We start from the raw sequence: 57,671 nt of genomic DNA on the forward strand, positions 1-57,671 counted from the left end.
GTGGAGTGTGGCCTGCGGAACATCTTGTTCGGAATGTCAGCTACTTGTTTTTGCACGGTAACTTTACGCATGCCCTGTTTGCCAGCGTGATCGTATTGGCCCTGGGCAAAATGGTAAGCGAAGTTTTTCATCCGCTCGCGATCTTAGCCGTGTTTTTCCTGTCAGGGATCATTGGGGCCGTGGTGTATGCCTTAGCTTGGACAAATGCGCCACCGCTGATCGGCGCCTACCCCGGAGCCTACGGTTTTATTGGTGCCTACACGTATTTGATGTGGACCAAGCTCCGCATGGTCGGCGAAAATCAGTCACGCGCCTTTAGCCTGATTGCGCTGTTGTTGGGTATCCAGCTTATATTTGGAGCTTTGTTTGGCGGCAGCGGTGATTGGGTAGCTGATCTAGCCGGTTTTGTTGTCGGGTTTGGTTTGTCATTCGTCTTGGTGCCGGGCGGATGGGCACGTATTCGCGCGATGCTTCAACACGATTGATCAAGCAAATCGGTAGAGGGGCTTTGCCCCTCTTGGCTTGTAGCCAATTCACCCCAAAGTATTTGGATCAAGAAAGAGCCGCCGGTCTAAGTCCGGCCTGCTCGCATTATTTCTTTTAGGTTGAAAGCGCCGATGCGCTGGCCTATCGCAAAATATGCTGCAGCCCCGATTGTAATCAGCCCTAGCAGTGCGAGATAGCGCCAGCTTGGTGTGTTCAGGGCGGTATTGAGCAATAGCATCGCCCCGAACAGGGCGGCTCCCATTGCGAATGAAGCGATGCAGATACGCCATACTCGTTTTGTGAAACGAGTATCAAACCGTGCGACATCACCGAATTTTCGTGCATTCACTGCAAGCAAAACGACCATTGCCCAGCCTGCAACTGTTGTGGCTACAGCAGGCGCCATCCAACCGATGAACGGGTGCAGCCCAAAAGAAAGGCCTGCATTGATGACCATCGCCCAAATCGCGAAACGGAACGGTGTTTTGGTGTCTTCGCGTGCAAAGAACAGTGGTTGAAGCAGTTTTTGAAGTACAAAAGCAGGTAAGCCCAGGCCATAGATAGCCACAGCGGCAGCAATAGCCATACTGTCATCTGCAGTTGTTGCACCGCGCTCATACATCACGGAAACTAGCGGCAGTGGGATAATTAGAAACGCCACAGCACAAGGTATTGTCAGGGCAAGTGCGAATTCGCCGGCGCGAGAATAGGCTTCGCGTGCGCCAAGCTCATCTCCCGCTTTTAGGCGACGAGAGAGGTCGGGCAAAAGAACGATACCAATCGCGATGCCAACAACACCTAAGGGTAGCTGATAGAGCCGATCAGCCGCGAAGAGCCAACTGATTGCCCCCTCTGTTCTTGAGGCCACCAATTGCCCGACAACAAGGTTGATTTGCATGACGCCTGACGCCAGCGCAGCCGGGACAGCAACCGTCACCATATGGGACATGTCTGGTGTCCAGCGCGGCATGGCGGGGCGTAACGAAACGCCTGCGCGTTCCGCTGCGATCCAAACCAAACCCAGCTGTGCAATACCGGCGACAGGTATTGTCCAAATCAGCCAATGGATGACGTCATGGCCCAACATTGCGCCAATGGTCATGGCAGTTACAGCGAAAATGTTCAGCAATACAGGGGCCGCAGCGGCTGCTGCAAATCGGCCCGTGGCGTTTAGGACTCCAGAAAATAAAGCGGCTAGCGACATGAAGAAGATGTAGGGAAATACGATACGGCCATAACCGACGGTCAGATCAAACCGTTCGTCGCCATAAAACCCTTCGGCAGTTACCCAAACCAATGCAGGCATAAACACCATGGCAAGTCCGGTGAGGGTTAGGACTACCGTCGCTAAGCCATTAAGCGCATCACGTGCAAAGGCCTCGGCTTCTTCATTGGCTTCATACTTCTTCGAAAACAAAGGCACAAAGGCCGCATTAAACGCCCCTTCGGCGAAGAACCGACGAAACATGTTGGGCAAGCGAAAGGCGGCCACAAAGGCATCTAGACCAACGCCAGGCCCGATTAAGCTAAGAATCATTATCTCTCGGGCAAAACCCAAAATACGGCTCAGTAAGGTCCAAAATCCAACGGTGAGAAATCCGCGCATCAGCCGGATAGGCTTCATGAATTTGCCCTTTCTCTGCCTTTGGCAATGGCTTCGATCAACCGTTTTTCCAAAGTCCGTTGCTTGCTTTCCGAATAGAATTTTAGGCCAAACATGTCTTTTACATAGAATGTATCAACGACCTGTTCGCCATATGTCGCGATAACGGCCGAGGCGATATATACATTGCTGTTTGCCAAGGTGCGGGACAAATCAAACAACAAACCTGGACGGTCACGGGTGTCGACTTCGATAATCGTGTAGATCGCTGACCCTTCGTTGTCGAAGGTGATTGTCGTTGGTACACGGAAAGCGCGCTCGCGTTTTTTCAACACGTCGCGAGATTTCATAGCTTCAGAGGCGACAACTTCGCCTTTTAAGGTCCTATGAATCATTTTACTTAGACGGGCATGGCGGCTTGCTTCGTATGGGTGCCCGTCGGCATCTTGAATCCAGAATGCTGCAGTCGCAAAGCCATCTTTTGTTGTGTATGAGCGTGCATCGACCACATTGGCGCCGACCAATGCCAACGCACCAGAAATCCTTGCGAATATTCCCGGGTGATCTGCGATAGCGAAACAAACACGCGTCGCATCGCGGTCATCATCAGGATGCAGGTCAATGCCGATCTCTTCGTTCGAAAGCCCGTCGAGAAGCTGTGCAAAAATGGCGTGTGTTTCGAGGGGAAGACCCTGCCAATAGGGATCGTAATGACGCCCAGTTTCTTTCTTGAGCTTTTTGGGTTCCCAATTCGGCAATTGCTCTTTCAAACGTTTGCGTGCTTCAGCGCTCCGGGTTTTTTGGTTAACGACCTCTAACCCATTTTCCAAAGCGTTTCGCGTTAAGCTGTAAAGGTTGCGCAGAAGCGTCGCTTTCCAATTGTTCCAAACATCTGGGCCAACGCCTCGGATGTCGCAAACGGTCAGAACCGTCAAAAGATCGAGACGCTTTACTGTTTTTACAGCCTTTGCAAAATCACGGATGGTGCGTTCATCTGACAGGTCTCGTTTTTGGGCAACATCGGACATGAGCAAGTGATAGCGCACCAGCCATTCGACTGTTTCACAGTCTTCTTTATTCAATCCAAGACGCGGCGCGACTTTGCGCGATATTTGCGCTCCTAGAATAGAGTGGTCAATATCGCGGCCTTTGCCAATGTCGTGCAAGAGCATGGCAACCATCAGAACCTTGCGATTGATCTTTCCCTTTAGGATGTCAGACGAAAGCGGCAGTTCTTCGATCAGCTCTTTTCGCTCAATTTGGGCGAAGGTCGAAATGACCTGAATTGTGTGCTCATCGACCGTATAAGAATGATACATGTTAAATTGCATCATCGCGACAATCGGTTCGAATTCTGGGATGAACGCAGACAACACCCCAAGTTCATTCATGCGTCGCAGGGCGCGTTCTGGGTTGCCGTGTTTTAGCAGCGTATCAAGGAAAATTCGCTGAGCCTCACGGTCTTCTCGCATACCATTATCAACGAGATGCAAATTTGCAGTCACAAGACGCATCGCATCAGGATGTAGAAGCAAGCCAGTGCGCAAGGCTTCTTCGAAAAGGCGCAAGATATTCAGCTTATTGGATAGGAACGTGTCCTCATCCTCGATGGCAAGGCGGTTGTTGGTGACTCTGTAGCCGTCTCTTGTTTTGGGGCGACGTCGCAAGATGCGTTCAAGCAAAGGTGCCGCTTTTTGATGCGCGTCCTCCAGCTTTGTTAGCAAAATGCGGGTTACGTCCCCAACAGCGGTCGCGTTGCGGAAATAGTCTTGCATGAAATGCTCGACGGCACGACGACCGCCTTTGTCAACGTAGCCCATGCGTTCTGCGACCATGACCTGCATGTCAAACGACAATTGTTCCATTGGCCTATTATTGATCAGATGCAGGTGCGCGCGTGTCGCCCAGAGGAAATTCTCGGCACGCTTAAACAGCTCAAGCTCATCTTCTTGAAATAACCCAAGGTCTACCAGATCGTGGACGTCGTTGACGTGGTACACATACTTGGCGATCCAAAAGAGCGATTGTAAGTCGCGCAATCCGCCTTTGCCTTCTTTGACATTAGGCTCAACGACATATCTCTGACCTTGTTTTTTATGCCGCTCGTCGCGTTCGGCAAGTTTGGCTTCGATGAATTCTTGCTCGGTGCCATTGAACAGCTGCGTTTCCAAAGATTTCTTAAGCGAACCAGCCATCGGGCTGTGACCAGCCAAAAACCGATGTTCGAGTAGGGCGGTTCTAATTGTGAAATCCTCACCGCCTAGGCGAATGCAGTCTTTGATCGTACGTGAGCTATGCCCAACTTTTAGACGCAAGTCCCAAAGCATATAGAGCATGGATTCAATGACGCTCTCCGCCCAACCAGTGATTTTATAAGGTGTGAGGAATAGCAGATCGACGTCAGATTGCGGAGCCATTTCCCCACGCCCATATCCACCAACTGCAAACAACGCGATTTTCTCGCCTTTGGTTGGATTTGGACGTGGGTGAAGTGCATGTGTCGCCACGAAATGCGTGGTGTTCACCAAGCAATCGGTCAACCACGTATAAGCGCGTGTCATAGGCCGTGCATCGAATGGACGGTCTTCGAACCCTTTTTTGATTGCGGCCATGCCTTCTTTGCGGACATCGCGCAGCAGGTTGACGACAGTGCTTCTTAAGTCGCGGGCATCTTTTGCATTTGTGCAAGCCTCTAATATTGCCGCGCCCAGCTGGGCGCGGTTTACAATTAGATCAGGCTCACAAATGAGATCACCGGGAGGAACCGGTAGGAAAGCGGTGGGTTTAGAAGCCAGTTCCGCCAAAACTTCTTGGTGCTGGGTCAATGATTACAACCTGTTTATCGCGGATCGTGGCGACAGCCAGACCACGTTCGTTTGTTCCGTCCGCACGAAGGCGGAAAATGCCGTTAACCCCTTTAAAGCCTGCGCCCTGGGTCAATGCTGTTGTCGTGAGAGCGTTGCTCTTGCCTTGTTTGATCAATGCGCCAATAGCGGCAATGCCATCATAAGCCAATCCGCCAATTGGATGGGGTGCAGCGCTATATGCTGCTGAATATCTATCGCGGAACTGCCCTGTCAGGGCTGGATCAGGCATTGCAAACCAGCCACCTTGCACGCCCGGTAGATCAAGCGTCTGAGCTGGAATATCCCAGCGCGTCAAGCCAATGTACTGAACCGTGTCTGGGCGCAGGCCCGCCTCTGGTAGCAATTGTGAAAACAACGGCAAGGATCCCGATGTGTCTGATGTCATAAAGATCGCGTCGGCGCCTGTACGGCGTACGGTATCTCGGATGTCATCAACGGCTGCCACAACGCCTTGCTGTGAAAATTCGTACCCAACGGAACCCGCGTTAGAGCCACCGTTCGCAGCGAGTGCTATGGCAATGGCCTCACGTCCTGCTGCACCAGCGACATTCTGCGCATGGACCGTCACAATACGAGATTTCCCGTTTCGTGCCGCAAAGCGCGCGAGTCGATCTGCTGTGTTTTTGAAGGTGGCTCCCAACACGAACACGTTGCCACCAGCGATGGAGGTGTTGTTTGAAAAGGACAACACGTTCACGCCCTTGCCGGCCAACGCCACGCCAACGGCATTTGTGGGTCCGCTACGTACTGGGCCGAGAATAATCTTAGCGCCGTCACCAACAGCTTTCAGCGCCACAGTCTGAGCTGTCGCCGCGTCTCCGGCAGTGTCGTAAACACGCAAGTCAATTTGAACGCCGTCAAGGTCAGTCATCGCCAAACGTGCAGCGTTTTCAAGGCTCTTAGCAAGAAGTGCATCACCAGTCGCGGTAGAGCCACGCGGAACCAAAAGGGCAACTGGAACCGGTTTATTCGGGTTCACGGATGGACCTGTACTAACGGCGATTGGTTCACACGCTGCAAGTATCGCTGCAGCACCAAGAGCAACTGCCCCTTTCAGAATGTTCCGGCGGAGTTTAAAAGCGGCAAACATGAATACTATCCTTACTACAGTGTCAAAAACCGAGTCAGATTTTGCGGTTTTTTACGGATCACTTATTTGTGGCGGATAATAAACACCGAGACCGGAGGGTCCAGCTTTGAATCATCAGATCGTACCATTGAAGGCAGGGCTGTACTTTGTGGCAACACCCATAGGCACGGCGCGCGACATCACCTTAAGAGCGCTTGATATTCTCGCGAGCGCGGATGTCATCGCTGCCGAAGACACCCGGTCATTGCGCCGCTTATTGGAGATTCACGGAGTGCCCTTAGGGCAACGCCCCTTACTTGCATACCATGATCATTCGGGTGCTGGCACACGCGGGAAGCTTTTGGATTACTTATCCCAAGGCAAATCAGTGGCCTATGCAAGCGAAGCAGGCACGCCCTTGATCGCCGACCCGGGTTATCATCTGTCGCGCGACGCGAGCGAAGCTGGTTACCTTGTCACTTCAGCCCCGGGGCCGTCTGCAATTATTACCGCGCTTAGCCTTGCTGGTCTCCCGACGGATGCATTTTTCTTTGCAGGTTTCATGCCAAACGCCAAGAACGCGCGCAAAACAGGTATTGAAGCCGTCAAAGACGTGCCCGGTACGCTGGTCTTTTATGAAAGTCCTCGTCGACTGGTCGAGATGCTAAAAGACGCAGCCCATGTCCTTGGGGGAAATCGACAGGCCGTCGTGTGCCGCGAATTGACCAAGAAATTCGAAGAGGTCCAGCGGGGCACTTTGCTAGAGCTTGTTGATATTTTTCATGAACGCACGATCAAAGGAGAGATCGTTGTATTGATCGACCGCGCTGGTGCGAATGAGTCGTCAGAAGATGATGTCGAAACTGCATTGCGCAAAGCCTTGGAGACCATGACGGTTCGCGATGCCTCTGAAGTGGTTGCGCAGGCATTTGGCGTCAATAAACGAAAAATTTATTCCATGGCCCTAAGCATGAAGGACTGATTACACATCATTAGGTCGCCCATGGGCAAAACAGCAGCTCTAAGAGGAAAACGCGCATATCTATCTGGGCAATCGGCAGAGCAAACCGTTCTGGCGATCTATGAAAGAAATGGTTTCGTGCTCGCCGCTCAAAGATGGCGCGGTGGTGGCGCCGAAATTGACCTCATCTTTCGGGATGGAGATACCTGTATCTTTGTCGAGGTGAAGAAAAGCCGCGATTTTGCAAAGGCAGCTCAGCGTGTTTCTACTGCCCAAGCCCACCGGATAATGAATGCAGCCTCTGTTTTCGTTGCTCAAGAACCAAAGGGGCAATTGACCGATATGCGCTTTGACGTTGCCTTGGTGAACGCCGTTGGGGAAACACAAATTCTTGAAAATGCGCTAATTGCCAACTGATCCACATTGCAAGGAGGGGTTGGCTACGCCATGTAGTGGGCAGACACTAAGAGGGACGCCCATGAAAATCGCCTTTCAAATGGATCCGATCGACCAAGTCGATATCAACGCTGACAGCTCATTCCGCATTGCCGAAGAAGCGCAGGCGCGGGGTCATGAATTGTTTTATTACTCTCCTGACCAACTCGCCTTTGAAGAAGGTGAAATCACCGCGCGTGGCCATTCTATGGTTCTAAGGCGTGAGCAGGGGAACCATGTTGATCTTGGCCCGCTGACCAAAGTGTCTCTGGCCGATTTTGATGTGGTTTGGCTACGCCAAGATCCTCCGTTCGATATGAATTACATCACCTCAACACATCTGTTGGATCGCCTAAAAGGTCAGGCATTGGTGGCGAATGATCCATTCTGGGTGCGCAATTATCCGGAAAAACTGCTGGTCCTAGATTTTCCTGATCTAACCCCGCCAACCACAATCGCGCGCGATTTGGATACGATCAAAGAATTCAAAGCCAAACACAGCGACATTATTCTCAAGCCGCTCTACGGAAACGGCGGCGCTGGCGTGTTCCGGTTGGATGAAAACGACCGTAACCTTTCTTCGTTGCACGAACTTTTCACGGGCTTCAGTCGCGAGCCTCTGATCGTTCAAAAGTTCCTGCCAGACGTGAGCAATGGCGACAAACGCGTCATTCTTGTTGATGGTGAGCCTGTAGGCGCAATCAACCGTGTACCTGCAGCCGGCGAAACGCGCAGCAACATGCACGTCGGCGGCCGGCCTGAAAAGATCGGTCTAACGGAACGCGACCTAGAGATTTGCGCAGCCATCGGGCCGCTGCTCAAAGAAAAAGGTCAGGTCTTTGTCGGGATCGACGTCATTGGCGACTACCTGACAGAGATTAACGTGACCTCGCCAACTGGCATTCAAGAACTTGAGCGTTTTGACGGCGTGAACATTGCCGAAAAAATTTGGGAAGCCATTGAAGCTAAAGTTACTTAGGGTCGTTAGGACTTTTGGGCCGTCAGTCGAAAGCTGACGGCCTCCGCGATATGGGGTCGAAGCACATCTTCGCTTTGATCCAAATCCGCGATGGTGCGTGCGACGCGCAATACTCGGTGATAACCCCTTGCGGTTAGGCCAAACTTTTCCGCCACCTTCGACAAAAGTTCGCGCCCATCGTTATCTGGGGTCGCGATCTCTTCCAACAATTTACCTTGTGCATCAGCATTGGATCGCGCCGCAGGATGTTCGCGAAATCGGTCTTCTTGAAGCTGCCGAGCCTGCAAAACACGCGCTGCCACTTGCGCCGATGTTTCCCCATCAGCAGGCAAATCCAAGTCGGTATAGGCGACAGGTGGAACTTCGATCCGTAGATCAATCCGGTCCATCAAAGGCCCGGAAATCCGCCCCAAATAGTCGTCCCCACAATTGGGAACACGGGCGCATGCACGCGCTGGGTCATACATATACCCGCATTTACAAGGGTTTGCCGCCGCCACCAGCATAAATCTGCACGGGTAACTGACGTGTGCATTGGCGCGGGCCACCATGACTTCTCCAGTTTCAATAGGTTGCCTAAGTGTCTCGAGGACCGACCGAGAGAACTCGGGAAATTCGTCTAAGAACAGAACACCATTATGCGCCAAGCTGATTTCCCCGGGAGAAGCGCGACGACCCCCTCCGACGATCGCGGCCATAGAGGCGGTGTGGTGGGGTTCTCGAAAAGGGCGTTGCCGTGAAATGCCGCCCTGATCCAATAGGCCGGCTATTGAATGGATCATGCTAGTTTCGAGCGCCTCTATTGCGGAAAGGGGCGGTAGGATGGAAGCCAATCGTGCAGCAAGCATAGATTTACCCGAACCGGGTGTTCCAAGGAAAAGAATATGATGCCGCCCTGCGGCCGCGATTTCTAATGCCCGCTTGGCGCGCTCTTGGCCTTTTACATCGCGTAAGTCTTTGAATTGCGTACCGTTCGTGACTTCCCCCGGCAGGCTTGGCGTAATCGGGTTTTGGCCGGAATAGTGGCGGACCACATCCGCCAGCGTCTTTGCAGCAATCACTTGGGCCGCTCCGACCCACGCAGCCTCGGGGCCAGAGGCATGTGGACACAACAGGCTGCGGTCTTCTTCCGCGGCAGACATCGCGGCTGGTAGCGCTCCGATTACGGGTACAAGTGATCCGTCCAGCGATAGCTCCCCTAAACTGACTGTACTTTCCACAGCATCTTTCGGAATAATATCGAGGGCCGCCAAGAGTGCCATGGCGATAGGGAGATCAAAGTGACTGCCTTCTTTCGGTAAGTCAGCAGGAGAAAGATTTATGGTGATCCGCTTGGACGGCAGAGCAATCGCCATCGACGTAAGAGCGGATCGCACACGATCCCGTGCTTCTGAAACGGCTTTGTCTGGCAATCCAACAATCGAAAATGCGGGTAACCCTGGCGCAACAGCGCATTGCACCTCTACCTGATGCGCTTCTACGCCTTCAAAGGCGACTGTATAGGCCCGAGTAACCATAACGCCCCCGTTGGTTTCTATAACCTTAGGGGGCGCTTGGTTATTGATTGGTTAACTCGAAGTCGTCTCGTTCACCAACGCCATAAACGCAGGCCAAGCTTCTGGATCGGCCATCGTCTTGTCCCGGCAAAGCGCGTTGCAAAAACCGTATGTCACGCCATTCAGCTCAAGCATATGCGTGCTCGGCTTGCCGCTATAGGGGCAGTTTGGATTCACGGCTGGCGCATCGCTTTCAGTCGCCTCCAAGGCTTTAGGCCCCGGCCAAGCCAATGTAGCATGCGGCTGATCATACCGGCTTAGGTGTGCACCTTGGACAAGCCCCAATGCGCGCCAACGGCGAAAGGCGGGGTCGGACAGATGTGTATCTACATAAGCTTTCGCAAGATCACTCATCGGCAGATTATATCCTGCCAAACGGGCAGCTACTGGTGCATACATCGCATCAACCGCGCTGAATTCACCGCACAGCCAAGGCCCATCAAGGCATTCTGATTTAGCCCAAGCCCAAAGCGTTTCAAGCCGCTCCAAATCCGTTAGAACTTCGTCTGAAGGGTCTGCCCAGTTAAACGCTGTTCGCAAGTTCATCGGGCAAGCTGCGCGCAATGCAAAAAAGCCCGCATGCATCTCAGCCGATAGATTTCTCACGATTGCGCGTTTCTTTGGATCCGACGGCCAAATCTCGGCCTCTGGGTGGCGCGACGCCAGCTCTTCGGCAATCGCATAGCTTTCCGAAACGATCGCGCCTTCCGGCGTGCGGATAGTCGGAACGGTTCGGGCCGGTTCAAAGCTTGCCAACTGTTCAGCGACAGTCGCTTTGGAATGAAAATCCAACAATGTCACTGATTTCGGTAAGTTGAATTTTTCAAACAACAACCAGCCACGTAGGGACCACGAAGAGTAGGCGTAATCGCCAATTACAAGATCATAAGTCATGCCAACAGACTAAGTAGGTATGCTCAATTCTCGAAACGAATATTTGTGACGTATTCAATCAAGATACGTGATTGATCTTGCCGACTTGCCAGCTTTCTTCGATGCGAATGTCAGTCACGGACAGGTTGTCGATCTTATGTCCAAACGCCTCGTATCCTGTGAGCGATAGGGCGCGCTGGATCTGAGTGATGATCACACCAAAATGCGCAACAAGGATGATGTTTTGCCCTGCATGGGTCAAAATAAGCCGGTCTATGGCTGTGTTGACACGTCCACACACGTCGTTCCAGCTTTCGCCATTCGGCGGACGTACGTCCCCGGGGTTATCCCAAAAGGCGCGAATGTGTTCTTGATCTTCTACCTCTGTGTAAGTTTTCAACTCCCAATCGCCGAAATACATTTCGCGCAGATTCGCATCGTGATCCAAACGCGGACGATCCTTTTGGATCGCATCGGCCGTTGCAATCGTTCGGGATAGGTCCGATGAAATCACGACGGCATCATTTGGCAAATATGCATCTAGCCGTGCTAACGCATCGGTATCTGACAAATCCGCAGGTAAGTCAGACCATCCGATCATCGATTTTGCATGGGTTGGGCCGTGCCGTACCAGATAAATATGTGTCATGGCAGTTGGCCCTTGAGGACTTGAGGTACTCCGGCAACGACAAAAACTGCAAGGTCACTGGCTTCGGCAAGGGCTTGGTTCAATTGGCCTTGTTCTTGGCGGAACTGCCGGGCAAGGGCATTGTCTGGCACGATCCCCATGCCAACTTCGTTAGAGACTACCACAACGCGCCCAGAACAACTTTGCAGAGCCAGCACCAAAGCTTTGCTTTCAGCCGCAATATCGTTTTCTGCAAGCAAATGGTTTGTCAGCCACATCGTCGCGCAATCCAGCAAGACGACTTGATCGCTTTGCACCAGTGCTAACGCACCAACCACATCTTGCGGCGCTTCTACCGTTTGCCAATTGGGGCCGCGCATTTCGATATGTTTGTCGACCTTGTCGCGCATCTCAGAATCATAGACCTGCGCCGTGGCAATATAGACCCGTGGTGCGCCACTTTCTGTGATCAATCGTTCGGCAAATGCTGATTTGCCCGAGGCAGCGCCCCCTAGAACGAAAGTCAATTTTGGCAACATGGCAGCCTCATAAGTGATCCGAAACGGTCCGACCTGCGTAATACGCTTAGTCCATGCAAGCAAGGGAGCGGCAAATGTCAGAGCGGTATACCTCAAATTTGGTGACGCGCAGCGCGATGAAAGCAGAGCTGCTGGATGCAGAAACGGAACAAGCCTTGGCGCGTGCATGGCGGGATAAGCGTGATGAGGCTTCTCTGCACCGGTTAACCAATGCCTATATGCGCCTTGCGATTGCGATGGCGGTGAAATTCAAACGATATGGCGTGCCGTTGAACGATCTGATCCAAGAAGCGGGGTTGGGACTGTTGAAAGCAGCAGATCGTTTTGATCCAGATCGGGGTGTCAGGTTTTCCACCTATGCTGTTTGGTGGATCAAGGCGGGGATGCAGGATCACGTCATGCGCAATTGGTCTTTGGTGCGAACGGGTTCGACATCTGCGCAGAAGTCTTTGTTTTTCAATCTGAAACGCGTTGAGGCGCAGTTGCAAAGGGATGCTCAAAAGGCCGGTGAGACATTGGATAGCCATCAATTGACCGAACAGATTGCGTCGGAAATTGGGGTGTCCGTTTCAGATGTTTCCATGATGCAGGGGCGGTTGGCCGGGGCTGACTTCTCGCTCAACGCTGTGCAAGGCGGTGAGGAGGATGGGCGCGAATGGATTGATGTGCTGGAGGATGAAAATCCAGAAGGTAGCGAAAATGTAGAAAAGTCCCGCGATTTAAACACTCTGCGCGAATGGTTAGCCGAGGCGATGTCAATCTTGTCCGAACGAGAACGGCATATCGTGATTGAACGCAAAATGGGCGACCGGGCCAGAACGCTGGATGTTTTGGGTAAAGAATTAGGCGTGTCAAAAGAGCGTGTGCGCCAGATCGAAGCCGCGGCATTAACCAAGATGCGGCAGGCTCTGCAGCATCATGGCCCTGATCTGCGGCAATTGATGCGTTAACCCCTGCTTGTTTCCCTGCGCGCAAGTGCCTAGTGTCTGGTCAGCCTGATTTCGGAGTGGCCAAATGCTGGAAGATAAACGCATTCTTCTGATCATCAGCGGCGGAATTGCTGCTTATAAATCGCTGGAATTGATCCGCCAGCTGCGCAAACGCGGTGCCTGGGTGACCCCTGTGTTAACCAAATCGGCCAAAGAATTTGTCACGCCTTTGTCCGTTTCGGCACTTGCCGAAGAGAAAGCCTATCAAGATTTGTTCGACCTCACAGACGAGGCTGAGATGGGGCATATTCAGCTATCACGTTCTGCCGATCTTGTTGTCGTTGCGCCGTGTACCGCGAATTTGATGGCTAAAATGGCAAATGGATTGGCTGATGATTTGGCCTCTACACTTTTACTGGCGACGGACACGCAGGTGTTGGTGGCGCCGGCTATGAATGTGCGGATGTGGGATCATCCTTCGACGCAACGGAATTTGAAAACGTTAAAAAATGATGGTGTTGCCTTTGTTGGGCCTAATGAAGGCGACATGGCATGCGGGGAATATGGGCCGGGTCGGCTGGCTGAGCCGGCGGAAATTGTGGCCGCGGTTGAAAGCCAATTGGCCGAAGGTCCGTTAACAGGACGACGAATTTTGGTGACCTCTGGGCCAACACATGAGCCGATTGATCCTGTTCGTTATATCGCAAATCGGTCGTCTGGTGCACAGGGCACTGCGATTGCGCGAGCCCTTGTTTTATTGGGTGCTGACGTGATTTTCGTGACGGGCCCAGCCGATGAGCCGCGCCCAGAAGGCGCGCATATTGTTGAGGTCGAGACGGCCAAAGATATGATGGAAGCCGTTAACAAAGTGCTGCCAGTTGATGCTGCAGTATTTGCAGCAGCCGTTGCGGATTGGAATGTGGTTGGGGCGAGTGATCAGAAAATTAAGAAACAAGCGGGTAAAATTCCAAGCCTAAACTTTTCTGAAAATCCCGACATTCTGGCGACGATCTCTCAATTGGAAAAAGATCGCCCACAGTTGGTGGTGGGCTTTGCTGCGGAAACCAATGATGTTGTTGAAAACGCTACCAAAAAGAGGCTTCGGAAGGCCTGTGATTGGATTGTTGCCAATGATGTGAGCCCAGAAACCGGAATTATGGGTGGGCGCGAGAATGCGGTTATCTTAATTTCTGATGAAGGCGCCGAGCATTGGCCGCGCATGGGTAAAGATTTGGTGGCGCGACAGCTGGCTGAGCGTATTGCTCAGGCGCTGGGCTAAGATGCCTGCGGCGCGAGTATTTTAAGAAAGATGAAGGGGACGGCGTGGTCGCGATCAAGCTAAGTTGGACGGAAGATGCGGACCGGGAAATGGCCTTGCCGTCATATGAAACTGCGGGGTCAGCGGGGGCTGATCTGCGGGCAAATTTCCCTTTGGAACAAAGAGATGGCGTTACTTTAGCACCAGGTGAGCGCACCCTAATTCCGACGGGATTACGGTTGGAATTTCCGGTAGGATTTGAGGTGCAAGTGCGCCCTCGTTCTGGGTTGGCTTTGAAGCACGGATTAACCTTACCTAACAGCCCCGGCACAATCGACAGCGACTATCGCGGCGCTTTGGGCGTGATTTTGATGAATGCAGGGCAGGTGCCGTTTCATGTTGAGCATGGGGCGCGGATTGCGCAGATGGTGGTGGCACCTGTGGTGCAGGCGCAGTTTGATATGGTTAACGCGTTGAGTGATTCTGAGCGTGGTACAGGCGGGTTCGGCTCGACCGGAGAGCGCTAATTATGTTTCTGGTTTTCGTCATGGCTGCTGTGATTTGGGGCATTGGGATGCTCACCAAAACGCCCAAGATGATGCGTTGGGTGATGATCGGTCTTCTATATCTTGCGGTATTAGGTATTCAGTTTCTGTTTCCCGAAGAGCATAGCCTGCGCATCGCGACAGGCGGGTCGCCGCAGCCTTGGTTACTACTGGGTGGCGGCGCGGCATTGGTGGCGCTCTATCGGGCTGGTCTGACGTGGTTGAAAGCGCGCGTTGTACAGCCTGAAGAACCTACAGTTTCGGGGCCGTTTTCAGAGACGGAATTGAACCGCTACGCACGCCATATTGTGATGCGTGAACTTGGTGGATTGGGGCAGAAAAAACTTAAAGATGCCAAAGTGTTAGTTGTTGGGGCTGGGGGGCTTGGCTCGCCTGCGTTGATGTATTTGGCAGCTGCCGGGGTTGGCACGATTGGTGTTGTTGATGACGACGTGGTTGATAACTCTAACCTGCAACGGCAAGTGATCCATAAAGACGCGGCCATTGGAGTCCCAAAGGTCCATTCCGCGGCGAAGGAAATGCAGGCGCAAAACCCGTTTATTGAGGTGAGACCTTATCAACGCCGGTTAGATGCAGACAGCGCGCGGACGTTGATTGCGGAGTATGACTTGGTGCTGGACGGTACGGATAACTTTGACACACGCTATTTGATAAACGAAGCCTGCGTGTCGTTGTCTAAGCCATTGATTTCTGGTGCGATTACCCAATGGGAAGGGCAGGTTAGCCTGTTTGATCCAGCCAAGGGCGCGCCCTGTTATCGTTGTACTTTTCCAGAGGCTCCCGCAGCGGAACTCGCGCCGAATTGTTCGGTGGCGGGCGTTGTTGGGCCGTTGCCTGGCGTGATTGGATCGATGATGGCACTGGAGGCCGTTAAGGCGATCACGGGGGCAGGGGCGACGCTGCGCGGTGAAATGTTAATTTATGACGGGCTTTACGGCGAAACGCGTAAAATTGGTCTGAAAAAACGCACCGATTGCGCCACTTGTGGGACGCTGCATTAACACATCAGAAATGTGGAAATTCGTACGTTTGAGGGGCTGAAACGTACGATTCGTGTAGATTGCTAATCTCGCGCATTCTTGCGTTGCGGAATCTGCTGATAGGCCTAGGGTCATCCAAAAGGAGAACAAGCATGACATCTGCGCTGCTGTCCGATTGGACCACCCCGTTTGAGATCGCCCCATTTGACGCCATTCGCGATGAGGATTTCGCGCCGGCCTTTGAAACGGCTTTGGCCGCGCATAAGGACGAGATTGTTAAGATTTCCGAAAACCCTGATGCGCCAAGCTTTGCCAATACGGTTGAAGCGCTGGAAGCCGCCGGGGAGGCTTTGGATAAAGTGCTGTCGGTGTTTTACACGGTAGCGGGGGCGGACAGTAATCCGGCGCGCGAAGCGTTGCAGCGGGAGTTCTCGCCGAAGTTGGCCGCGCATAGTTCTGAGATTTCATCGAACAAAGCCCTGTTCGCGCGGATTGCGGCGGTTTGGGAGGCGCGGGATTCGCTGGAGCTGACTGACGAGCAGCAGCGCGTGTTGATGTTGACCCACCGTGGTTTTGTTCGGGGTGGAGCGGCGCTTGAAGGGGCGCAAGATGCGCGGATGAAAGAGATCAAGTCGCGCTTGGCGGTTTTGGGCACGCAATTCACGCAGAATCTTTTGGCGGATGAACGTGAATGGTTCATGGAGCTGTCCGAGGATGATCTTGAGGGGTTGCCGGATTTCGTGGTTGCCTCGGCGCGGGCGGCTGGTGAGGAAAAAGGGGCGGCTGGGCCAGTTGTGACCCTGTCGCGGTCTTTGATCACGCCGTTTTTGCAGTTTTCGCCACGCCGGGATTTGCGCGAGACGGCGTTTGCCGCTTGGGCGGCGCGTGGTGCGAATGGGGGCGAGACGGACAACCGCGCGATTGCGGCGGAAACACTGGCGTTGCGTGAAGAGCGCGCGCAGCTTTTGGGATACGCTAACTTTGCCGCGTTTAAGTTGGAAACCGAAATGGCAAAGACTCCCGATGCGGTGCGGGATTTGTTGATGGCGGTTTGGGAGCCAGCTAAGGCGCAGGCGAATGCGGATGCCGAGGTGCTGACCGAGATGATGCATGCGGATGGCATCAATGGGTCTTTGGAGGCTTGGGATTGGCATTACTACGCAGAGAAACGCCGCAAGGCAGAGCATGATTTGGATGAGGCAACGTTAAAGCCGTATCTGCAATTGGACCGGATGATTGAGGCCTCGTTTGCCTGTGCGACGCGTCTGTTTGGGTTGGAGTTCAAGCCGCTGGATGTGCCGTTGTATCATGAGGATTGCCGCGCGTGGGAAGTGACGCGTGGGGGCGAGCATGTAGCGGTATTTATCGGTGACTATTTTGCGCGGGGCTCGAAGCGGTCGGGCGCGTGGTGTTCGGCGATGCGCAGTCAGGCGAAGTTTCCGAAGGTGCAGGGGCCGGTTGTGATCAACGTGTGCAACTTTGCCAAGTCTGATCCGGCGTTGTTGTCCTATGACGATGCGCGGACGTTGTTCCATGAGTTTGGACATGCCCTGCATCAGATGCTGAGTAATGTGACCTATGAAAGTATCTCTGGCACGTCTGTGGCGCGGGACTTTGTTGAGCTGCCGAGCCAGTTGTATGAGCATTGGCTAGAGGTGCCTGAGGTATTGCAGGAATTCGCGACCCATGCCGAGACGGGCGAGGCGATGCCGAAAGAGATGTTGGACACGGTTCTGGAAGCGGCGAATTTCAACATGGGATTTGCGACGGTGGAATATGTATCGTCTGCGCTGGTTGATTTGGCGTTTCATGATGGGGCGGCTCCGGCGGATCCGATGGCGAAACAGGCTGAGGTGTTGGCAGGTTTGGGCATGCCGCCTGCGATTGTGATGCGCCATGCGACGCCGCATTTTGCGCATGTCTTTGCGGGGGATGGATATTCCAGCGGGTACTACAGTTATATGTGGTCTGAAGTGATGGATGCGGATGCGTTTGCGGCCTTTGAAGAGGCGGGGAGTGCTTTTGATCCTGAACGTGCGAAGGCGTTGGAAACGCATATTCTGTCTACCGGTGGATCGGTAGAGGCGGATGAGCTGTACAAGCGGTTCCGAGGGCGATTGCCCGGGGTCGAGGCCCTGTTGAAAGGGCGCGGATTGGCCGCGTAGAATAGAAAAGGGCGCCCGAGTGGGGCGCCCTTTTTTCTGTCTGTTCGGCTGTGCTTTTAGCCAGAGACCTGTTCGCGCAGGATGGATGCTGTGAGTGAGACCATCAGGTAGAGGCCTGAGAAGATCAGGAAGCTGAGGATCGTGTTTTCAAAGCTGCGCGGGAAGCTTGGGTCTTCGGAAGCAATTGGGGACACGGAAGTGGTCAGGTAGCGGACCTGACGGCTGGCTTCGAGTTCCGTTTGCGTCACTGTTTGTAGGGCGGATTGCAGGATCAGGTCAGCGGTCGCAAGGTCGGCCTGTGCGATTTGAATCGCGGCAGCTTGACCAGCAAGCGAGGACTGGCTGCCGCCGATGTCTGTCATCCGGCTTTCAAGGTTGGTGAGGATGGCTTGCAGGTTGCGAATGTTGCCTCTGACGCCGTTGACGCGGGCTGTGTTGGGGCGCGCGTTGTCGAGCAACTGGCTGAGTTCCAATTGGTTTTCTTGAAGTTCAAGCTCGTAGGTGCTGATTTGTTGACGCAGGCTGGCGATCAGGCCTTCGGGGTCAAGGACCGAGGTTTCTTGTAAGCTGACCAATGCAAGCTGTGCATCGCGGCGGTCTTGTTTGGCTTTTTCCAAGCTGCGGCGCGCGTCTTTCAGTTGGTCTTCGCGTTTACGCTGTGACTGGCCATCAACGGTTTCTTCGGCGTAGGCGATCAGAGCCTTGGAGAAGTTGGTGCTGGTCTGCGGATCGGGTGAAGAGACCTCCATCCGGATCACGCCCTCTGTTGGGTCAAAGCCGATTTTGACGTATTTATTATACATCTTGTAGGCTTGTTCGTTCGATGGGTTTTCCGCCAGTCGCTGCAATGGGTCGATGCTGGGATCGGAAAAGACGGCTTTGAAACCGATGTCTTCTTCGAGGCGCAGCATGGCCTCTTTGGATTGCAGGTAGGACTGGGTTGAGATCGAGTCTTTGTTGTCAAATTGCGATCCGGACAAGAGGCCGCCAGCGGTGCCTGCTTGTTCGGATTGGATGATCAAGAACTCGGACTTGGTCGAGTACATCGGCGTTGCGATGTTGTAGTAATAATAGCCCGCGAGGATTGTTGGCAGCATAACGAAAGCGGCCAAGCGCGAGAGCATCAACAGGGATTTGCGACGACGGCGGCGGGCGATGTCTTTTTGGATGTCACCGATTTCGCGCACCCGGCGCTCTGCGGGGGAGGCCATTTCCATGCTGGGTAAATTGTCGGAGCCGGCGGGGCGGGTTTGCGGCAATTGGGCTGCGCCTGCTGCGGCTGGTAAAGAATCCGGTGCCGCCATGTCGAGCATGTTGGCGCGGCGGAATGGGTCGAGACCCTGAGAGCGCAACAGGCGGACGGCGTCGTAGTCTGAGGTTGCTGCAAGACCGTGTTTTTGGGCCAAGCGGCGCGCCATACGCAATTGACGACCTGTTAGGCCTTCTTGGCGGATTTGCGCGATTTCTTGTTCTGGTGGCAGTTGGGCTGCAACGGGCGCTGCGGCAGGCATCGAAGATGGTGGCGCGGTTGTTCCGCGTTTTGCCGGTTCAGCGGCAGGTGTCGGCGCGGCCTCGGCCATCATTTCCAGGCCGTTTGTTTCTTCTTCTGGAGAGGTCGGAATTGGGGTTTCGCCATCAGCCGGGGCTGTTTTGGCACGGCGTTCGGCGGCGCGGGCAAGGCGCTCTTTCCGGCGGGCGGCACGGTCTGATGTGTCTTCGTCGCCTGCAGCTGGTGCTAAGGCGGGGGCTGCCTGTGTGGCAGGCATGGGCTGTTCTTCGGCGGCCTCTTCGGACGGGGCGACGGGCATTTCTACCTGTGCGGCTTGCTGTGTCGCGCTGCGGCGCACGCGAAATTTTCTAGCCCTTGGTTTGGTAGTCATAGAGCTGCTTAGCCTCTTCCAAAGTGTCAAACATGTGCAATTGCCCATTCAGCAAAACGGCGGCTGAACGTGCGAATTTTTCCAGCGTTTTGGGCTGGTGCGACACGATAATCATTGTGGTGGTGCGCAGTCGTTCGCGCAAGACTTCGCCCGCTTTGCGGTTGAATTCGACATCGGTTGAAGAGGGCATGCCCTCGTCCACGAGATAGATGTCAAAATCAAGCGCCAGCATTAGGGCGAATGTGAACCGGGCGCGCATGCCCGATGAATAGGTGCCAAGGGGCTGATCAAAGTATTCCTCGAGGCCACAGAGCCAGCGACAGAAGGCTTCGACGTAATCAGGATCAAGGCCGTAAAGACGCGCAATGTAGCGGCTGTTTTCGACGGCGGTGTGTTTGTTCACGACCCCGCCCATGAAACCCAGCGGGAATGAGATGCGACAGGTGCGGCGAATTTCGCCTTCGTCGGGTTTTTCGAGGCCCGCCATCATGTTCACAAGGGTGGTTTTACCAGTGCCGTTTGGCGCGAGAATGCCAAGGGACGTGCCCAATTCCACGCGGAAAGAGACGCGATCAAGGATCACCTTGCGCTGCGTGCCCGTCCAGAAGGACTTGCTGACGTTTTCAAACTCGAGCATTCATCTGCTCCGGCGCTGCTCTGGCCATATCTCTTTAGGCGAGATTTATTAATGTCCCCCTATGGGAACTTTGTCCGCACACTATGACGGAAGTGCCTATCCACTGACAATATATGCGGCGTGAATTGGGCGAAAAAAAGGCAAAACCGGCGCCTGGGCACCGGTTTCGCGATTTTTATGAGACAGTGATTTACTCTGCAGGTTGCAGTTCTGTCTTTTGCACGCGGCAGAGTTTGCCGGCGATGATCGACACGATCGCAGCTGCGAAGCTGAAGAGCGCGCCCATTTTCGCGGCGTCTTGGACTTCGCCTGCTGGGAAGGCCACGGTTGCTACGAAGAGCGATACGGTGAAACCAATCGCGGCAACAAAGCCGATGACCACCAGATCGATGATCCGCATGCCTTGTGGAATGCCCAATTTGAGCGGTACTGCCGCGAACCAACCGAAGAGCAGAATGCCCACTGGCTTACCGATCAAGAGACCAGCAAGGACAAGCCAAGTTGCATCACCCATCGAGCTGAATTCAACGCCCGCGTTGAGCAGGCCGAAGAAGAACAAGATGACTTCGACAGGGTGTTTCAGTGCGTGTTCGACAACGTTCAGCAAGTCGTGCAGGTGCTTTTCCGCGTCTGAGAAGAAGCCAAAGGCACGATCTGCGTGAGGCAGAGTTGGTACGATTGGCAACAGGCCCAGAGCTGGGTGAAGACCAGAACGCATGAAGCCATACCAGCTGATGCAGGCGGCGATTGCGTAAGGCACAAAGTGCAGGTTCTTGCGGATCCAGGTGGAGTTTGGACGGTTTGGTTTGCCCGCGTCCATCTTACGAGGGAGCCAGTTGAACAGTACGAATACGCCAACTGCCGCGCCCAAAGAGGCCAAGAGCCATACTGGTGCCAGGTCGCCAGACGGGTAGAAGATCGCCAGAATGATCAGGCCAGCCGCGTCATCCGCGATGGCGAGTAGCAGCAAGAAACGCACAGCCGGGTGGCCAGCGCCAAAGACGATGCGGCCTACGAGGTAGGAGAACGCGATGTCTGTTGCTGTTGGGATGGCCCAGCCGTTTGCGACGGCGTTGTATGTGTCTGAGCCTAGGAAATAGGCAAGACCAAGGTAGACGCCGATAGGGCCAAACATACCGCCGGCTGTTGCAAACAAGGGTGTTGCTGCTTTTTTGCCGCGCAAAGAGCCGTCTTTGAGGACGACCGCTTCCCAAACTTCTTTGGCAGCGATTGCAAAGAACAATGCCATCAAGACATCGTTAACAAGGTAATGCAAAGTGAGCGTACGGTGCCCGTCATGCAGGTGCCCGATTGGTGCGTGGTCCCAGATCACGAATTCCACGAAATGGTGGTATGTGTCAGGATTGGTATTCGCCCAGATCAGGGCTGTTACAGCGCCAATGATCAACAAAAGCGAGTAGTTGGTCAGAAAATTCCAGACGCGATACATTGTTTCTCCCCAAATTTTTGTTTCGCCTGAACTATCTTAAATAGGGGACTTGGGCAACGGGAGCCATGCTGGATTACTCCGAATTGTCGCAGGTAATTGCTTAGTGGTGTGTGCAATTTCGCATGGGGCTGCGGGTTACTACGTAGAAAAGCGAAACGCCGCTGAAGCAGCGGCGTTACAGGGGCGTGTTTCAGGCAATGAATTGCCAAGCGATTCCCGCGGCAAAACTGCCGATAAAGGCGAAACCGAGGTAGGCCATAAAGATGCGCGGTTTGACCAAGGCCCAGACCGCGATTGCTGCGGGGATACAGCTGACCCCACCCGCGAGCATGAAACTCATCGCAGCGCCGTTGGCCATGCCTTGTTGCAACAGCGCATCGACCAAGGGCACAGCGGCATATCCGTTAAGGTAAGCCGGAGCGCCCACAAGTGCGCCAAGCAGGATAGGCTGCACACCCTCGCCCCCTAAGAATGTCGCGACCCATTCAGCCGGTACGTAGTGAATCATCAACGCCTCAAGGACATAGGCCAACGCGAGCCATTTCAGCAGGAACAGCGCGTTCTCGAGTGTGGTCTCTTTGAACACCTTGCGGCGTGTGCTGTCTGTCCAGAAGGACCAGACGGGTTGTGCAGAGAAGGGTGCTTGGGTGCCGCAGCATCCGCCGACTTGTGGTTTTTCACGCAAAGGATCGGTAAATACAGCGGTTTTGGCGAAGGTCATAGTGGCAAAGCCGCCGAACAGGCCAAGGCTGACAGCAGCCACAGTTTTGGCGATGGCAAAGTCAAAGCCCAATTGGCCCGCAGTGATCGAGAACATCGCCGGGTCCATCAAAGGTGAGGCAAGCCAGAAGGCCATGACGGCAGATAGTGGTGTTCCGGCGGCGAGCAGGGCCGCGATAAAGGGAATGACTTCGCAAGAGCAGAAGGGGGCGAGGCCACCCAACATGGCTGCAAAGACAATCATTCGGGTTTCTCGACCGACAAAGGCCTTGGCGACAACGTTTTCGGCACCGGTCGCCTTGAGGTAGCCAATGGCGAGAACGGCGAATGTGATGAACGGTGCGGTTTCTGCCAAAGCGCCAAAAGAGAACGTGAGCGTTGGCCAAAATTGGGCGCGATCAAATATGGCGATGGCGGCAATTATTAGGATGAGCGCAAGCCAAGCGTTATCGATGCGTTTTAGAAACGGCTTGCTGTGGGTGTGGGTCGTGTCAGCCATGATCGTGCTCTTGGTTGGGGGCATCGGCGCAGCATTCTTGCAGTAGGAATTCAGAGAGCGCGCGGACTTCGTCAAAGGCGACGGCGGCGCAGATGATGCTGCGGCCTTGTTTCTCTTGGGTCACAAGGCCAGCTTGGGCGAGGATTTTCATGTGGTGCGTCAGGGTGGAGCCGGTGACGTCTGACCGTTTGCCAAGCTCGCCAATTGTCAGCCCAGCGTTGCCTGCACGTACAAGGGTGCGCAGAACGGCGAGGCGTTGTTCTGAGCCTAGGGCAGCGAAAGTGGAAGCGGCAACTTCGAGGCTGAGGTCATGTGGGTGTGTATGTTTCATATTTCTAGAATTATCGAAATGAATGAGTCGCGCAAGTATTATTTCGAAATTTCTCGAAGTATAGAATTGTTGGAACAACCAGCGCTTGTTCTTTGCCGGAGGATTGGTGAAGTTACGGGATGACTTTGCATAATGACATTTCATCCTGTCGCCTGTGCGCGGATCGGTTTGCAGCTACGCATACCGGGCATCAGCCGAGGCCAGTGGTTTGGTTTCAGCCGAACGCACGGATTCTGATTGCAGGGCAGGCGCCGGGGGTGCGGGTGCATGAGAGTGGGCGGCCTTTTACGGACCCGTCGGGCGACCGGTTGCGGGACTGGATGGGCGTTGGGGATGATGTGTTTTATGACCAATCGCAGGTCGCCATTTTGCCAATGGCGTTTTGCTTTCCGGGGTATAACGCCAAGGGGGCTGACCTGCCGCCGCCGCCGATTTGCGCGCGGACGTGGCGGGCGCAGGCTGTTGAAGCGTTGGGCGAGGTTCGATTGACGCTGTTGGTGGGCGGTTATGCGCAGAAGTGGCATTTGAAATCCGGCCCAGTGACGGAGACCGTGCAGAATTGGCGTGATCATGCGCCGCGTGTGTTTCCCTTGCCTCATCCGTCGTGGCGCAATACTGGGTGGATCAAGAAAAACCCTTGGTTTGAAGATGATTTGCTGCCCGCCTTGCGGACAGCCGTTGCGGAGGCGCTGACATGACAGAGACCCCATTGGACTTGGCCCACGCGGCTATGGAAGCGGCCCCTGCGGATGACGCGGCGCGATTGCGGTTTTATGAGCGGTTGGCGGATGCGGAACTGTTTCTGTTGCTGGAGAAGGACGCAGAAGGGGAAAAGATCTCGCCCGAGGTGTTTGAGGTGCAGGATCAGTCGTTTGTGTTGGTTTTTGACACGGACGAGCGGTTGGCGAAATTCGTTGGAAAACCAGCGCCTTATGTGGCGTTGTCGGGCCGTGTGATTGCGCAGATGTTGGCTCCATCCGGGATTGGGCTGGGGGTGAACCTAGAGGTGGCACCTTCGTCGATATTGATCCCGAGTGATGCGGTGAGCTGGTTGGTTGAGACCTTGGACAACGGGCCAGATGAAGTTGAGGCGCGGGTGGAAGAGTTTTCGGCACCTATTGGATTGCCTGAGACCTTGCTGACGTCGCTTGATGCGAAGCTGTCGACGGCGATTGGCTTGGCGCGTTGGGCCTATTTGGTGGGAACAACTTATGAAAGCGGTGCGCGGTCGCATATGTTGGGTTTTGTGGATGCCGTTCCAGACGCGCAGGGGGCTTTGGCCAAGGCGGTGTCTGAGGCTTTGACCTTTAGTGGTATTGATGCGGGTGCGTTGGATGTTGGGTTCTTTGACAGCTCTGATCCGGTGGCGGCGCAATTGGCGAAGGTTGGGTTGCGGTTTGACTTGCCGGAACCTGAGGGGCGGGCGGAATATGTGCCGGTTGCGCCGGGCAGTGATCCCGCGAAACCGCCGAAATTGCGGTGAGCGTGGCGGTGGCTTTTCTGTGAAAAGCCATGCCTGCGGCGCAGGTATTTAGATCAAGAAAAAGCAGAGGTTAGTAACCTGCTGATCTGTCGACGAGATGGTGCAGCGGTTGATTGGATTCTGCGCGGTGAATGTTTTCGGCAATCACCTGGGCTGCAGTGCTGGCGCGGGTATCGGCGGCGATGTGGGGCGTGACGGTGACATTGGGATGCGTCCAATAAGGGTTGTCTGCGGGCAGGGGTTCTTGGCGGAATACGTCAAGAGTGGCGTGGGCGATGTGGCCTGTGTTGAGCGCGTTGAGCAGGGCTGTGTCATCAATCAGCGTGCCACGACCCGGATTGATGATGCGTGCGCCTTTGGGGAGTTGCGCGAGGGTTTCGGCGTTCATCGTGCTTTCGGTGGCGGGCGTGTTGGGCAGCAATGTGATCAGAATTTCGGCGGAGTTGAGCGCTTGGGTGAGGCCATCTGGGCCGTGTTCACAAGTGATGACGGGGATGGATTTCGGGCGGCGAGACCAGCCAGTGACGTTGAAACCGAGCGAGGCAAGTGTGGCTGCGCAGGCTTGGCCGAGTTGGCCGAGGCCGAGCACGGTGACAGGACGTTCAGAGGCGAGGGGTGGAACGTTTTGCACCCAGCTGCCGTCTTGGGCGGCTAAGTTGGCGTCGATCCCGAGGTGATAGCGTAGCGTGTGGCCGGTGACCCATTCGACCATGCCTTGGGTGAGGCCCGGATCCACCATGCGGCACAGAGGCTGCGTTAGGGTTTTGTTGCTGACGATTTTCTCGACACCTGCCCAGAGGCTAAGGACGGCTTTGCAGCGTTTGTATGGGGTGAAATCCTGCAAGGCGCTGCTGGGCGCGTAGATGATGTAATCGGTCGTTTCGGGGGAGTGATCGCGGCTGAGGTCACAATCGAGACCTGCTTTGGTGAAGGCTTTGCGCAGGGCGGGGCTGTATTCATCCCAATTGGTGTCTTTGGCAGAGAATAGGACGTTGATCATGTGTCAAATACCGTGGTCATGTCGGCAAAGCCTTTGATTTCAATAGGGTTCCCGGCCGGATCGCGGAAGAACATGGTGGCTTGTTCGCCCGGTTGACCGGCGAAGCGAATTTGTGGGTCTAGTTCGAAATGGACGTTGTGTTGGGCAAGACGGTCGGCAAGGGTTTGCCATTCTGCCATGGGAAGGATCACGCCAAGGTGGGGCATGGGCACCATGTGTTTGCCGACTTTGCCTGTGTTTTCCGCGAGGAATGGCGTGCCGAGGTGTAAGGAAATTTGGTGGCCGAAGAAGTTGTAATCGACCCATGTGTCGGTGCTGCGGCCCTCGGGACAGCCGAGGGTGTCGCGGTAAAAGGCGCGGGCTTTGGTTAGGTCGTCAACGTGGTAGGCGAGGTGAAAGATGCTCATATACGTGTTCAGACCTTTTTGATTATCTTGGTCGATGGACGTGGGCGCTTTGGATCATGCCGAAGGCGACCAAGATCACCAGCATGGCAGAGCCGCCGTAGCTGACCAACGGTAATGGGACACCCACGACGGGGGCCATGCCCATGACCATCGACATGTTCACCGCGAAGAATAGGAAGAACGTGCCTGCGATGCCCATGGTCATTAGCGCGGAGAAGCGGTCTTTGTTTGAAATGGCGGAAAAGACGCAGAAGAAGATAATGAGCGCGTAGAGCGAGAGCAGGGAAAACGCCCCGACGAACCCGAATTCTTCTGCCAATGTGGTGAAGATAAAGTCGGTGTGTTTTTCGGGCAGGAAGTTCAGGCGGCTTTGGGTGCCTTGCATATAGCCTCGGCCTGTCCAACCGCCGGAGCCCAGTGCGATTTTGGATTGGGTGATGTGGTAGCCCGCGCCCAAAGGATCGCTGGCCGGATCAAGAAAGGTGTCGATGCGGCGGTATTGGTAGTCTTTCAATAGTTGCCACGTGGTGCCGCGTGATTGGAAGACGGCGGTGACAAGGCCCACGCCCATGGCGATGACGCCTGCGAAATAGCCCCAATGCAGCCCGGCCATGAACATCACGATTGCACCGCCAAATAGCAGCAGCAGGGATGTGCCGAGGTCAGGTTGGCGCAGGACTAAAAAGGTGGGCACCAGAATGATCAGGATCGGAAGTATGATCCACAGAGGGCGCGAGGTTTTGTTGACGGGTAGCCAATCGTAATAGGTGGCGAGAAACATCACGAGGGTGATTTTCATCAGTTCAGATGGCTGGAGGCGCATAAAACCAAGGTCGATCCAGCGTTGAGCGCCCATTTGGACGGACCCCATGAATTCGACCAGTATTAGTAAGACGAGTGAGCCGAAGTACAAGACTCCTGACACGTTTCGCCAGAACCAAATTGGCACCATGGCAATGGCGAACATCAAGCTCATGCCAAGGATGAACCGCTTCATCTGGGCGGCGGCCCATGGGTTGAAGGACCCGCCGGCGACAGAATAGAGCATGAGAAAGCCGATGCCAGAGACTGACATAAGCAGCAGAACCAGTGCCCAGTTCAGGTGCAGCACTTTGCTGAAGCCGGTGGGGACGGTTTTGACGGAATACTCTAGATAGCTCATGCGCGGTCCCGATCTGACGTGTTCAGTTGCGGGTATTCGCGGCGCAGGCGTTCTTGTTGTGCTTTGATGCGAGCACGGTCTTTTTTCGGATAGGCGTCGAGCGGAGGATCACCGCCATAAAGGGCCTGAAGCGTGATGTCGCGTGCCACGGGAGTTGCGGCTTTGGAGCCGCCGCCGTGTTCGATAATGACGGCAACCGCGTATTTGGGGTCGTCATAGGGGGCGAAGTTTACGAAGAGACCGTGGTCGCGACGCTCCCATGGGAGGTCTTCGTTGCGGATAACACCCGCGCGACGTTCGGCGGCGGTGATGTTTCGCACCTGACTGGTGCCAGTTTTTCCGGCAAGGCGATAGCCATCTTGGATGATGCGTTGGCTGTAGGCTGTGCCGCGTCGGTTGTTGGATACGGCGTACATGGCTTTGCGGACCATGCGCAGGTGGTTTTGGTTCACCTCGAGGTCGGGGATTTCATCGGGGGGCGCCGATTGATCAATGCCATTCACGGATTTCACAAGGCGTGGTTCGACTGCTTTGCCTGATGCAAGCCGTGCGGTCATGACGGCGAGTTGCAGCGGCGATGCTAGCACGAAGCCCTGACCGATAGACGAGTTGACTGTATCGCCGATCACCCAAGAACTGTCGCGGTTGCGCTGCTTCCAGTCTTTGGTCGGGGTTAGGCCACGAGCGACAGCGGACATGGGAATGCCATGTCTGATGCCAAGACCAAGGCGGTTGGCCATTTCGGTGATCTTCTCGATTCCGACTTCGAGGGCGAGTTCGTAGAAATATACGTCGCAGCTTTCGCGCAGGGCGGTTTCGAGGTTCATGTGACCGTGGCCGCCGCGTTTCCAGCAGTGGAAGCGACGATTGGAAACGGTCAGGTGGCCGGGGCACCAATGGGTGGTTTCGGAATTGATCACGCCAGCCTCGAGCGCGGCCATGGCGACAACCATCTTAAAGGTTGATCCGGGTGGGTAGGTGCCTTGGACCGATTTTGTCGCCAGTGGGCGGTGGTTGTTTTCTGTCAGGTCCCTGTAGTCGGCAACGGAAATGCCGCGTACAAAGAGGTTGGGATCAAAGGTTGGCGATGAGTTGATCGACAGGATGTCGCCGGTTTTGCAATCCATGACCACGGCGGCGGCGCTTTCGTCGCCAAGGCGGGCTTGGACGTAGGATTGCAGTTTTTGATCAATTGTTAGCTGAAGGTCATCCCCCGGCTGGCCATTGCGGCGATCGAGTTCGCGCATGACGCGGCCAACGGCGTTGACTTCGACACGTTTGGTGCCGGCCTTGCCGCGCAGGCGTTCTTCTAGTTTCGCCTCTAGGCCGACTTTGCCGATTTGGAAACGTGGGATCAGGAGTAGCTGATCGGGGTCTTCGATTTTGGACAGGTCATAGTCGGACACAGGGCCGACGTAGCCGATAACATGGGCGAACTCGCTGCCGTGGCTGTATTTGCGAGACAGGCCAACTTCTGGCGTGACGCCAGGCAGGGCTGGCGCGTTGACGGCAACGCGAGACATTTCTTCCCAGCTGATCCGCTCTGCGATGGTGATGGGCAGGAAACGCGGGGAGCGTTCCATTTCGGCCATCGCGCGATTAAGTGCGCTTTCGTCCAGTTCGACCAAGGTGGATAGGCGTTCAATGACTTCTTCGACGTTGCCAGCATCTTCGCGGACCATGGTGATCCGGTAGCTGGGTTCGTTGGCGGCGATGATCACGCCGTTGCGGTCAAAGATTTCGCCGCGGGCGGGCGGGATCAATCGGATGTTGATGCGGTTTTCTTCGGCAAGTAGGCGGAATTCATCTGCTTGATCGACCTGAAGATACCGCATGCGCAAGCCAAGCAGCCCCATAAACCCAACCTGCGCGCCGCCTAGCAAAAGGCCGCGGCGGGTGATGCGATTGTGGCTGGCGGAGTTATCTGCGTTTGTGCGTTTCATATGCGCCCCATTTGCCCGTCACGCTGATGCGGTGCAACTTTGCGCAGGCCAAGGAAAAGTGCGCAGAAGCCAACGACAAGAGGGTAGGCGATGATGCTCATAATCAATTGAATCAGCGTTAGGCCAAGCGATGTTTGGTCGATGACAAACATCGCTGAAAACACGCGATTGGCTAGAACGATGGCTGTCATCGCCCCGGCGGCGGTCAGCCATTCAACGGTGAAATGCATATCTGGGTTGGTCAGCGCGCGGCGGCGCAGGTTTTCGCAAGCAAAGACCGTGATGGCGGCGAAAAGACCGGGGGGGCGCAGGAACAGGAAGTCGGCCAACTGCATCACAGCGGCGATCAAGTAGATCGGTGCGTATTCGGGGCGGCGCAGTACCCATGCGGTGCATAACACTAGCAACAGATCAGGTCCGGTAAAGGTGGTTGGCACAGTGTTCAGTGGCAAGAGTTGCCAATAGATAGATAGCAATGCGATGGCGACAAATGCGCTGCGCATTAGGGTGAATTTTGCTCCGCTCTGCTCAACCATCGCCACCCTCGAGAACCGTTTCGGGGACGCTGCTTTGCAACAGGTTGTTAGGTGCGATCAGCTCGCCGGGTTTGTCGATGCTTTCGTGGCCGTGGTCACGCAAAACACGCAGGAATTCGAGGCGTTCGTAATCTGCCGCAAGACGGACGCGCAGGCGGCCATTTGGATCAGAGGCGACTTGGCCAATCAATAGGCCGGGAGGAAACACGCCGCCATCGCCAGAAGAGACCACACGGTCACCGGGGCGAATTTGATCAGCGTTTTCAAGGAAGTCGATATGCGGGGCCAGTGAGTTGTCACCAACAATCAGGGCCGTTTGGCCAGAAGGCTGAATCGTGGCCGGAATACGCGAGGAGCTATCGGTGAGCAGGATCACACGGCTGCTGGATTGCCCCACGCCAGACACACGACCAACGAGGCCGATGCCGTCCATTGTGGCCCAGCCGTCCACGATACCGTCACGTGCGCCGATGTTCAGAAGCACGGATTGACGGAACGGAGAGCCGCTGTCCGCTAGAACAACACCGGTGACAAAGGTCAGGCGTGGATCAAGGCGGACGTTGTTCAGGTCAAGCAAACGGGCGTTTTCTTGTTCAAGCTGAAGCGCGGCTTCTTTCCAGGCTTTCATCTGCTGGAGCTCGCGGCGAAGCTCTTTGTTTTGCTCAACAACCCGTTGATAACTTTGGTAATCTTGCAGAAGATTGATCGTGCCTGTGACCGGTGTCATGGCCCAATCGAACGACGGTACAAAGCGATCTGTGATCATCGCGCGAAAGCGTTCAACCCTTGGGCTGTCGATGCGCCAAAGTAGGAAGACGGCAAGCAAACAGGCGATCAGAATCCCGACCAAGAGCCGCCGCAGCGGGGCGACATAATCTTCGCCTTGGGCTCTGTCTCGGGCCATATATCCTCCGGTTCAGAACGTGCTTGCCTAAGAATAGGGCGGCCCAGTGTCCTGTGCCAAGCCCCAAAGCTGCGATTAGCTGTCGTAATCGATGGCGTGACGCAGTTGCTTTTCGTACTCAAGCGCCTTGCCGGTGCCAAGGGCCACGCAGTTCAAGCTTTCGTCAGCGATGGAGACGGCGAGGCCGGTTTGCTCGCGCAGGGCAAGATCAAGGTCGCCCAGCAATGCACCGCCACCGGTCAGCATAACGCCGCGATCAACGATGTCGGCCGCCAGATCGGGTGGGGTTGCTTCAAGGGCTGTCATCACAGCTTCGCAGATTTGCTGAACCGGTTCTGCCAAAGCTTCGGCGACCTGTGCTTGTGAAATCTCTGTCTCTTTCGGGACGCCGTTCAACAGGTCGCGGCCCCGGATCATCATGGATTGGCCACGGCCATCGTCGGGCATGCGGGCGGTGCCGATGGATGTTTTGATGCGTTCTGCGGTGGATTCACCGACCAGCAGGTTTTGCTGGCGACGCAGGTAGGAAATGATGGCTTCGTCCATGCGGTCACCACCAACGCGCACGGAACGGGCGTAAACGATGTCGCCAAGGGACAGAACCGCAACTTCGGTTGTACCACCGCCGATGTCGACAACCATGTTACCGGTAGGATCGGTGATAGGCATACCTGCACCGATGGCCGCAGCAATGGGTTCTGCAATCAGGCCGGCGCGACGGGCGCCCGCAGAGAGAACCGACTGACGGATCGCACGTTTTTCAACGGGGGTCGCGCCGTGTGGCACGCAGACGATGATCTTTGGCTTTGAGAAGGTGGAGCGTTTGTGCACTTTGCGGATGAAATGTTTGATCATTTCCTCGGCGGTGTCGAAATCAGCAATCACACCTTCGCGCATTGGGCGGATCGCCTCGATGCTGCCAGGGGTCCGGCCTAGCATCAATTTCGCGTCTTCGCCCACGGCGAGAACTTTTTTGACGCCATCTTTGATGTGGTAGGCCACAACGGAAGGTTCAGAGAGTACGACGCCTTTGCCTTTGACATAAACCAATGTGTTGGCTGTGCCCAAGTCGATGGCCATATCTGACGTGAAAAGACCGCCTAGATTTCCGAGCATGTAATCCCCAATTCCCCAAAAAACGATTCTAAATGGGCTAGCGACTCTGGGTGAGTGCGAGCGGTACTCTTATAGGCAGCGGGGCAGGCTTGGGGAAGTGTGAGAAACCGGAAATCAGCGTTAATCCGCCGGGATTTAGCATAATGCGATTAAAGCAGTCGCCTTGGGCCTGTGGATATGTCTGCTGACCCGCAGAATGGCGGCTGTTGCGGCACCTGATTCTACGATAGATGCAGGGCAAGCTGTAAAGGATAAGCCATAATGCTGAGCTACCAACATATCTATCACGCGGGCAATTTGGCGGATGTTCAGAAACATGCATTACTGTGTGCGATGCTGGATTACATGGGCCAAAAAACCAAGCCTTTGACCTATATCGAAACCCATGCGGGGCGCGGATTGTATGAGTTGGATGCGCCTGAAGCGATCAAAACAGGCGAGGCTGCGGCTGGAATTGGTGTGGCGGAACAATGGTTTGACGCGGATCACCCATTTCGGCGCGCTTTGAGCGCTGTGCGTGACGGGTTTGGCGAGACCTCTTATGGTGGCTCGCCTTTGTTGGCGGCGCAGCTGTTGCGCCCCGGTGACAAGATGCATCTGGCAGAGCTGCATCCGCAAGAGGGAGATGCGCTTGAGGATGCGATGGTGATGTTCGGTCCAAAGGTGCATCGGCGCGACGGTTTTGAGATGGCGCAGGCGGTTTGCCCGCCAGAGCCGCGACGGGGCTTGATGCTGATCGACCCGAGCTATGAAATTAAGACCGATTACACGCGTATTCCGGGCATTATTGGCCAGTTGAATCGCAAGTGGAATGTAGGAGTGATCGCGCTTTGGTATCCGATCCTAAAGGACGGCAGCCACGAGAATATGGTGTGGGAATTAGAGAGCATGGACTTGCCCAAAACCCTACGCCACGAAGTGGAATTTCCGCCTGCGCGCGAAGGGCACCGGATGGTCGGATCGGGTATGTTTATTGCGAACGCGCCCTATGGCCTGGCGGATGAGGCTAAGTCCCTTACAAAAGCCTTTGCTGGATTGCGAAAGTAACCCACGCGGATCGGGCATAGAGTTGAAATGGTGATGGGGGCTTTGCCCCCGGACGAAACTGCGTTTCATCCTCCCCCAGAGTATTTTTGAAAAGGTGAAGTCGGGCGTGTTTATGCGCTCAGGTGGTTGTGCGAATTTGCTTGCTTGCGCGGTGGATGTTTTCGTTTCAGAGTTGTGGAAATTTCATAACGATCATCTTGAGGTGTTTTATGCGTCTTTTAATTTCGACGATTTTAGCAACCGGTTTGGCAACTGGTTCGGGAATGGGCGCTTTTGCTCAAGAGGCGGCCGACGCTGTGGCGCCTGAGGCGGCGACCGCTGTCGGTTTTGCAGATATTTCAGCAGAGGTCACGGCGGCATTGGCGTCGAAAACAGCAGGCCAGCCGGTGGCAGCTGAAAATTGGATGGTTGCGGCGGCGAACCCTCATGCGGTGGCGGCGGGTGCTGAAGTGTTGCGTGCAGGTGGGACCGCCGCGGATGCGATGGTGGCCGTTCAGGCGGTACTGGGGTTGGTTGAGCCGCAGAGCTCTGGACTTGGCGGCGGTGCCTTTTTGGTTTGGCATGACGGGGCGACCGGGGAAGTGACCACATTGGATGGTCGCGAAACGGCGCCAATGGCTGTGACACCACGCTTGTTTCAAAACGCTGTTGGCGAGCCGCTGAAGTTCTTTGATGCGGTTGTTGGTGGGCGATCTGTTGGGGTTCCCGGCACGCCCGCGTTGATGGCGGCTGCTCATGAGAAATGGGGCAAAGCTGAATGGGCCGGTCTGTTTGAGGCGGGCATTGCCTTGTCTGATGGGTTTGAAGTCTCGGCGCGATTGGCGGGTTTGATTGAGCGGGATGCAGAGCGTCTGGGTCGATTTGGGCCGACGGCTGCGTATTTCTTACCGGGTGGCACGCCAATTGCCGAAGGAGAAGTGTTGACGAATAGCGCCTATGGGGCGGTGTTGAAACGTTTGGCCGATGAGGGTGTGAGCGCCTTTTATTCGGGCGCAATTGCTGAGGATATTGTTGCGACTGTGCAATCGGCTGCGGGCAACCCAGGCGTGATGGAGCTAGGTGATCTGGCAAGCTATGTCGTGAAAGAGCGGCCTGCGGTTTGTGCGGAGTTCCGTGATCATGAGGTCTGTGGCATGGGGCCGCCATCTTCTGGTGCGCTGACCGTTGGCCAGATTTTGGGCATGATGAATGCGAGCGAAGCTGGTGAAGCGGGTGATCCGGAGACTTGGCGCAAGATTGGCGATGCCTCGCGTTTGGCCTTTGCCGATCGCGGGCGGTATATGGCGGACAGTGATTATGTGCCGGTGCCCGTTAAGGGCTTGGTTGCGCAGGACTATCTTGGCCAACGTGCTGAGCTGTTAAACGGCGATATGGCCTTAGAGAGCGTGGCTCCGGGAGAGCCTGCATGGGATCATGCGGCGCTAAACTGGGCGGATGACGAGAGCATCGAGCTGCCATCTACCTCGCATATTTCGATTGTGGATCAATATGGCAATGCGCTTTCGATGACGACCACGATTGAAAACGGCTTTGGGTCGCGTTTGATGAGCAATGGGTTTTTGCTGAACAATGAGCTGACTGATTTCTCTTTCCGCTCGCATCGTGACGGCGTGCCAATTGCAAACCGGATTGAACCGGGCAAACGGCCTCGGTCCTCTATGGCGCCGACGATTGTGCTAAAGGATGGTGCGCCGGTTCTGGTGGTGGGCAGCCCGGGTGGCAGCCGGATCATTGGCTATGTGGCGCAGGCGATTATGGCGCATATTGATTGGGGCATGGACGTGCAGAAAGCAGTAGCGATGCCGCATGCCGTGAACCGCTTTGGCACCTATGACTTTGAAGAGGGCACCGCGATGGCTGAGATGGCGCCAGCAATGGAAGCGCTTGGGTTCAAGGTGAATGTACGTGGGTTGAATTCGGGCCTGCATGCGATTTCAATTGGGCCAGACGGCTTGCTGGGCGGGGCTGATCCGCGCCGTGAAGGTATTGCGCTGGGCGAGTAAAGCTTGGTGACCTGAAAAAATAAAGCGCCGGGTGGCTTGCCCGGCGCTTTTGTTTTGAAGGCGGAGTGGGGGCTTTGCCCCCTTGGCTTGCAGCCAATTCCCCCAGAGTATTTGTGGAAAGATGAAGGAGGGGGCGTGTGGCCCCCGCCAGTTTAGTTCATGTCTTTGTAGTTGATCTCTTTGGTGTCAGCACCTTCGCCCAGTTTTCCGCGGCGGACCAAGAGGCGGTTCAGCGCGTGGATATAGGCCTTGGCAGACGCAACAACTGTGTCGGTGTCCGCGGATTCACCGGTGGCGACGATGCCGTCTTCGGACAGGCGCACGGATACAGTCGCCTGCGCGTCGGTGCCTTCGGTGACAGCGTGCACTTGGTAGAGTTCCAAGCGGGCCGTGTTTGGGTGCAGCTGGCGGATCGCCTTAAAGGCCGCATCCACCGGACCATCGCCGTTTTCGATTGCGGTGGTTTCTGTACCGTCGATGTCCATGACCAGGGTGGCCTCTGCCGGACCACCAGTGCCGCAGGCCACGCGTAGGGTGACCAGTTTCAAACGATCGTTGGCGGCATCTGTATCGGTGCGCATGAGGGCGATGATGTCGTCGTCAAAGACTTCTTTTTTGCGATCAGCCAAGTCTTTAAAGCGCACGAACACGTCTTTAAGTTGGTTGTCGCCGACCTCATAACCCAATGTTTCCAGCTTATCGCGCAATGCGGCGCGGCCAGAGTGTTTGCCCAATGGTAAGGATGTGCCAGAAAGGCCCACATCTTCTGGACGCATGATTTCGAATGTTTCTTTGTTCTTCAACATGCCGTCTTGGTGAATGCCGCTTTCATGTGCAAAGGCGTTCTTGCCGACGATGGCTTTGTTGAACTGCACAGGGAAGCCGGACACGGTGCTAACGCGGCGCGAGATGGCCATCAGCTTGGTGGTGTCGATGCCTGTGGTCCATGGCATGATGTCGCCGCGGACTTTCATGGCCATGACGACCTCTTCGAGGGCAGTGTTGCCTGCGCGCTCGCCTAAGCCATTGATGGTGCATTCGATTTGACGCGCGCCGCCCGCAACAGCTGCCAAAGAGTTGGCCGTCGCCATGCCCAGATCGTTGTGGCAATGGGTGGCAAAGATGACCTCATCCGCACCTGGTACGGTTTCGATCAGGCGTCTGATCAAGTCAGCGGATTCCATTGGTGCGGTGTAGCCCACGGTATCTGGGATGTTGATTGTGGTGGCACCTGCTTTGATGGCGATTTCAATCACGCGGCAGAGGTAGTCCCATTCTGTGCGCGTTGCATCCATCGGGGACCACTGAACGTTTTCCACCAAGTTTCGAGCATGGCTGACCGTTTCGTGAATCTTGTCGGCCATTTCATCCATGGTGAGGTTTGGAATGGCGCGGTGCAACGGCGATGTGCCAATGAATGTGTGAATACGCGACAGGCCTGCGTGTTTCACGGCCTCTGCACAGCGATCAATATCAGCGATATTGGCGCGGGCTAAACCACAGATACGGCTGTTTTTGCTGCGTTTTGCAATTTCGGAAACAGCACGGAAGTCACCCTCGGAGGCGATGGGGAAGCCCGCCTCGATGATGTCGACGCCCATGTCGTCGAGCATTTCAGCGATTTCCAGCTTTTCGTCGTGGGTCATGGTTGCGCCGGGAGATTGTTCGCCGTCGCGCAAAGTGGTGTCAAAGATAACAACGCGGTCTTGTGTCATTGTTTCGGTCCTAATCAAATATGCGGTTTGGGAGAGGGAGCGCGGTCGCTGTCTCCGGAATTGGGTTCGCCTGTTGGTTCGATCAACAGTACTTTTACTTCGGCTTCGGCGCGGGGGCGGTGGACAACGCCTGCGGGGACAACCACCAGCTCGCCCGGGCCAAATGTGACGGGGTCGTGGGCTTCATAATCCATTGTCACCTGACCTTCCAGCACAAGGAAGAAGTCGTCTGTGGTGTCATGTTTGTGAAACGGGTATTCGCCTTTGAACTTTACGACCATGATGTCGTTGTTATTGTAATGCGCAACGACGTGCGGATCCCAATGGGACGAAAATTGGCTGAGCTTTTCAGCGAGGTTTATCTTTTTCATGAGGTTTTCCTAATCTCGGGTGCGTTTCATTCGGCGCATATTCAACTCCTCTGAGCACACGCGCCGATGTGGGCACGCTCAGAGGCGAGATAGGAGTAGGTCTAGGCCACGCGCAAAGGGCGCCGGAAGGCGCGCATCATTTGCGATATGTGTCTGACGTTTCATGGGGTGGACTATACATATCTGATTTCGGTTGAAAAGTAGAAAGTTGAATGAATTTTATGGGGGTGTTTGCGTTGCGATAGCCCGGCAGTTTTTTACGACTTCATGAAAGTGGGATGAATCATCCGTTGATCGCGTCAGGATAATCGCGCCTTGAATGCTTGCCACAATATGAGAGGCCAGAGTTTTTGCATCGGGTTCAGATTGCCCGAGTAATTGTAGGCAGGCCTGTAGTGACCGGACCCATTCGGAAAAATAGTTTTGGATTTCCGCGGCGAAGCGATCACGCGTTTCCTCGAGCGCAAATGCCCCGACCAAGCAAACGCGCTGCCCGGAGTTAAAGTAAGTGACGCATTGCGTGAACATGTGATCCAACGCGTCGCGGGGGTTTTCTCCTGACGTCAGGGGCGTGAACACATGTGTTTGAAACCAATCGTCGACATGTTTCAGGACCGCTTGCGCCATGTCCTCTTTGCCGCCGGGAAAGAAATGGTACAGGCTGCCTTTGCCTAGGCCGGTTGCCTTTGTAATCTGCGAAAGACTGGCGCCTTCATAGCCATGTTTGCGGAATACCTCGGCCAACTGGGGAATGACGTCTGCTTTTTCGGCAATAACTTTGGGCATTTAGCGTCCTGTGACAGGGTAGGGCAGTTTCGTGAACCGGTGATAGATCACTGCGACGACAATAAGAAGCGCAGCTCCTGACACAGTGGGAAACAGCAGGAAAAGCCAACTTGGATCACTGGCGAAAACGACAATTGGGTTGGCTCCAGCAGGTGGGTGGGTGACTCGTAACAAAGACATCGCGGTGATGGATGCCCCGACTGCAACAGCAACAGCCCACCATGTATCTGGCAACAGACTTGCAAAGATGAGCCCTACCAAGGCGGCGACAAAGTGGCCGCCAAGCACGTTTATCGGTTGTGACAATGGGGCGCCGGGGGCTGAGAATAAAAGCACACAGCTTGCACCAAAGGGGGCCATCAAAAGGGCAGCACCGATATTTTGAGTCATCCATGTAAGAAGCCCAATGGCAATCACTCCGCCAAGGCCTGCCAGTAGTGCTGTTGAATACTTGGGCTGAGGAAGGGGGCGGCGGAAGAACGTATTCATTTGGTGTACTCATCAGTAAAGTTTGTACTGTTTGGTACGGTATTGATTTCAACCACACAACTCACGTTGGGTCACGTACGGGTGAAAAGGGACAAATGAAAAACCGCGCACTGATGTACGCGGTTCGCTAAGCATTACAAAAATTGGCGGTGTTAGTTTTGTTGCACGGTGCCTTCGCCAGTTTGTTGCAACGCACCATTGTTCCAATTGCCGCTCGCTTCTTGGCCCGACGCGTATTTCATCGTGCCGTTGCCTTGGCGTTTGCCCGCCTTAAAGGTGCCTTCGTAGATGTCGCCATTGGCATATGTGGCCACGCCTTGGCCTTCGATCTCGCCCGCTTTCCACATGCCTGTGTAGGTGAAGCCATCTGGCATGGTGATCGTGCCGGTGCCTTCGCGCTGTCCGCCGATGAAACTGCCAGAGTAGGCGGTGCCATCGGGATAAGATGCTGTGCCTTGGCCGTGGCGTTGGCCGTCGGCCCATTCACCTTCGTAGCGGTAACCGTCGGAATAGGTCATGGTGCCCATTCCGTGGTTTTTCGCGTTTTGAAAGTCGCCTTCGTACACTAGGCCATTGGCATAGCTGGCTTTGCCTTTGCCTTGGATCACGCCATCCACCCAGTCGCCCTCGTAGACAGAACCATCTGGGTAGGTGATCATGCCTTGGCCATCTGCTAAGTCAGCGTTGAATTGACCAACGTAGATAGAGCCATCTGGGTAGGTGACTGTGCCGTCGCCTTGGATTTGTCCCGCGACCCATGCGCCTTCGTATTTGTAGCCGTCGGCCCCGATAAAGACACCTTGGCCTTCGCGGCGGTCGCCTTTGAAGTCACCTTCGTAAATGTCACCATTGGCATACATGACACGACCAACGCCTTCGCGTTGACCCGCCACAAGGGTGCCTTCGTAGACATCGCCATTGGGTTGGGTCAGTTTGCCGAGGCCGTCAATTTGGCCAACGCTCCACAGACCTTCGTAGACCAGACCATCAGGCATGGTCAGTGTGCCGGTGCCTTGGCGTTCGCCCGCCACGATCTGACCGTTGTATTGCGCACCATCGGGGTAGGTGATCTGACCTTGGCCTTCTTTCACGCCGTTCACCCAATCGCCGGCGTATACATAACCGCCTGGACTACGCATGGTGCCGGTGCCGTGGTGCATGGCGTTTACAAAGCCGCCTTCGTAAGTCACGCCATTGGCATAGACCGCAAGGCCCTGACCAGTGATTTTGCCATCAACCCATTCGCCTTCGTAAGTGCCGCCATCTGCAAATGTGATGATGCCGATGCCTTCGGGTTTGCCCTTGGCAAAGTCACCTTCGTAGAACGATCCGTTTGGAAAACGTGCTTGTCCTTTGCCGCGAATTTCGCCCTCGATCCAGTCACCAGTGTATTCATACCCATTCGGCAGTCGGTAGCTGCCGGTGCCGTGCTGCAGGCCATCTTTGAACGTGCCCTCGTAGACGCCACCGTCGTCATACTGCTTGGTCAGCACATCGGCATTCTGAGCCATGGCGGCCGGTACGCCCAATCCTACGCTCAGCGCAAAAAGAGTGGATGCAATTGAGAGGGCCTGTGTCGTTTTCATGTCTCTGCCACCGTATGGGTCTTTGAACTGGCGCCTCTGGGGCGTCTTGCCCAAAAACTAGTGCAGCAGAGCGCCTTGGGCAATGTCTTTTGCCGCTTTGTGCTTTTCCTTGCGCATGGTTCTGATAAATCTTGCGCAACTTAGTAGCATGACGACCCAGGAGCATCCCATGGCAGATCGATTCAGAGTGACTTTGGCACAGGCCAATCCAGTCATGGGTGACATCGCAGGCAACGCCGCAAAGGCCAAAGCCGCATGGGACGAAGGCAAGGCCGCCGGCGCGCAATTGGTGGCGCTGCCCGAGATGTTTATTCTGGGCTACAACCCACAGGATTTGGTGCAAAAACCAGCGGTTCAGGCGGCGGCGTTAAAACAGATCGAGGCTTTGGCTGTGGAATGCGCCGATGGCCCGGCGTTGGCGATTGGTGGGCCGTATGCAGAGGGTGATAAGCTGTATAACGCTTATTTCATCCTCAAAGGCGGCAAGATTGCCAGCAAACAGCTGAAGCATCATTTGCCAAACTATAACGTCTTTGACGAAGTGCGCGTGTTTGATAGCGGGCCTTTGGGCGGGCCCTATGCGGTTGGCAATACACGTATCGGCTCGCCGATTTGCGAGGATGCTTGGTACGAAGATGTTGCCGAAACATTGGAAGAAAGCGGCGCAGAGTTTCTTCTGGTGCCCAATGGTTCGCCTTATTACCGCGACAAATTTGATCGCCGCATGAGCCACATGGTGGCGCGGGTGGTCGAGACAGGCCTGCCGCTGATCTATTTGAACATGGTGGGCGGTCAGGATGATCAGGTCTTTGATGGCGGTTCGTTTGTATTGAATCCGGGCGGGCATCTGGCCGTGCAATTGCCGGTATTTGACGAGATGATCGCGCATGTTGATCTGGTCCGCGGCCCAGATGGTTGGGAATGTGAGCAGGGCGAGCGGGCGTTGCTGCCAGCGGGCGAAGAGCAAGATTACCGCGTTTGCGTCGAAGCGCTGCGTGACTATATGGCCAAGACCGGTTTCAAAAAGGTTCTGTTGGGCCTGTCTGGCGGTATCGATTCTGCCATTGTTGCGACTATCGCTGTGGATGCGCTGGGCGCGGAAAATGTGCGCTGTGTGATGTTGCCGTCTGAATATACGTCCCAAGGTTCGCTGGATGATGCCGAAGACATCGCGAAACGCCTTGGTGTGCATTACGACTATGTGCCGATCAAAGAGGGGCGTCAGGCGATCACCAATACGCTGGCCCCCTTGTTCGAAGGTCTGGATGAAGGTCTGACCGAAGAGAATATTCAATCCCGCCTGCGTGGGTTGTTGCTGATGGCGATGTCCAACAAGTTTGGCGAGATGCTACTGACCACCGGGAATAAGTCAGAAGTCGCTGTGGGCTACGCGACGATCTATGGCGATATGAATGGCGGCTATAACCCGATCAAAGACATGTACAAAACGCGCGTGTTTGAAACCTGCCGCTGGCGCAATGACAATCATCGCGATTGGATGGCTGGCCCGTCGGGCGAGGTTATTCCAGTGTCGATCATCGACAAGCCGCCCTCTGCCGAGCTGCGCCCGGATCAAAAAGACGAAGACAGCCTGCCGCCCTATGACGTGCTAGATGCGATCCTGTATATGTTGATGGACGAAGACAAATCCGTCGCGGAATGTGTCGAGGCCGGGTATGACCGTGCAACCGTGAAACGGGTCGAGCATCTGCTTTACATCAGCGAATACAAACGCTTCCAATCTGCCCCCGGTGCGCGCCTGTCTAAGAAAGCGTTCTGGATGGACCGCCGTTACCCAATTGCGAACCGGTATAGAGACGAAAGCTGATTTTGGCGCTAATCTAGCTTTGGGCATCCCGAAGTAGGAGGGCACTATGTCAAAGAACCAAAACAAAACGGTGGCTAACGCCATAGACCCAAAGGCGTTTGTCGACACAATAGAGCATCCAACCCGTAAGGCCGATGCCTTGGTATTGCTTGATCTATTTGCCCAAGAGACCGGATTTGCGCCAACCATGTGGGGCGGGTCCATCATTGGCTACGGGCGGTATCACTACAAATACGATTCCGGTCGCGAGGGCGATTTCTTGGCAACAGGGTTCAGTCCGCGCAAAAGCAACCTCTCGATCTACATCATGCCGGGGTATCAGGACTATGCAGAGATCATGGGGCGCTTGGGCAAGCATAAGCTGGGCAAAAGCTGTCTGTATGTGAACAAACTGGCCGACATTGATTTGGATGTATTGAGAGAGCTGATCAGAACAGGCGTTGCTGACTTGAATAAAATCTGGCCTGTGCAAGCTGATTGATGCCTTTAAGAGCAGGGGGTGCCTGTTTGCCCCTACCTATTTATTTTGTCCAATCCGCTACGACTGAATAGGTCGCACCAACTGGTTCTTGAACAAGGAAATCGCTGAACTGCGCCCATAACGCTTTGATTTTCTCTGTTGTTTCTGGGCTCGCTTCTGCGATCTCGGTTGTCGAAATGACATAGCCTTCACCGGTTTCATCATTCAATACGTTTAGGAAACGATGCTGGCCGGGAAGGGCCAAGATATTGTCCTTTAGGCCGTTCAATATGTTGGTCGCCGCCGCTTGGCTTCCGGGTTTCATTTTATATGGGGTCACTCTGGTATACATAATGTTGCTCCTCCACTGGCGCGATCTGCGCGGGTCCCATCGTTTGGGATGCCTAAATATAACATAATTATTTGGTGATTAGTGGATATTCTCCCGCACCAAAATCGAAGCGGCACCGGTGGCCTTTCTTTGGCAATTCTGGACAAAGTATCGCGCATATGAGACAGAGCGCATAACTCTGGAGACTCTGATGACAACCACTCGTTTTGCCCCATCGCCAACAGGCTATATCCACGTTGGCAACCTGCGTACGGCGCTGATGAACTTTTTGATCGCCAAGAAATCTGGCGGCACGTTTATTTTGCGGATTGATGACACTGATCCAGAGCGGTCTAAGCAGGAATATGTGGATGCCATCCAAGAAGATATGGAATGGTTGGGCCTGACATGGGATAAGATCGAGCGTCAATCTGAACGTCTGGATCGCTACGTCGCCGCAGCGGATAAGCTGCGCGAGATTGGCCGGTTTTACGAATGCTTTGAAACACCTGTTGAGCTGGATCTAAAGCGTAAAAAGCAGCTGAACATGGGCAAACCACCGGTCTATGACCGCGCGGCGTTGAACCTGTCTGATGAAGACAAGGCAGCCTTGCGTGCGGAACGCGGCGATGGTCACTGGCGCTTTAAGTTGGACCAAGAGCGCATCGGTTGGGTTGATGGCGTCTTGGGCGAGATTTCGATTGATGCGGCTTCTGTTTCTGATCCGGTATTGATCCGTGGCGATGGTCAGTTCTTGTATACTTTGGCTTCTGTTGTTGATGACACAGAAATGGGTGTGACCCATGTTGTGCGTGGCTCTGACCACGTAACAAACACGGCGACACAAATCCAAATGATCGAGGCGCTGGGCGGCACTGTGCCAACCTTTGCGCACCATTCGTTGTTGACCGGTCCACAGGGCGAAAGCCTGTCTAAACGTCTGGGCACGTTGGCCTTGCGCGATCTGCGCGAAGCGGGTGTTGAGCCTATGGCCTTGCTCAGCATGATGGCGCGTCTCGGTTCCAGCCAGCCGCTAGAATTGCGCAGCACGATTGACGAGATCGCTGAAGGTTTTGACGTGAGCCAGTTCGGCTCTGCGCCAACAAAATTTGACGTGAATGACCTGTATCCGCTGACCGGCCGTTTGCTGGGCGAGATGGATTTGGCTCCTGTTGCGGCGGATGTAGCTGCGGCCGGAGTACCTGACGCACAGGCGGCGGATTTCTGGAATGTCATCCGCTCTAACATCACAACACGCAAAGACATCGCACCTTGGTGGGAGTTGTTCCAAAACGGCGCGGACCCGGTGATTGATGACGAAGACAAAGAGTTCGTCGCGCAAGCGATGACGCTTTTGCCAGAGGGCCCGTTTGATGGCGACTCTTGGGGCGCTTGGACTAAGGCCGTGAAAGAGGCAACGGGTCGTAAAGGCCGTGGCTTGTTCATGCCGTTGCGCAAGGCTTTGACCGGTCAAGCCCATGGGCCTGATATGTCAGCTGTCTTGCCGCTGCTGAAAGTCATCAAAGCACGCGGATAAGGTTTTCTGCGAAAACCGATGCCTTCGGCGAAGGTATTTTGGTCAAGAACAAGAGGGGCCGTGCATCTATTGCGCGGTCCTTTTTTGTGAAGGCAGGTTTGTGCATTTTTGCAGATTGGAAATAGTGGTGGCCTGTGATCTGTTGAAAATCGGACAAAGGAGCATGCCATGGCAGATGCACAGGCAAAATTTCTAGAGGGCAATTTGCTGCGGCATGTCACGGTGATGTCGATGACGGCCTCGATCGGGTTGATGGCTGTCTTTATGGTCGATCTGGTTGATATGGTGTTCATTTCCATGTTGGGCAAAGAGGAATTGGCGGCGGCTGTTGGCTATGCTGGTGCAATCTTATTTTTCACCACATCCTTTGGTATCGGCGTGTCGATTGCAGCGGGGGCGCTGGTAGCGCAGGCATTAGGCCGGGGTGATGCGCAGATGGCTGGACGCCGCGCGGCAACGTCTTTGCTGTATGGCTTTGTTTTTGCGTCATTATTTTCCGCTGCGGTCTGGTTTAATCTTGGGTATTTGGCGGGGCTGATGGGGGCCACGGGCGAGACTTTGGAGCTTGCCGTTGGCTATTTGCAGATCATTATTCCCAGCCTGCCTATTCTTTTGCTTGGTATGGTGGGCGGCGCGATACTCCGCGCTCATGGTGACGCGCGCCGGTCCATGATGACGACGGTTGGCGGTGGGGTGGTTAACGCGATTTTAGACCCTATCCTTATTTTTGGCCTAGATTTGGATTTGACAGGAGCGGCGCTTGCTTCTGTCGCGGCGCGGATTACGATTGCTGGATTGGCGCTTTATCCCTTGATGAAGCATCACAAAGCCTTGGAACGCCCTACGCCAGAACAGTTTCGCGGGGATTTCATCGCTATCTTGGCCATCGCCGGACCTGCAATCTTGACGCAACTGGCGACCCCAATTGGCCAAGCCTATGTCACACGATCAATGGCCGCTTATGGCGAAAACGCCGTTGCAGGTATGGCCATTGTTGGTCGCCTGACGCCCGTTGCCTTTGGTGTGATCTTTGCACTGTCTGGGGCGGTTGGCCCGATTATCGGGCAGAACTTTGGGGCCGGTCAGCATGATCGCGTGCGGGGGGCGTTTCGTGATGGGCTGATCTTTACGGCAGTTTGGGTTGTCTTGGTGGCGATGATTTTGTTTGTGTTGCGGGGGCCAATCGTTGCTCTTTTCAATGCAGAGGGCGTGGCCATCACATTGGTCTATCTGTTCTGCGGGCCGCTTGCGTTGATGTTCTTTTTCAACGGAGTGCTCTTTGTGTCCAACGCGGCATTCAACAATCTAGGGCATCCGTTTTATTCGACCCTGATCAATTGGGGCCGTAATACTCTTGGGATCATTCCATTTGTTTGGATTGGGTCCGCCTGGTTTGGCGCGCCAGGGGTGTTGATTGGCCAAGCCCTTGGCGGTGTTATTTTTGCGATCATCGCCTATACGCTTGGTTTGCGTGTCATGGCGAAACAAAAATCGGTACCAGAAGCGCCTTTCGCCCGACAGGGACGGTTGCACGCGCTTTTACATTTGCGCCGCTAAGGCAAAATGCGACAGCCGAGTTGTTTGATCTGGTCATCCACAAAAACACGTTCCTGCATGCTTAAACATTGATGGCGTGGATAGATTGGATCTGCTCTGTCATCGCGAATTGGCGCGTCCCAGCCTGATGTTGTTGCAAAGAAATCAAGCGCGCCTGTTTCGCCGAATTCTTGCAAATATCCTTGGATGACAACATCAAGATAGCTCAAATAGATGGGGCGAGGCGTGGGTGCAGGCGGGTATTTATCCATCGGCACCGTATAGGTCGCCAAGACGCTTTCCGCTGCTGCGGAGTGTTGCGCTGCCTCTGTCACCAAAACCCGATCATAGGCGTGTTCGCGGGCATCAAGCGCTTGCCAATCGTTGTTCGGGACATGGGCTATCAAGCCGTCGATTTCGCTACCCGCATATGGCTCGGCAGTCAGAATAGGGCGCGGTGCAAATGTGGTTTGCCGCCAAACGCGCCGCCAACCCATTAATCGGGCAGGGCGCGCATCTGGGTAGTTATGCGTATTGCGATTGACGAGGCTGCCATAGCCAAAGAAATAAGGTGTGCTCATACACTCTGAACTTCGTCGCAACATCGGCGAGCGTCAAGCAATTGGCTTGGATAAGCGCGCTTTTCCTATGAAATTATGAGCGACATCATCGGATTAGATGAAAATGATTATTTTCGATGTGTGTGGTCGGAAACGGGCTTGTTATTGTCGTGTTTGCGGATTAGTTTCCGATAAGAAACACAGGTAACTCGGGAGAATCGGGTTTCCGATGCCGAAGGAGCAACCGCCCCGGAAACTCTCAGGCTTCAGGACCGCGTTATCAATTTCTACTCTGGAGAGAGGCGTATTTGCGCCCGCCGAAGGGATAACGATCTCAGGCGAAAGGACAGAGGGGGCATCGCGCGCATGGGGTCATGCGTCAGAGTGATGCCGGATGCCTGACGTTGTTGGCGCTCCGGAAATTTGGAGCGAAAGAGATGGGCGACACAAGCGAACTGTTACACACGCCGCTGTTTGATTTGCACGCTGAACTGGGCGGCAAGATGGTGCCATTTGCGGGCTATGCCATGCCTGTGCAGTATCCGCTTGGTGTGATGAAGGAACATATCCACTGTCGCACGCAGGCCGGTCTGTTTGACGTCAGCCACATGGGCCAAGTCATTTTGCGCGGTGAAAGCTACGACGCCATCGCGCAGGCCTTTGAAACGCTGGTTCCGATGGATGTTCTAGGGCTTGATCAAGACAAACAGCGCTATGGTTTCTTCACAAATGAAGACGGCGGGATCGAAGATGATCTAATGTTCGCAAACCGCGGAGATCACTTGTTTGTTGTGGTGAATGCTGCCTGCAAAGACGCTGATATTGCCCGCATGAAAGAAGCGCTAGAACCTGACGTGACCGTAGAGGTCATTGAGGATCGCGCATTGATTGCTCTGCAAGGACCATCTGCTGGTACAGCTTTGGCGCGCCTGAATGCATCCGTGGACGCAATGGTGTTTATGGATGTGGCAACGGTTGAATTAGCGGGCGCTGAATGCTGGGTCTCGCGGTCGGGGTACACCGGCGAAGATGGGTTCGAAATCTCTGTGCCTAATGGGCATGCAGAGGCGCTTTGCCGGGCGTTGCTAGAGATGGAAGAGGTCGAACCCATCGGCCTGGGTGCACGCGACAGTTTGCGCCTAGAGGCCGGGCTTTGCCTATACGGCAATGACATCACCACAGATACCAACCCGATTGAGGCCAGCCTAATCTGGGCGATCCAAAAGGTGCGCCGTGCAGGTGGGAACCGTGAAGGCGGCTTTCCGGGCGCGTCGCATATCTTTGGTGCGATGGCCGAGGGCGTGGCACGCAAACGTGTTGGCCTCGTACCAGAAGGCCGCGCACCGATGCGGGCGGGCACACCGATATTCGCCAGCGCCGAAGGCGGAGAGCCGGTTGGCGAAGTCACCTCTGGCGGCTTTGGCCCAACGTTCAATGGCCCCGTTGCCATGGGCTATGTGGGCACCAGTTACGCCACCATCGACACAACTCTATTTGGCGAAGTCCGCGGCAAACGCATGCCTTTAAAGGTTGCGAAAATGCCTTTGGTTCCAGCCAACTTCAAACGCTAATCCAGCATTAAATACAGGAGATACCTCATGAAATTCACTGAAGAACACGAATGGCTACGCGAAGAAGGCGATGTGATTGTTGTGGGCATTACCGCACACGCCGCTGAACAGCTGGGCGACATCGTTTTTGTCGAATTGCCAGAGGTCGGCACCGAAGTCACCAAAGACGACGAAGTTTGTGTGATCGAATCCGTAAAAGCGGCGTCCGACATCCTTGCGCCGCTTGATGGTGAAATCACCGAAGTGAACGAAGCGCTGGTCGATGAACCGGGCAAAATCAACGAAGACGCCATTGGCGACGCGTGGTTCTTCAAAGTCAAAGCCGCCGACAAAAGCCAGATGGACGACTACATGGATGAAGCCGCGTATAACGCTTTCATCGGATAACACTTTTTAGGGTCGCTGACCCATTGCTGGATGGACTGGGGTGCGCAGGTTTGCGTACCCACAGAAGGGGAATGTCTCATGCCTTTCACACCGACGGATTATCTGCCGTATGATTTTGCCAACCGCCGCCACATCGGGCCGTCTCCTGAAGAGATGGATAAGATGTTGGATGTTGTAGGGGCAAAAGACCTCGATACTCTCATCGACGACACCTTGCCAAAGTCGATCCGGCAGGAAGAGCCGCTTGATTTCGGTCGTCCGTTTTCAGAGCGTGAGCTGCTGCACCGCATGCGCGAAATCGCCAAGAAAAACGTGTTGATGACCAGCCTGATCGGGCAGGGGTATCATGGCACTGTGACACCTCCGGCCATTCAGCGAAATATCTTGGAAAACCCTGCGTGGTACACGGCCTACACACCGTATCAGCCGGAAATCTCTCAGGGTCGCCTTGAGGCCTTGCTGAACTTCCAAACCATGGTCAGCGATCTGACAGGTCTCGAAGTGGCGAACGCATCGCTTTTGGATGAATCCACAGCCTGTGCCGAAGCCATGACCATGGCGCAGCGCGTTGCAAAATCCAAAGCAAAGGCCTTTTTCGTGGACCGCGATTGCCATCCACAGAACATCGCTGTGATCCAAACGCGCGCGGCACCTTTGGGTATCGAAGTGATCGTGGGCAACCCGGATAAACTAGAAGCCGACAAAGTCTTTGGTGCGTTGTTCCAATACCCTGGCACATATGGGCACGTCCGAGACTTTACGCCAGAAATCGAAAAGCTGCATGAAAACAAAGCGATTGCCGTTGTCGCAGCTGACCCACTTTCGCTGACCTTGCTCAAAGAACCTGGCGCAATGGGCGCGGATATTGCCGTTGGCTCAACCCAACGGTTTGGTGTTCCGCTCGGCTATGGCGGACCACACGCGGCCTATATGGCCACCAAAGACGCCTACAAACGCGCGATGCCGGGCCGTTTGGTCGGGGTGTCGGTGGATGCGCATGGCAACCGTGCCTATCGTTTGTCCCTGCAAACCCGCGAACAGCACATTCGCCGTGAAAAAGCGACCTCGAACGTATGTACCGCCCAGGCGCTGCTTGCTGTCATGGCGTCGATGTATGCTGTCTTTCACGGGCCAAAGGGCCTGCAGGCGATTGCCCAACGCATTCACCGTAAAACTGTTCGCTTGGCCAATGGCCTTGAGGATGCCGGCTTTAAAGTCGATCCAAAGGCGTTCTTTGACACGATCACAGTTGATGTTGGCCCGCTGCAAGCGGCTGTCATGAAATCCGCGTGTGACGAAGGTATCAACCTGCGCAAAGTTGGCGAAACACGTGTTGGGATCACGATAGATGAAACAACACGCCCTGAAACCATCGAGGGTGTCTGGCGCGCCTTTGGGATTGTTAAGGCTGACAATAAATTTGATCCGGAATACCGTGTTCCAGAGAATATGCATCGCCAGTCTGACTACCTGACGCATCCGATTTTCCACATGAACCGCGCTGAAACGGAAATGATGCGCTATATGCGTCGTCTTGCAGACCGTGACTTGGCGCTGGACCGTGCGATGATCCCGCTTGGCTCTTGCACCATGAAGCTGAACGCAGCTGCTGAAATGATGCCAATCAGCTGGCCCGAGTTTGCGGATATGCACCCCTTTGTGCCAGTCGATCAGGCCCAAGGTTATGCTGAAATGGTCACCGATTTGTCTGACAAACTCTGTGACATCACCGGCTATGACGCGATTTCAATGCAGCCAAACTCTGGCGCGCAGGGCGAATATGCCGGCCTGTTAACGATTTCCGCCTATCATCGTGCTAATAATGAAGACCACCGCAACATCTGCCTGATTCCAATGTCCGCTCACGGAACAAATCCGGCCTCAGCGCAGATGGTTGGGTGGAAAGTCGTCCCGGTCAAAACCGCCGACAACGGTGACATTGATCTGGACGACTTCAAAGCCAAAGCCGAAAAACACGCGGATGCCTTGGCGGGGTGCATGATCACTTACCCATCCACACACGGCGTGTTCGAAGAAACCGTGCACGAAGTCTGCGAAATCACGCATCAGTTCGGCGGTCAGGTTTACATCGACGGTGCAAATATGAACGCCATGGTGGGCCTGTCCCGTCCGGGGGATTTGGGCGGCGATGTGAGCCACCTGAACCTGCACAAAACCTTTGCCATCCCGCACGGAGGCGGCGGCCCCGGCATGGGACCAATTGGTGTCAAAGAGCATCTGGTGCCACATCTACCGGGCCATCCGGAAACCGGTGGCGATGAGGGGCCAGTCTCGGCAGCGCCTCTTGGGTCTGCATCCATCCTTGCGATCAGCTGGGCCTATTGCCTGATGATGGGCGGCGACGGTCTAACCCAAGCCACCCGCGTTGCGATCCTGAATGCGAACTACATCGCAAAACGCCTCGAGGGTGCCTTTGACGTTCTGTACAAGGGACCAACTGGCCGCGTGGCACATGAATGCATTATCGACACACGCCCCTTTGCCGAAAGTGCAGATGTGTCTGTGGATGATATTGCGAAACGCCTGATCGACAATGGTTTCCATGCTCCAACCATGAGCTGGCCCGTGGCTGGCACATTGATGGTTGAACCAACAGAGTCAGAAACCAAAGCGGAACTAGACCGGTTCTGCGATGCCATGCTGTCTATTCGGGACGAAATCAAAGCCATCGAAACCGGCGAGAGCGACGCGGCAAACAACCCACTGAAGCACGCGCCACATACGATGGAAGACCTCGTGCGCGATTGGGATCGCCCCTATTCTCGCGAACAAGGCTGCTTCCCACCGGGTGCGTTCCGTGTTGATAAGTACTGGCCGCCAGTTAACCGTGTCGACAATGCTTACGGCGATCGGCATCTGATCTGTACCTGCCCGCCGATGGACGATTACGCCGAAGCGGCTGAGTAAATCATGATACAGGTGGCCCCCTAACGGGGGCCGCTTTTTTTGTGGACCCCTACGGGGCCGTGCCTCCGGCGGAGGTATTTGGATCAAGAACAAGCATTAATCCACGGTCCGCAATGTTGGCGCTGGTTTTGCGCGCAAGGGGCCAGCCGCAAAAGCAAGCCCAGCGAGCAGGGTGGCAACAACGCCACCAATCACAATTGCCAAAGCGTTGTTCCAAATGACCGCAAAGTCAGTTTCTAGGACAAAATGGCTGACAGCCCATCCACCCAGAATGCCCGCCCCAATCGCCACCAGTCCGGCCGCTGCACCCAATAGGGCACTGCGCAAAGTGAAACTCAGCAAGATGCGCCGCCGTGTCGCGCCCAAGGTTTTTAGGATCGCAGCCTCATAGGTGCGGTTATGCTGACCTGCCGCCGCGGCACCGATCAACACCAGGAACCCAGTGAGCAATGTCGCCCCCGCACCATAGGCTGTGGCGGCGGCAATTGAGCCGAGAACTTCGGTCACGCGATCAATGGCATCACGCACACGGATCGCGGTGATATTGGGATATGTGTTGGACAGATCGCGTAGGATTTGCGCCTCGGATGCTTCTTCGGCGTAGACTGTTGCGATGAAACTATGTGGCGCGCCTGCAAGGGCGGCCTCGTTCATCACCAATACAAACCCCATCCCTGCCGATGAAAAATCGACCTCTCGAAAGCTGGTCACTGTGCCAACAATATCGCGGCCAAGGATGTTCACCGTCATTGAATCGCCAAGCTTGAGGCCGATCTCGGCGGCTTCTTCAGCGGCAAAACTGATTTGTGGTTCGCCAGCATAATCCGGCCCCCACCAAGCGCCGTCTGTCAGGGTGCTGGTTTCGGGCAGGGCACCGGCGTAGCTTACGCCACGGTCACCCCGAATAACCCAATGGTCGCCTGCGGTTTCCGCCGCGGGTTTACCGTTAATTTGGGTAATGATCCCGCGCAGCATTGGCGCATTTTCAACCCTGTTGACCGCCGGATCATTTTCCACGCGATCCAAAAAACCCGGCATTTGATCGCGTTGAATATCCACAAAGAAGTAGCTTGGCGCGACGTCCGGAAGGTCAGTCGCAATGGCATTGCGCATATTACCATCAATCTGACCAACTGCTGCCAGAACCGAAAGCCCCAGCCCCAATGACAACACCACCGAAGCAGCGCCTTCACGTGGACTGGAAATTGCAGCCAACGCCCACCGCAGGGCAGGGCGGCGGCGCGCGCGCGGCGCTGTGAATTGCGAGATTTTGCGGATTAGAACTGAAGCAATTGCCAGCAAAGCCAAAGCGCCAGCGATCCCACCCGTCGTCCAAAGGGTCAGTCGGGGTGAGCCAGAAAAATAGCTGGCCGCACCGACAAGCATCGCAAGCAACACGGCGGTCGCCAGCAAATACCGCCAGGCAGGCAGGCCTCTGGCCGCATGCATCGCCTCGCGGAAGAGGGCAGCAGCACGGACATCTTCGGTGCGCGCGAGCGGCCAAAGCGTAAAGATCAAGGCGGTCAACAACCCGTAAACCGCAGCCTCTAGCAAGGGTTTTGCATGCAGCGAAATCTCTGCTGGAATAGGCAGCGCTGCCTGCAGGATCGGGCCAAAGGCAACTGGCGCAATGCCACCCAATATCAAGCCAATTGCGATGCCCAGCAGGCTAAGCACGCCAATTTGAATGAAATAGGTCATAAAGATAGTCGCGCGATCCGCACCTAGCGAGCGCAAGGTGGCGATCACATGGGTCTTGCCCGCTAGGTAGGCCCGGATCGCCGCCGAAACGCCAACGCCGCCAACGGCCAAACCGGCCAAGCCAACCAAGATCAGGAATGATCCAAGCCGTTCTACAAACCGCGACACCCCCGGCGCGCCATTGCGGCTATCGCGCCAACGCAGGCCGGTGTCTTTGAACGCATCCAGCGCCTCAGTTTTGGCCGCATCCAACGAAACACCGTCGTTCAAGATCAGCCGATATTGCGTTTCAAATAATGTGCCCGGCGCTAATAGACCTGAATTCGCAAGATCTGCCGTCGCCACCAGCGTACGGGGCCCAAGGCCAAAACCACCGCCCGCATTGTCAGGCTCTGTTATCAAACGTGCCGCAAGGTGAAATTCTTGCTGACCTAGCTTAAAGGTCTCGCCAATTTGTAACGCTAACCGATCCGCCAATAGCGGATGCATCACTGCTCCGGGCAGGCCATCTTTGGCAGCAAAAGCTTCGGCCAAGGAAATGGCAGGCTCAAGCTCAACCGCGCCAATCAAGGGATAGGCATCATCAACCGATTTGATTTGCGTCAGGCCGCGTTCATCCACGCCGTCTCGTGTCACCACGGCCATGGACCGGAAATCAACGATTTCAGAGGATTGCGAGGCGTTCTCCGCCATCCATGCACGTTCATCATCGGTCGCATAACGGTAGGTGAACCGCAGGGCGGCGTCGCCCCCCAATAGGGCCGCACCTTGTGATTCAATGCCTGCTTCGATGCTGGATCGAACAGAGCCAATCCCGGCAATCGCCGCCACGCCAAGCGCCAGACAGGCCAAGAAGATCCGAAACCCCTTTAGGCCGCCACGCAGCTCGCGACGGGCAAATTTTGCAGCCGTCCGAATGCTCATTCCGCAGCCTCGCGCATATCGTCAATGCGCCCATCCCGTAGGCGCACCACACGGTCACACCGACCGGCAAGTTCGTTGGAATGTGTCACCAAAACCAAGGTCGCCCCATGGCGGTCCCGCAATCCAAACAGCAAATCCATGATGGCGGTGCCATTGGCGCCATCCAAATTTCCCGTTGGCTCATCGGCAAGCAATATCTTTGGTCGAGGGGCAGAGGCACGGGCCAAGGCCACACGCTGTTGTTCGCCACCAGACATTTGCGCCGGATAGTGATCTGCACGATGTTCTAGACCAACGGCTTGTAATTCTTCCATGGCACGGTCAAATGCATCACGATTGCCAGCCAACTCCAACGGTGTTGCGACATTCTCTAAGGCGGTCATCGTTGGAATAAGGTGAAAGCTTTGAAATACCACGCCCATATGATCGCGCCGAAACCGGGCCAGCGCGTCTTCGTTCATGGTGGTCAACTCTTGGCCCAGGGCTTTGATCGACCCACCGCTGGCCTGTTCTAATCCACCCATCAGCATTAATAGCGACGATTTGCCCGAGCCAGACGGCCCAACAAGACCCAAAGTTTCGCCTTTTGGGACATCTAATGTGATCCCATGCAAGATTTCTACCAATCCGGCGTTGCCTTCTAGCGCTAAACGCACATCTTTAAGAGAGAGAAGAATGTCCATGGAGTATGCCTGTAAATGAGTACTATTAAGCTATATGGGGCTTTGAAACACACGGGCAAGGCGATTGCTTTGGTTTTAACGATGTCTACGGCAGCTTATGCCGAAGAAATCACGCTCGTTGCGATGGGTGATAGCCTAACTCAAGGATACGGTTTGGCGCAGGGCACCGGATTTGTACCGCAGCTTGAAACATGGCTTCGGGATAATGGGGCCGAAGTACGTGTGATGAACGCAGGTGTTTCAGGCGACACTACGGCGGGCGGGCTTTCGCGGGTTGCTTGGACATTAACGCCTGACATTGATGCCATGATCGTTGCCTTGGGCGGCAACGATATGTTGCGGGGTGTCGATCCGGCAGCCTCAAAATCCAACTTGGCAGGCATTCTGGATGTCGCTCAAGCGCAAAATGTCGAGGTTATGCTGATCGGCATGCAAGCACCGGGCAACTTTGGGCCGGATTACAAAGCGCAATTTGATGGCATGTATCCTGATCTGGCCGCACAATACGCCACGGGGCTTGTACCCAGCTTTTTAGCGGGTCTTGGTTCGCTTGACCCATCCGAGGTCCAATCCCTCATGCAAGCAGATGGTATTCACCCCAACGCCGAAGGCGTGGCGCGCATTGTTGACGACATCGGCCCACAAGTGCTGAACTGGCTGCAGGAAAACCAAAAAGGCTAGGGTTTCATGCTCTATCGCGTAGGGCAGTGGCTGTGGGTTTGATCAATGGCGCAACCACGATCATCGCAATGGCCAATACCAACAACAGCCCAAACGCGCCGCGTAGACTGGTGACTGAGGTTAAAAAGCCAATCACCGCAGGCCCCACCAACATGCCGCCATAGCCAAGTGTTGCAACACTCGCGATGGCTTGCGCTGCGGGTATCACTGGATCATTCCCTGCACGGGAATAGGCCAATGGCATGGCCAAAGCGTATCCGAACCCCATAAACACAAATCCAACCATGGCGACCATCGGCGTTGCCACTCCAACTGCAAGCCCTGTGCCGAACACCGCACTGATACCACTCGCGATTCCCGCCCACATGGTGCCCAATCGCAAAATGACCAATCCGCCCATCAAGCGCATGAAAACCATCGCGGCCGAGAAGACTGCCAAACCCAAAGGCGCAATGCTTTCCTGTGCCAAAGCCACTTCGATCAAATAGATCGCGCTCCAATCGGCCATCGCCCCTTCGCCCAGCGTAGCGCAAAAGGCAAAGATACCAGCAAACAGCAGCGGGCCTTTGGGTAGCGAAAACAGTGGCCCCGGAGGCGCAGCATCGGATGTGTCAGAGGTCCACTCAATGCGCATGCCCCATAGGCCAAGGCTTGGCACGATCAACGCAGCTAAAAAGAAATGCAGCGTATAACTCAGCTCATAGGACACCGCGATATAGCCTGATAATGCGCCTAACCCAGCGCCAAAACTCCAAACCGCGTGAAATCCAGACATCCAATGCTTGCGTGCTGCCTTTTCAACTTCGGCAGCCCATGCATTCATGCAAACGTCCATAGAGCCGTGACAGGCCCCAAACACAAACAAGCTGATCGCAAGCGTCCAGATGTTCGGCGCGAGACCCAGCACGATAATGGCGGCCGCTTTCATCAACGTCGTCACTCGCGTCATGTATATCGCGCCCAATCGGTCGCTAAATCGGCCCGCTAAAGGAAACGACACCAACGCTCCCAATGCCAACACCAGCAGCAATAAGCCCAAAAGATTGTGCTCAAGCGAATAGGTCTTCGCAACTGCGGGAATGCGCGAGGCCCAAACGCCATAAAGCGCGCCATTCACTACAAAGGCAGAAGCAATGGCCAGCCATTGACGTTGATGCAAAGTCATAAATGTCCCGAGTGAAGTAGCGCTATTGGCCGTTTTGCGATGACTTTAGCGGCAAATTTTCAATTGGAAATAGAGAATTCAAAGAGGGGATTGGGCAAAAAAACACCCCGACGCCGGGTGGACAGTGGCGTCGGGGTGAAAACCACGCTCATTGAAAGGGGTCGAGCGTAGTAATTCCAAGCGGGGGGAGGGGATGTCCCGCTAGGGCCTTTATGCAGCGTTGTCCTCAAGAATAAGGTCGCTGCATTTTTCACCGATCATAATGGCCGGCGCGTTTGTGTTTCCGCTTACGATTTCAGGCATGATGGAACAGTCCGCCACACGCAGACCCGCGATGCCATGCACACGCAGGCGGGCATCAACAACAGCAGTCTTGTCGCTACCCATCTTACATGTCCCAGTGGGGTGGTAGATCGACGCTGTATTGTCGCGTGCCCAATTCAATGTTGCCTCGTAGTCGTCCATATCCAAAGAGGAATGCGGGCGATACTCCTCGGAAATTTTCGAAGTCAGCGGCGCATGACGCGCAATCTTACGGGCGATGTTCACACCGTCGACCACAGTCCGACAATCCGTTTCCGTGGACAGGTAGTTCGGAATGATTTTCGGGTATTTCTTTGGGTCTTTAGATGTCAGGCGAATCTCACCCTTACTTTCAGGCCGCAACTGACAAACTGACATCGTGAAGGCCGAGAATGGATCCGCGCCCTTACCTGGGTTCTCTGCAGACAATGGCTGAACGTGGAACTGAATGTCCGGTGTTTCAAGCTCAGGGCGCGTTTTCATAAAGCCACACGCCAGTGACGCCGCCATTGTCATAGGACCCGCACGATACATTGCGTATTTCAGCGCAATAAACGCCTGGCGGTACAGAGTGCGTACTTCGTCGTTCAACGTCGGCTCGTTACATTTGTAAACCAAACGCGCTTGCAGGTGATCCTGCATGTTCTTCCCAACACCTGGCAGGTCTTTGACCACCTCAATGCCGTTTTCTTTCAGCTGTTCCGCTTCGCCAAGGCCTGACAACATCAAAAGCTGTGGCGAGTTAATCGCGCCGCCTGACAATACGATCTCGCGATTCGCATGGATCGTGTGTTTGCGACCGCTGCGGTCAGAATAGGTAACACCCGTCGCCCGTGATCCTTCGATTTCGACTTTTTCGACTTGGGCGTGGGTGATGATTTTTAGGTTCGGGCGCTTTTTGACCGGGTTCAAATAAGCCACAGCCGCACTGCACCGGCGACCATTCCGAGACGTCAGCTGGAAGAAGCCAACGCCTTCTTGGTCTTTGCCGTTATAATCAGGGTTATAAGGGTAACCAGCAGCCTGTGCCGCAGCAACCCATGCGTCTGTAATCGGGCGTTGGATTCGCATGTTTGAAACAGACAGCGGACCTTCGGTCCCATGGTATTCGTCAGCA

The 57,671-nt window shown here is 54.9% G+C and carries 51 protein-coding genes and 1 riboswitch (2 of these 52 only partly in view); of the genes, 21 read left to right on the plus strand and 30 right to left on the minus strand.

From position 1 onward, the window contains the following. Positions 1-485, plus strand: partial view of a rhomboid family intramembrane serine protease gene (locus Q4544_RS04395; protein ID WP_303504269.1) — the 3' portion only. The gene continues 202 nt to the left of window position 1, outside the view; only the last 485 of its 687 coding nucleotides appear in the window; the start codon falls outside the window, past its left edge; it ends in the stop codon at positions 483-485. Positions 486-571: 86 nt separating this feature from the next. On the opposite strand, the gene murJ is transcribed toward Q4544_RS04395, so the two are convergent. From murJ to Q4544_RS04410, 3 genes are read right to left on the minus strand one after another with little or no spacing between them, the layout of a single operon-like run. After that, the gene (murJ, locus tag Q4544_RS04400; RefSeq protein WP_303504270.1) at positions 572-2,110 is read right to left on the minus strand and encodes a murein biosynthesis integral membrane protein MurJ; all 1,539 of its coding nucleotides are present in this window, start codon (positions 2,108-2,110) and stop codon (positions 572-574) included. Next, positions 2,107-4,914 carry a [protein-PII] uridylyltransferase gene (locus Q4544_RS04405; RefSeq protein WP_407063027.1) on the minus strand — a complete coding sequence of 936 codons (2,808 nt, stop codon included), beginning with the start codon at positions 4,912-4,914 and terminating at the stop codon, positions 2,107-2,109. The genes murJ and Q4544_RS04405 overlap by 4 nt, the downstream gene beginning before the upstream one ends. Continuing rightward, entirely contained in the window at positions 4,874-6,046 is a 1,173-nt protein-coding gene (locus tag Q4544_RS04410) for a penicillin-binding protein activator (RefSeq protein WP_303504271.1), read from the minus strand. Before Q4544_RS04410 ends, Q4544_RS04405 begins: the two co-directional genes overlap by 41 nt. A 106-nt stretch (positions 6,047-6,152) precedes the next feature. On the opposite strand from Q4544_RS04410, the gene rsmI reads away from it, so the two are divergent. The 3 genes from rsmI (at position 6,153) to gshB (ending at position 8,400) form a co-directional block, all read left to right on the plus strand. Further along, complete coding sequence (gene rsmI / locus Q4544_RS04415; protein ID WP_303504272.1) at positions 6,153-7,007, plus strand: 16S rRNA (cytidine(1402)-2'-O)-methyltransferase; 855 nt, start codon at positions 6,153-6,155, stop codon at positions 7,005-7,007. 21 nt (positions 7,008-7,028) lie between these two features. Continuing rightward, complete coding sequence (locus tag Q4544_RS04420; RefSeq protein ID WP_303504273.1) at positions 7,029-7,403, plus strand: YraN family protein; 375 nt, start codon at positions 7,029-7,031, stop codon at positions 7,401-7,403. Positions 7,404-7,464: 61 nt separating this feature from the next. Next, positions 7,465-8,400 carry a glutathione synthase gene (gene gshB, locus Q4544_RS04425; RefSeq protein WP_303504274.1) on the plus strand — a complete coding sequence of 312 codons (936 nt, stop codon included), beginning with the start codon at positions 7,465-7,467 and terminating at the stop codon, positions 8,398-8,400. Positions 8,401-8,405: 5 nt separating this feature from the next. On the opposite strand, the gene Q4544_RS04430 is transcribed toward gshB, so the two are convergent. The 4 genes from Q4544_RS04430 to cobU are packed head-to-tail and all read right to left on the minus strand — an operon-like array spanning position 8,406 to position 11,996. Continuing rightward, positions 8,406-9,917, minus strand: coding sequence for a YifB family Mg chelatase-like AAA ATPase (locus tag Q4544_RS04430; RefSeq protein WP_303504275.1), 1,512 nt, complete (start codon positions 9,915-9,917; stop codon positions 8,406-8,408). A gap of 51 nt (positions 9,918-9,968) precedes the next feature. Beyond that, positions 9,969-10,850 (minus strand): glutathione S-transferase N-terminal domain-containing protein, encoded by an 882-nt coding sequence (locus Q4544_RS04435; protein ID WP_303504276.1) that lies wholly within the window; start codon positions 10,848-10,850, stop codon positions 9,969-9,971. A 58-nt stretch (positions 10,851-10,908) separates the two neighbouring features. Beyond that, the gene (locus Q4544_RS04440) at positions 10,909-11,478 is read right to left on the minus strand and encodes a histidine phosphatase family protein (RefSeq protein ID WP_303504277.1); all 570 of its coding nucleotides are present in this window, start codon (positions 11,476-11,478) and stop codon (positions 10,909-10,911) included. Continuing rightward, on the minus strand, positions 11,475-11,996 hold the full coding sequence (gene cobU, locus Q4544_RS04445; RefSeq protein WP_303504278.1) for a bifunctional adenosylcobinamide kinase/adenosylcobinamide-phosphate guanylyltransferase: 522 nt from the start codon (positions 11,994-11,996) through the stop codon (positions 11,475-11,477). The genes Q4544_RS04440 and cobU overlap by 4 nt, the downstream gene beginning before the upstream one ends. Positions 11,997-12,070: 74 nt before the next feature. Here cobU and Q4544_RS04450 point away from each other — a divergent pair, with 74 nt between their 5' ends. From Q4544_RS04450 to Q4544_RS04470, 5 genes are all read left to right on the plus strand, one after another. Next, positions 12,071-12,946, plus strand: a complete 876-nt coding sequence (locus Q4544_RS04450; RefSeq protein ID WP_303504279.1) for an RNA polymerase factor sigma-32 — start codon at positions 12,071-12,073, stop codon at positions 12,944-12,946. A 64-nt stretch (positions 12,947-13,010) separates the two neighbouring features. After that, the gene (coaBC, locus tag Q4544_RS04455; protein WP_303504280.1) at positions 13,011-14,204 is read left to right on the plus strand and encodes a bifunctional phosphopantothenoylcysteine decarboxylase/phosphopantothenate--cysteine ligase CoaBC; all 1,194 of its coding nucleotides are present in this window, start codon (positions 13,011-13,013) and stop codon (positions 14,202-14,204) included. Positions 14,205-14,248: 44 nt separating this feature from the next. Beyond that, positions 14,249-14,710, plus strand: a complete 462-nt coding sequence (dut, locus tag Q4544_RS04460) for a dUTP diphosphatase (RefSeq protein WP_303504281.1) — start codon at positions 14,249-14,251, stop codon at positions 14,708-14,710. Between the two features lie 2 nt (positions 14,711-14,712). Then, complete coding sequence (locus Q4544_RS04465; protein ID WP_303504282.1) at positions 14,713-15,750, plus strand: HesA/MoeB/ThiF family protein; 1,038 nt, start codon at positions 14,713-14,715, stop codon at positions 15,748-15,750. A 131-nt stretch (positions 15,751-15,881) separates the two neighbouring features. Beyond that, positions 15,882-17,894, plus strand: a complete 2,013-nt coding sequence (locus Q4544_RS04470) for a M3 family metallopeptidase (protein ID WP_303504283.1) — start codon at positions 15,882-15,884, stop codon at positions 17,892-17,894. A gap of 56 nt (positions 17,895-17,950) precedes the next feature. On the opposite strand, the gene Q4544_RS04475 is transcribed toward Q4544_RS04470, so the two are convergent. The 5 genes from Q4544_RS04475 to Q4544_RS04495 all read right to left on the minus strand — a co-directional run bounded on the left by Q4544_RS04475 (position 17,951) and on the right by Q4544_RS04495 (position 23,411). Then, positions 17,951-19,774: a capsule biosynthesis protein gene (locus Q4544_RS04475; protein ID WP_303504284.1), complete on the minus strand. Its 1,824-nt coding sequence runs from the start codon at positions 19,772-19,774 to the stop codon at positions 17,951-17,953. Then, positions 19,752-20,411 (minus strand): ABC transporter ATP-binding protein, encoded by a 660-nt coding sequence (locus Q4544_RS04480; RefSeq protein ID WP_303504285.1) that lies wholly within the window; start codon positions 20,409-20,411, stop codon positions 19,752-19,754. The genes Q4544_RS04475 and Q4544_RS04480 overlap by 23 nt, the downstream gene beginning before the upstream one ends. A 190-nt stretch (positions 20,412-20,601) precedes the next feature. Continuing rightward, positions 20,602-21,861 carry a Na+/H+ antiporter NhaA gene (locus Q4544_RS04485; RefSeq protein WP_303504286.1) on the minus strand — a complete coding sequence of 420 codons (1,260 nt, stop codon included), beginning with the start codon at positions 21,859-21,861 and terminating at the stop codon, positions 20,602-20,604. Positions 21,862-22,051: 190 nt separating this feature from the next. Then, positions 22,052-23,080 (minus strand): permease, encoded by a 1,029-nt coding sequence (locus tag Q4544_RS04490; protein ID WP_303504287.1) that lies wholly within the window; start codon positions 23,078-23,080, stop codon positions 22,052-22,054. Then, entirely contained in the window at positions 23,073-23,411 is a 339-nt protein-coding gene (locus Q4544_RS04495) for a helix-turn-helix transcriptional regulator (RefSeq protein ID WP_303504288.1), read from the minus strand. Before Q4544_RS04495 ends, Q4544_RS04490 begins: the two co-directional genes overlap by 8 nt. A gap of 119 nt (positions 23,412-23,530) precedes the next feature. On the opposite strand from Q4544_RS04495, the gene Q4544_RS04500 reads away from it, so the two are divergent. Next, entirely contained in the window at positions 23,531-24,109 is a 579-nt protein-coding gene (locus Q4544_RS04500) for a uracil-DNA glycosylase family protein (RefSeq protein WP_303504289.1), read from the plus strand. Continuing rightward, positions 24,106-24,894 carry an SseB family protein gene (locus Q4544_RS04505; protein ID WP_303504290.1) on the plus strand — a complete coding sequence of 263 codons (789 nt, stop codon included), beginning with the start codon at positions 24,106-24,108 and terminating at the stop codon, positions 24,892-24,894. Before Q4544_RS04500 ends, Q4544_RS04505 begins: the two co-directional genes overlap by 4 nt. A gap of 70 nt (positions 24,895-24,964) precedes the next feature. Here Q4544_RS04505 and Q4544_RS04510 read toward each other — a convergent pair whose 3' ends face one another. From Q4544_RS04510 to Q4544_RS04540, 7 genes are all read right to left on the minus strand, one after another. Further along, positions 24,965-25,894 (minus strand): glyoxylate/hydroxypyruvate reductase A, encoded by a 930-nt coding sequence (locus tag Q4544_RS04510; protein WP_303504291.1) that lies wholly within the window; start codon positions 25,892-25,894, stop codon positions 24,965-24,967. Continuing rightward, complete coding sequence (locus Q4544_RS04515; RefSeq protein WP_303504292.1) at positions 25,891-26,301, minus strand: VOC family protein; 411 nt, start codon at positions 26,299-26,301, stop codon at positions 25,891-25,893. Before Q4544_RS04515 ends, Q4544_RS04510 begins: the two co-directional genes overlap by 4 nt. Positions 26,302-26,323: 22 nt before the next feature. Further along, positions 26,324-27,463, minus strand: a complete 1,140-nt coding sequence (gene rodA, locus Q4544_RS04520; protein WP_303504293.1) for a rod shape-determining protein RodA — start codon at positions 27,461-27,463, stop codon at positions 26,324-26,326. Beyond that, positions 27,460-29,406, minus strand: a complete 1,947-nt coding sequence (gene mrdA / locus Q4544_RS04525) for a penicillin-binding protein 2 (protein ID WP_303504294.1) — start codon at positions 29,404-29,406, stop codon at positions 27,460-27,462. Before mrdA ends, rodA begins: the two co-directional genes overlap by 4 nt. Further along, positions 29,403-29,909, minus strand: a complete 507-nt coding sequence (locus Q4544_RS04530; RefSeq protein WP_303504295.1) for a rod shape-determining protein MreD — start codon at positions 29,907-29,909, stop codon at positions 29,403-29,405. Before Q4544_RS04530 ends, mrdA begins: the two co-directional genes overlap by 4 nt. A 25-nt stretch (positions 29,910-29,934) precedes the next feature. After that, positions 29,935-30,846, minus strand: a complete 912-nt coding sequence (gene mreC / locus Q4544_RS04535) for a rod shape-determining protein MreC (RefSeq protein WP_303504296.1) — start codon at positions 30,844-30,846, stop codon at positions 29,935-29,937. Between the two features lie 75 nt (positions 30,847-30,921). Then, positions 30,922-31,962 carry a rod shape-determining protein gene (locus tag Q4544_RS04540; protein ID WP_303504297.1) on the minus strand — a complete coding sequence of 347 codons (1,041 nt, stop codon included), beginning with the start codon at positions 31,960-31,962 and terminating at the stop codon, positions 30,922-30,924. A 261-nt stretch (positions 31,963-32,223) separates the two neighbouring features. Between Q4544_RS04540 and Q4544_RS04545 the strand changes: the two genes are divergently transcribed. Together Q4544_RS04545 and ggt are read left to right on the plus strand one after the other, a co-directional pair. Beyond that, a complete protein-coding gene (locus tag Q4544_RS04545) occupies positions 32,224-33,009 on the plus strand; it encodes a 23S rRNA (adenine(2030)-N(6))-methyltransferase RlmJ (protein ID WP_303504298.1) in 786 nt (261 codons plus the stop codon). Between the two features lie 209 nt (positions 33,010-33,218). Further along, entirely contained in the window at positions 33,219-35,012 is a 1,794-nt protein-coding gene (gene ggt / locus Q4544_RS04550) for a gamma-glutamyltransferase (RefSeq protein WP_303504299.1), read from the plus strand. A gap of 152 nt (positions 35,013-35,164) precedes the next feature. Here the strand turns inward: ggt and Q4544_RS04555 are convergent, their stop codons facing one another. The 5 genes from Q4544_RS04555 to Q4544_RS04575 all read right to left on the minus strand — a co-directional run bounded on the left by Q4544_RS04555 (position 35,165) and on the right by Q4544_RS04575 (position 39,884). Further along, positions 35,165-36,727: a 2-isopropylmalate synthase gene (locus Q4544_RS04555; RefSeq protein ID WP_303504300.1), complete on the minus strand. Its 1,563-nt coding sequence runs from the start codon at positions 36,725-36,727 to the stop codon at positions 35,165-35,167. A gap of 14 nt (positions 36,728-36,741) precedes the next feature. Then, positions 36,742-37,098 carry a cupin domain-containing protein gene (locus Q4544_RS04560; RefSeq protein ID WP_303504301.1) on the minus strand — a complete coding sequence of 119 codons (357 nt, stop codon included), beginning with the start codon at positions 37,096-37,098 and terminating at the stop codon, positions 36,742-36,744. 219 nt (positions 37,099-37,317) lie between these two features. Further along, entirely contained in the window at positions 37,318-37,884 is a 567-nt protein-coding gene (locus tag Q4544_RS04565; protein WP_303504302.1) for a TetR/AcrR family transcriptional regulator, read from the minus strand. Then, a complete protein-coding gene (locus tag Q4544_RS04570) occupies positions 37,885-38,373 on the minus strand; it encodes an HPP family protein (protein ID WP_303504303.1) in 489 nt (162 codons plus the stop codon). A gap of 152 nt (positions 38,374-38,525) precedes the next feature. Continuing rightward, a complete protein-coding gene (locus Q4544_RS04575) occupies positions 38,526-39,884 on the minus strand; it encodes an MORN repeat-containing protein (protein WP_303504443.1) in 1,359 nt (452 codons plus the stop codon). Positions 39,885-40,128: 244 nt separating this feature from the next. On the opposite strand from Q4544_RS04575, the gene Q4544_RS04580 reads away from it, so the two are divergent. Beyond that, the gene (locus Q4544_RS04580; RefSeq protein ID WP_303504304.1) at positions 40,129-41,787 is read left to right on the plus strand and encodes an NAD+ synthase; all 1,659 of its coding nucleotides are present in this window, start codon (positions 40,129-40,131) and stop codon (positions 41,785-41,787) included. 46 nt (positions 41,788-41,833) lie between these two features. Continuing rightward, the gene (locus tag Q4544_RS04585; protein WP_303504305.1) at positions 41,834-42,268 is read left to right on the plus strand and encodes a DUF1801 domain-containing protein; all 435 of its coding nucleotides are present in this window, start codon (positions 41,834-41,836) and stop codon (positions 42,266-42,268) included. 40 nt (positions 42,269-42,308) lie between these two features. Here Q4544_RS04585 and Q4544_RS04590 read toward each other — a convergent pair whose 3' ends face one another. Further along, positions 42,309-42,599, minus strand: a complete 291-nt coding sequence (locus Q4544_RS04590; protein WP_303504306.1) for a hypothetical protein — start codon at positions 42,597-42,599, stop codon at positions 42,309-42,311. Between the two features lie 190 nt (positions 42,600-42,789). Between Q4544_RS04590 and gltX the strand changes: the two genes are divergently transcribed. Both gltX and Q4544_RS04600 read left to right on the plus strand, forming a co-directional pair. Further along, positions 42,790-44,115: a glutamate--tRNA ligase gene (gene gltX, locus Q4544_RS04595; protein ID WP_303504307.1), complete on the plus strand. Its 1,326-nt coding sequence runs from the start codon at positions 42,790-42,792 to the stop codon at positions 44,113-44,115. A gap of 168 nt (positions 44,116-44,283) precedes the next feature. Then, positions 44,284-45,672 (plus strand): MATE family efflux transporter, encoded by a 1,389-nt coding sequence (locus tag Q4544_RS04600; protein ID WP_303504308.1) that lies wholly within the window; start codon positions 44,284-44,286, stop codon positions 45,670-45,672. Here Q4544_RS04600 and Q4544_RS04605 read toward each other — a convergent pair. Further along, positions 45,669-46,232 (minus strand): gamma-glutamylcyclotransferase family protein, encoded by a 564-nt coding sequence (locus Q4544_RS04605; protein WP_303504309.1) that lies wholly within the window; start codon positions 46,230-46,232, stop codon positions 45,669-45,671. The genes Q4544_RS04600 and Q4544_RS04605 overlap by 4 nt on opposite strands. Before the next feature lie 179 nt (positions 46,233-46,411). Next, positions 46,412-46,496, plus strand: a riboswitch (glycine riboswitch). 152 nt (positions 46,497-46,648) lie between these two features. On the opposite strand from Q4544_RS04605, the gene gcvT reads away from it, so the two are divergent. The 3 genes from gcvT (at position 46,649) to gcvP (ending at position 51,097) form a co-directional block, all read left to right on the plus strand. Beyond that, positions 46,649-47,782, plus strand: a complete 1,134-nt coding sequence (gene gcvT, locus Q4544_RS04610; RefSeq protein ID WP_303504310.1) for a glycine cleavage system aminomethyltransferase GcvT — start codon at positions 46,649-46,651, stop codon at positions 47,780-47,782. Between the two features lie 27 nt (positions 47,783-47,809). Continuing rightward, positions 47,810-48,169 carry a glycine cleavage system protein GcvH gene (gcvH, locus tag Q4544_RS04615; protein WP_303504311.1) on the plus strand — a complete coding sequence of 120 codons (360 nt, stop codon included), beginning with the start codon at positions 47,810-47,812 and terminating at the stop codon, positions 48,167-48,169. 78 nt (positions 48,170-48,247) lie between these two features. After that, a complete protein-coding gene (gene gcvP, locus Q4544_RS04620) occupies positions 48,248-51,097 on the plus strand; it encodes an aminomethyl-transferring glycine dehydrogenase (RefSeq protein WP_303504312.1) in 2,850 nt (949 codons plus the stop codon). Between the two features lie 96 nt (positions 51,098-51,193). Here gcvP and Q4544_RS04625 read toward each other — a convergent pair whose 3' ends face one another. Next, positions 51,194-53,722: an ABC transporter permease gene (locus Q4544_RS04625; RefSeq protein ID WP_303504313.1), complete on the minus strand. Its 2,529-nt coding sequence runs from the start codon at positions 53,720-53,722 to the stop codon at positions 51,194-51,196. Further along, a complete protein-coding gene (locus Q4544_RS04630; RefSeq protein WP_303504314.1) occupies positions 53,719-54,405 on the minus strand; it encodes an ABC transporter ATP-binding protein in 687 nt (228 codons plus the stop codon). The genes Q4544_RS04625 and Q4544_RS04630 overlap by 4 nt, the downstream gene beginning before the upstream one ends. A 15-nt stretch (positions 54,406-54,420) precedes the next feature. On the opposite strand from Q4544_RS04630, the gene Q4544_RS04635 reads away from it, so the two are divergent. Further along, entirely contained in the window at positions 54,421-55,086 is a 666-nt protein-coding gene (locus Q4544_RS04635; RefSeq protein WP_407063028.1) for an arylesterase, read from the plus strand. A 4-nt stretch (positions 55,087-55,090) separates the two neighbouring features. On the opposite strand, the gene Q4544_RS04640 is transcribed toward Q4544_RS04635, so the two are convergent. Both Q4544_RS04640 and Q4544_RS04645 read right to left on the minus strand, forming a co-directional pair. Further along, a complete protein-coding gene (locus Q4544_RS04640; RefSeq protein WP_303504315.1) occupies positions 55,091-56,251 on the minus strand; it encodes an MFS transporter in 1,161 nt (386 codons plus the stop codon). A gap of 210 nt (positions 56,252-56,461) precedes the next feature. Next, positions 56,462-57,671, minus strand: partial view of a GMC family oxidoreductase gene (locus Q4544_RS04645; protein ID WP_303504316.1) — the 3' portion only. It continues 401 nt past the right edge of the window; 1,210 of the gene's 1,611 nt are visible here — the last part of the coding sequence; the start codon falls outside the window, past its right edge — the gene reads right to left on this strand; it ends in the stop codon at positions 56,462-56,464.

The organism is Cognatishimia sp. 1_MG-2023 (assembly GCF_030548175.1).
Lineage (GTDB): Bacteria > Pseudomonadota > Alphaproteobacteria > Rhodobacterales > Rhodobacteraceae > Cognatishimia.

Coding starts and splice junctions, on each gene's coding strand:
- Q4544_RS04440 (WP_303504277.1), bottom strand. CDS start 11,478: ATGACACATATTTATCTGGTACGGCACGGCCCAACCCATGCAAAATCG.
- Q4544_RS04475 (WP_303504284.1), bottom strand. CDS start 19,774: ATGACTACCAAACCAAGGGCTAGAAAATTTCGCGTGCGCCGCAGCGCG.
- gcvP (WP_303504312.1), top strand. CDS start 48,248: ATGCCTTTCACACCGACGGATTATCTGCCGTATGATTTTGCCAACCGC.
- Q4544_RS04560 (WP_303504301.1), bottom strand. CDS start 37,098: ATGAAAAAGATAAACCTCGCTGAAAAGCTCAGCCAATTTTCGTCCCAT.
- Q4544_RS04605 (WP_303504309.1), bottom strand. CDS start 46,232: ATGAGCACACCTTATTTCTTTGGCTATGGCAGCCTCGTCAATCGCAAT.
- ggt (WP_303504299.1), top strand. CDS start 33,219: ATGCGTCTTTTAATTTCGACGATTTTAGCAACCGGTTTGGCAACTGGT.
- Q4544_RS04590 (WP_303504306.1), bottom strand. CDS start 42,599: ATGTATACCAGAGTGACCCCATATAAAATGAAACCCGGAAGCCAAGCG.
- Q4544_RS04435 (WP_303504276.1), bottom strand. CDS start 10,850: ATGACTTATGATCTTGTAATTGGCGATTACGCCTACTCTTCGTGGTCC.
- rodA (WP_303504293.1), bottom strand. CDS start 27,463: ATGAGCTATCTAGAGTATTCCGTCAAAACCGTCCCCACCGGCTTCAGC.
- Q4544_RS04500 (WP_303504289.1), top strand. CDS start 23,531: ATGACTTTGCATAATGACATTTCATCCTGTCGCCTGTGCGCGGATCGG.
- murJ (WP_303504270.1), bottom strand. CDS start 2,110: ATGAAGCCTATCCGGCTGATGCGCGGATTTCTCACCGTTGGATTTTGG.
- Q4544_RS04585 (WP_303504305.1), top strand. CDS start 41,834: ATGTCAAAGAACCAAAACAAAACGGTGGCTAACGCCATAGACCCAAAG.
- mreC (WP_303504296.1), bottom strand. CDS start 30,846: ATGGCCCGAGACAGAGCCCAAGGCGAAGATTATGTCGCCCCGCTGCGG.
- Q4544_RS04410 (WP_303504271.1), bottom strand. CDS start 6,046: ATGTTTGCCGCTTTTAAACTCCGCCGGAACATTCTGAAAGGGGCAGTT.
- Q4544_RS04480 (WP_303504285.1), bottom strand. CDS start 20,411: ATGCTCGAGTTTGAAAACGTCAGCAAGTCCTTCTGGACGGGCACGCAG.
- Q4544_RS04490 (WP_303504287.1), bottom strand. CDS start 23,080: ATGGCTGACACGACCCACACCCACAGCAAGCCGTTTCTAAAACGCATC.
- Q4544_RS04635 (WP_407063028.1), top strand. CDS start 54,421: ATGAGTACTATTAAGCTATATGGGGCTTTGAAACACACGGGCAAGGCG.
- Q4544_RS04630 (WP_303504314.1), bottom strand. CDS start 54,405: ATGGACATTCTTCTCTCTCTTAAAGATGTGCGTTTAGCGCTAGAAGGC.
- gltX (WP_303504307.1), top strand. CDS start 42,790: ATGACAACCACTCGTTTTGCCCCATCGCCAACAGGCTATATCCACGTT.
- gcvT (WP_303504310.1), top strand. CDS start 46,649: ATGGGCGACACAAGCGAACTGTTACACACGCCGCTGTTTGATTTGCAC.
- Q4544_RS04570 (WP_303504303.1), bottom strand. CDS start 38,373: ATGAATACGTTCTTCCGCCGCCCCCTTCCTCAGCCCAAGTATTCAACA.
- Q4544_RS04625 (WP_303504313.1), bottom strand. CDS start 53,722: ATGAGCATTCGGACGGCTGCAAAATTTGCCCGTCGCGAGCTGCGTGGC.
- Q4544_RS04555 (WP_303504300.1), bottom strand. CDS start 36,727: ATGACACAAGACCGCGTTGTTATCTTTGACACCACTTTGCGCGACGGC.
- gshB (WP_303504274.1), top strand. CDS start 7,465: ATGAAAATCGCCTTTCAAATGGATCCGATCGACCAAGTCGATATCAAC.
- Q4544_RS04485 (WP_303504286.1), bottom strand. CDS start 21,861: ATGTATCGCGTCTGGAATTTTCTGACCAACTACTCGCTTTTGTTGATC.
- cobU (WP_303504278.1), bottom strand. CDS start 11,996: ATGTTGCCAAAATTGACTTTCGTTCTAGGGGGCGCTGCCTCGGGCAAA.
- Q4544_RS04575 (WP_303504443.1), bottom strand. CDS start 39,884: ATGGCTCAGAATGCCGATGTGCTGACCAAGCAGTATGACGACGGTGGC.
- Q4544_RS04640 (WP_303504315.1), bottom strand. CDS start 56,251: ATGACTTTGCATCAACGTCAATGGCTGGCCATTGCTTCTGCCTTTGTA.
- gcvH (WP_303504311.1), top strand. CDS start 47,810: ATGAAATTCACTGAAGAACACGAATGGCTACGCGAAGAAGGCGATGTG.
- Q4544_RS04505 (WP_303504290.1), top strand. CDS start 24,106: ATGACAGAGACCCCATTGGACTTGGCCCACGCGGCTATGGAAGCGGCC.
- Q4544_RS04430 (WP_303504275.1), bottom strand. CDS start 9,917: ATGGTTACTCGGGCCTATACAGTCGCCTTTGAAGGCGTAGAAGCGCAT.
- Q4544_RS04510 (WP_303504291.1), bottom strand. CDS start 25,894: ATGATCAACGTCCTATTCTCTGCCAAAGACACCAATTGGGATGAATAC.
- mrdA (WP_303504294.1), bottom strand. CDS start 29,406: ATGAAACGCACAAACGCAGATAACTCCGCCAGCCACAATCGCATCACC.
- Q4544_RS04470 (WP_303504283.1), top strand. CDS start 15,882: ATGACATCTGCGCTGCTGTCCGATTGGACCACCCCGTTTGAGATCGCC.
- Q4544_RS04495 (WP_303504288.1), bottom strand. CDS start 23,411: ATGAAACATACACACCCACATGACCTCAGCCTCGAAGTTGCCGCTTCC.
- coaBC (WP_303504280.1), top strand. CDS start 13,011: ATGCTGGAAGATAAACGCATTCTTCTGATCATCAGCGGCGGAATTGCT.
- Q4544_RS04530 (WP_303504295.1), bottom strand. CDS start 29,909: ATGCGCAGCGCATTTGTCGCCATCGCATTGCTATCTATCTATTGGCAA.
- Q4544_RS04580 (WP_303504304.1), top strand. CDS start 40,129: ATGGCAGATCGATTCAGAGTGACTTTGGCACAGGCCAATCCAGTCATG.
- Q4544_RS04450 (WP_303504279.1), top strand. CDS start 12,071: ATGTCAGAGCGGTATACCTCAAATTTGGTGACGCGCAGCGCGATGAAA.
- Q4544_RS04540 (WP_303504297.1), bottom strand. CDS start 31,962: ATGCTCGGAAATCTAGGCGGTCTTTTCACGTCAGATATGGCCATCGAC.
- Q4544_RS04545 (WP_303504298.1), top strand. CDS start 32,224: ATGCTGAGCTACCAACATATCTATCACGCGGGCAATTTGGCGGATGTT.
- Q4544_RS04515 (WP_303504292.1), bottom strand. CDS start 26,301: ATGAGCATCTTTCACCTCGCCTACCACGTTGACGACCTAACCAAAGCC.
- Q4544_RS04465 (WP_303504282.1), top strand. CDS start 14,713: ATGTTTCTGGTTTTCGTCATGGCTGCTGTGATTTGGGGCATTGGGATG.
- Q4544_RS04565 (WP_303504302.1), bottom strand. CDS start 37,884: ATGCCCAAAGTTATTGCCGAAAAAGCAGACGTCATTCCCCAGTTGGCC.
- Q4544_RS04420 (WP_303504273.1), top strand. CDS start 7,029: ATGGGCAAAACAGCAGCTCTAAGAGGAAAACGCGCATATCTATCTGGG.
- Q4544_RS04600 (WP_303504308.1), top strand. CDS start 44,284: ATGGCAGATGCACAGGCAAAATTTCTAGAGGGCAATTTGCTGCGGCAT.